Annotated in this window: 32 protein-coding genes, 4 pseudogenes and 1 riboswitch; of the genes and pseudogenes, 12 read left to right on the top strand and 24 right to left on the bottom strand. The window is 61.6% G+C overall.

What is annotated here, in order from left to right:
• Positions 1-179: transposase (locus tag IQ26_RS31715; RefSeq protein ID WP_208760260.1), on the top strand; the 179-nt coding region annotated here is incomplete at its 5' end.
• A gap of 378 nt (positions 180-557) precedes the next feature.
• Positions 558-1,238, top strand: coding sequence for a hypothetical protein (locus IQ26_RS31705; RefSeq protein WP_208760259.1), 681 nt, complete (start codon positions 558-560; stop codon positions 1,236-1,238).
• Between the two features lie 163 nt (positions 1,239-1,401).
• Here IQ26_RS31705 and IQ26_RS41140 read toward each other — a convergent pair whose 3' ends face one another.
• From IQ26_RS41140 to IQ26_RS31650, 12 genes and pseudogenes are all read right to left on the bottom strand, one after another.
• Entirely contained in the window at positions 1,402-1,530 is a 129-nt protein-coding gene (locus tag IQ26_RS41140; protein ID WP_276316450.1) for a hypothetical protein, read from the bottom strand.
• A complete protein-coding gene (gene ccoS, locus IQ26_RS31700; protein WP_145722323.1) occupies positions 1,527-1,760 on the bottom strand; it encodes a cbb3-type cytochrome oxidase assembly protein CcoS in 234 nt (77 codons plus the stop codon). Before ccoS ends, IQ26_RS41140 begins: the two co-directional genes overlap by 4 nt.
• Entirely contained in the window at positions 1,757-4,018 is a 2,262-nt protein-coding gene (locus IQ26_RS31695) for a heavy metal translocating P-type ATPase (RefSeq protein WP_145722322.1), read from the bottom strand. Before IQ26_RS31695 ends, ccoS begins: the two co-directional genes overlap by 4 nt.
• Before the next feature lie 4 nt (positions 4,019-4,022).
• Positions 4,023-4,841 (bottom strand): DUF2189 domain-containing protein, encoded by an 819-nt coding sequence (locus tag IQ26_RS31690; RefSeq protein ID WP_145722321.1) that lies wholly within the window; start codon positions 4,839-4,841, stop codon positions 4,023-4,025.
• Between the two features lie 11 nt (positions 4,842-4,852).
• On the bottom strand, positions 4,853-5,047 hold the full coding sequence (locus IQ26_RS31685; protein ID WP_145722320.1) for a hypothetical protein: 195 nt from the start codon (positions 5,045-5,047) through the stop codon (positions 4,853-4,855).
• Positions 5,044-5,925: pseudogene (gene ccoP, locus IQ26_RS31680) on the bottom strand (cytochrome-c oxidase, cbb3-type subunit III). The gene IQ26_RS31685 and the pseudogene ccoP overlap by 4 nt, the downstream one beginning before the upstream one ends.
• Positions 5,916-6,086 (bottom strand): cbb3-type cytochrome c oxidase subunit 3, encoded by a 171-nt coding sequence (locus IQ26_RS31675; RefSeq protein WP_145722325.1) that lies wholly within the window; start codon positions 6,084-6,086, stop codon positions 5,916-5,918. The pseudogene ccoP and the gene IQ26_RS31675 overlap by 10 nt, the downstream one beginning before the upstream one ends.
• A 13-nt stretch (positions 6,087-6,099) precedes the next feature.
• A pseudogene (ccoO, locus tag IQ26_RS31670) lies at positions 6,100-6,708 on the bottom strand (cytochrome-c oxidase, cbb3-type subunit II); the annotation flags it as partial.
• Between the two features lie 337 nt (positions 6,709-7,045).
• The gene (locus IQ26_RS31665) at positions 7,046-7,633 is read right to left on the bottom strand and encodes a hypothetical protein (RefSeq protein ID WP_145722318.1); all 588 of its coding nucleotides are present in this window, start codon (positions 7,631-7,633) and stop codon (positions 7,046-7,048) included.
• Between the two features lie 498 nt (positions 7,634-8,131).
• Positions 8,132-8,485 (bottom strand): hypothetical protein, encoded by a 354-nt coding sequence (locus tag IQ26_RS31660; RefSeq protein WP_145722317.1) that lies wholly within the window; start codon positions 8,483-8,485, stop codon positions 8,132-8,134.
• The gene (locus IQ26_RS31655; protein ID WP_322791172.1) at positions 8,482-9,147 is read right to left on the bottom strand and encodes a DUF7007 domain-containing protein; all 666 of its coding nucleotides are present in this window, start codon (positions 9,145-9,147) and stop codon (positions 8,482-8,484) included. The genes IQ26_RS31660 and IQ26_RS31655 overlap by 4 nt, the downstream gene beginning before the upstream one ends.
• An 88-nt stretch (positions 9,148-9,235) precedes the next feature.
• Entirely contained in the window at positions 9,236-10,954 is a 1,719-nt protein-coding gene (locus IQ26_RS31650; protein ID WP_145722316.1) for a ParB N-terminal domain-containing protein, read from the bottom strand.
• A 516-nt stretch (positions 10,955-11,470) separates the two neighbouring features.
• On the opposite strand from IQ26_RS31650, the gene IQ26_RS31645 reads away from it, so the two are divergent.
• Together IQ26_RS31645 and IQ26_RS31640 are read left to right on the top strand one after the other, a co-directional pair.
• The gene (locus IQ26_RS31645) at positions 11,471-13,789 is read left to right on the top strand and encodes an ATP-dependent nuclease (RefSeq protein ID WP_145722315.1); all 2,319 of its coding nucleotides are present in this window, start codon (positions 11,471-11,473) and stop codon (positions 13,787-13,789) included.
• A complete protein-coding gene (locus tag IQ26_RS31640) occupies positions 13,786-15,678 on the top strand; it encodes a UvrD-helicase domain-containing protein (protein ID WP_145722314.1) in 1,893 nt (630 codons plus the stop codon). Before IQ26_RS31645 ends, IQ26_RS31640 begins: the two co-directional genes overlap by 4 nt.
• 135 nt (positions 15,679-15,813) lie before the next feature.
• On the opposite strand, the gene IQ26_RS31635 is transcribed toward IQ26_RS31640, so the two are convergent.
• The 5 genes from IQ26_RS31635 to IQ26_RS31615 all read right to left on the bottom strand — a co-directional run bounded on the left by IQ26_RS31635 (position 15,814) and on the right by IQ26_RS31615 (position 23,618).
• Entirely contained in the window at positions 15,814-20,937 is a 5,124-nt protein-coding gene (locus tag IQ26_RS31635; protein WP_145722313.1) for a helicase-related protein, read from the bottom strand.
• Between the two features lie 85 nt (positions 20,938-21,022).
• Positions 21,023-21,421 carry a DUF3085 domain-containing protein gene (locus tag IQ26_RS31630; RefSeq protein ID WP_145722312.1) on the bottom strand — a complete coding sequence of 133 codons (399 nt, stop codon included), beginning with the start codon at positions 21,419-21,421 and terminating at the stop codon, positions 21,023-21,025.
• A 12-nt stretch (positions 21,422-21,433) separates the two neighbouring features.
• Positions 21,434-22,039 (bottom strand): DUF1419 domain-containing protein, encoded by a 606-nt coding sequence (locus IQ26_RS31625; RefSeq protein ID WP_145722311.1) that lies wholly within the window; start codon positions 22,037-22,039, stop codon positions 21,434-21,436.
• Between the two features lie 112 nt (positions 22,040-22,151).
• Complete coding sequence (locus IQ26_RS31620; RefSeq protein ID WP_145722310.1) at positions 22,152-23,144, bottom strand: DUF3991 and toprim domain-containing protein; 993 nt, start codon at positions 23,142-23,144, stop codon at positions 22,152-22,154.
• 288 nt (positions 23,145-23,432) lie between these two features.
• Positions 23,433-23,618 (bottom strand): hypothetical protein, encoded by a 186-nt coding sequence (locus IQ26_RS31615; RefSeq protein WP_145722309.1) that lies wholly within the window; start codon positions 23,616-23,618, stop codon positions 23,433-23,435.
• Positions 23,619-24,369: 751 nt separating this feature from the next.
• On the opposite strand from IQ26_RS31615, the gene IQ26_RS31605 reads away from it, so the two are divergent.
• The 4 genes from IQ26_RS31605 (at position 24,370) to IQ26_RS31590 (ending at position 31,132) form a co-directional block, all read left to right on the top strand.
• Positions 24,370-24,963, top strand: a complete 594-nt coding sequence (locus IQ26_RS31605; RefSeq protein WP_145722307.1) for an SOS response-associated peptidase — start codon at positions 24,370-24,372, stop codon at positions 24,961-24,963.
• A 516-nt stretch (positions 24,964-25,479) separates the two neighbouring features.
• Positions 25,480-28,731 (top strand): RNA-directed DNA polymerase, encoded by a 3,252-nt coding sequence (locus tag IQ26_RS31600; protein WP_145722306.1) that lies wholly within the window; start codon positions 25,480-25,482, stop codon positions 28,729-28,731.
• Complete coding sequence (locus IQ26_RS31595) at positions 28,724-29,635, top strand: carbon-nitrogen hydrolase family protein (protein ID WP_145722305.1); 912 nt, start codon at positions 28,724-28,726, stop codon at positions 29,633-29,635. The genes IQ26_RS31600 and IQ26_RS31595 overlap by 8 nt, the downstream gene beginning before the upstream one ends.
• A 90-nt stretch (positions 29,636-29,725) precedes the next feature.
• On the top strand, positions 29,726-31,132 hold the full coding sequence (locus IQ26_RS31590; protein ID WP_145722304.1) for an exonuclease domain-containing protein: 1,407 nt from the start codon (positions 29,726-29,728) through the stop codon (positions 31,130-31,132).
• A 68-nt stretch (positions 31,133-31,200) separates the two neighbouring features.
• Here IQ26_RS31590 and IQ26_RS31585 read toward each other — a convergent pair whose 3' ends face one another.
• The gene (locus tag IQ26_RS31585; protein ID WP_240547329.1) at positions 31,201-31,875 is read right to left on the bottom strand and encodes a DinB/UmuC family translesion DNA polymerase; all 675 of its coding nucleotides are present in this window, start codon (positions 31,873-31,875) and stop codon (positions 31,201-31,203) included.
• 137 nt (positions 31,876-32,012) lie between these two features.
• Here IQ26_RS31585 and IQ26_RS31580 point away from each other — a divergent pair, with 137 nt between their 5' ends.
• The 3 genes from IQ26_RS31580 to IQ26_RS31570 are packed head-to-tail and all read left to right on the top strand — an operon-like array spanning position 32,013 to position 35,394.
• Positions 32,013-33,632, top strand: coding sequence for a Mu transposase C-terminal domain-containing protein (locus tag IQ26_RS31580; RefSeq protein WP_145722303.1), 1,620 nt, complete (start codon positions 32,013-32,015; stop codon positions 33,630-33,632).
• A 5-nt stretch (positions 33,633-33,637) separates the two neighbouring features.
• On the top strand, positions 33,638-34,519 hold the full coding sequence (locus IQ26_RS31575; RefSeq protein ID WP_145722302.1) for a TniB family NTP-binding protein: 882 nt from the start codon (positions 33,638-33,640) through the stop codon (positions 34,517-34,519).
• Positions 34,516-35,394: a TniQ family protein gene (locus IQ26_RS31570; RefSeq protein ID WP_145722301.1), complete on the top strand. Its 879-nt coding sequence runs from the start codon at positions 34,516-34,518 to the stop codon at positions 35,392-35,394. Before IQ26_RS31575 ends, IQ26_RS31570 begins: the two co-directional genes overlap by 4 nt.
• Here IQ26_RS31570 and IQ26_RS40705 read toward each other — a convergent pair.
• The 5 genes and pseudogenes from IQ26_RS40705 to IQ26_RS41670 all read right to left on the bottom strand — a co-directional run.
• A complete protein-coding gene (locus IQ26_RS40705; RefSeq protein ID WP_240547328.1) occupies positions 35,321-35,710 on the bottom strand; it encodes a plastocyanin/azurin family copper-binding protein in 390 nt (129 codons plus the stop codon). The two genes, IQ26_RS31570 and IQ26_RS40705, sit on opposite strands and share 74 nt — an antisense overlap.
• Positions 35,711-35,720: 10 nt before the next feature.
• Positions 35,721-36,485, bottom strand: coding sequence for an ABC transporter ATP-binding protein (locus IQ26_RS31560; RefSeq protein WP_145722300.1), 765 nt, complete (start codon positions 36,483-36,485; stop codon positions 35,721-35,723).
• Complete coding sequence (locus tag IQ26_RS31555) at positions 36,482-37,534, bottom strand: FecCD family ABC transporter permease (RefSeq protein WP_407660326.1); 1,053 nt, start codon at positions 37,532-37,534, stop codon at positions 36,482-36,484. The genes IQ26_RS31560 and IQ26_RS31555 overlap by 4 nt, the downstream gene beginning before the upstream one ends.
• A complete protein-coding gene (locus IQ26_RS31550) occupies positions 37,531-38,547 on the bottom strand; it encodes an ABC transporter substrate-binding protein (protein WP_145722299.1) in 1,017 nt (338 codons plus the stop codon). The genes IQ26_RS31555 and IQ26_RS31550 overlap by 4 nt, the downstream gene beginning before the upstream one ends.
• Positions 38,548-38,699: 152 nt before the next feature.
• A riboswitch (cobalamin riboswitch) is annotated at positions 38,700-38,891 on the bottom strand.
• A gap of 978 nt (positions 38,892-39,869) precedes the next feature.
• Positions 39,870-40,060 (bottom strand): annotated as a pseudogene (locus IQ26_RS41670) (DUF4158 domain-containing protein); the annotation flags it as partial.
• Between the two features lie 290 nt (positions 40,061-40,350).
• On the opposite strand from IQ26_RS41670, the gene IQ26_RS31545 reads away from it, so the two are divergent.
• Positions 40,351-41,520 (top strand): serine hydrolase domain-containing protein, encoded by a 1,170-nt coding sequence (locus IQ26_RS31545; RefSeq protein ID WP_145722298.1) that lies wholly within the window; start codon positions 40,351-40,353, stop codon positions 41,518-41,520.
• 337 nt (positions 41,521-41,857) lie between these two features.
• Here the strand turns inward: IQ26_RS31545 and IQ26_RS40070 are convergent.
• Positions 41,858-42,487 (bottom strand): annotated as a pseudogene (locus tag IQ26_RS40070) (LysR substrate-binding domain-containing protein).
• Between the last annotated feature and the right edge of the window lie 87 nt (positions 42,488-42,574).

The following is a 42,574-nucleotide window of genomic DNA, read 5'->3' as shown; positions in this document are numbered from 1 at the left end:
TGCCGAAACGCTCCAGCTTTGCCGTCGCCCAATTCGACACGCTGCGTTTGCGCCTCATCAAGATCGCTGCGCGGGTGGTCGAGATGAAGACGCAAATCCGCCTGCACCTGCCGACATCCTGCCCCGACCAACGCATCCTGCGCATCGTCCTCGATCGCATTCCGCGGCTCGCGACATAACGATGGGGCGCAGACGCCCCGAAACGAACCCGCCGACCGCAACCTGCAAACCCCACCTGCCATCACGACGGATCACCGCCGGCGCCTGACGCGGCTCGCGGAAAAGCGCCCAACAGCGGCCACATCGCCGCTTAGGCCGCCAAAACCTCATCGCCGTGCATCAAGGCGGCTAGATGAGCACGGAGGAGGCGTACTTTTCAGCCAGCGAGTGGTGCGAGTTTACCAAGTAACCGCAGGGCTGCCGACGATCTATATCGCAAAGCCGGACGAAAAGCGTTTCTGGACACGAAGCGCGGGATTGCTCGACGGCGACGAAGTCGCGCTTGATCTATTTACCTGGCTGGCGGCGAGCGAAAAGCCAGGCGTGGAAGCGGTCCGTTGACCGGCGCTGGAATTATGCCCGAAATCCGACCTGCTGCGGATCCGCTGTTCATTGCGCTCGCGCGCGCCTGGATGTCCAACCCCTCGCAACAGCTTATCGGGCTGGTATGGGCCGGATATGAGGATATGCGCGCGTCACCGCCTGTAGTCGATGGTCGAGATCTCGAGCGCAGCATCACTCAGCTTCTCGAGCCGCGCATTCGCAAGGCTATGTCCGGCGACGAACCCTATTATGTCCAGCATGGTCCTTTCGAGCGCGAGACAATGCGTCCGCCGCCTGCTCAACCACCGCAATATGACTTGGCTTTCGTGCTTCGAGCCGATGAGCGCATCATGTGGCCGCTTGAGGCCAAGGTCATGGAGACGCCGCGACAGGTCGCCCATTATGTCAAGGATATCCACGACGAGTTCCTGACATGCCGGTACGCTCCTTTTTCCAGCTCCGGAGCGATGCTCGCGTATCTCCTCGATGGCGAAAGCACTGACGCTCTAGCTGCGATAGAGGTGTCGCTCGGTTGCAATCTTGAACCTCTCACCGAGCATCCCGGCAGGCCCAGCCGGATTTCTCAACATGATCGTATCGTACCGCCAGGCAAGAGCTATTCCGCCCGCTTTGACTGCTATCATCTTGTCCTATGCTGGCCCGGCCTCGCCCGCTCGAGAAACCATATCAGCTAATGAAACGTGTATTTTTCGACGAGAGTGGGCAGACCGGCACTCCGACCTCCCGCACGCGGTTGACAATGCCGCTCGCAGGCCGGCCAGTGAAAATGTTGATCAAGGCCATCTCATCCGTTCCTCCACCGCGTCCACTACCTGCGGCACGTAATGGAGAAGATCATCAAAGATGCAACAGCACCGTCGCCACGCTGATCGCGAGCGCCACCATGCTGGTGAGCACGACGATCGCGCCCAACGCGAATGCCAGCGCTGCGACCCAGTCGATGGGCCAGTCGTACCTTGCGGTCATGGTCGCTCCTTTCGTTGCCGTCCATCGGATGCCGGTCTCTGGTCCGGCGTCGTGCTATGCGCAACGTCGGGGCTGGATGCGGGTACGGCCGACCGATGCGCCAGCAGCACCCGCTCTGCCGCGCCGTCGAGGTCTTCCAGTTGACCGTTGTTCATCGACCAGAGAAACGCGGCGAGCCCGACAAGGCCCATTCCCAGCGCGACCGGCACCAGCCATACCAAGTAGTTCATGATGCCTCCGCCAGTAGTGGTTGCGAAGCGATTTTGGTTTCGTTGTCCGGCGTGCTCCGTCGCGGATTGAGACGCAGCGCATTGGCGACGACGAGGATCGACGATGTCGACATGGCGACCGCCGCCATCAGCGGCGTGACGTAGCCAAGAACTGCCACTGGAAGGACCAGCACGTTGTATGCGACCGCCAGACCGAGGTTCTGCCTGACCAGCCTCGCTGCCGCCGTCGCTATCCCTATCGCCTGCGGGACAGCTTTAAGGCTTGGACGCTGGAAGACGAGATCCGCTGCGCTGCGGCCTATGTCCGCCGCGGATGATGGCGCCATGGAGACATGGGCTGCGGCCAATGCGGGAGCGTCGTTCAGGCCGTCGCCGACCATCAGGACGCGGTGGCCCGCCGACCGAAGCTGTTCGAGACGGCCGACTTTCTCCGCAGGCATCATTCCGTTGCGCACCGTCCCGATTCCCAGCGCCGCGGCCACCCTCTCGACTTCGACTGCGCGATCGCCGGAGAGGATTTCAGTTGGCATTCCCAGGGATGCGAGCGTCGCGACAGCGGCTGCCGCCCCCTGGCGAATTTGGTCGGTGGTGGCGAACCAGCCCGCAGGACGCCCGTCCTTCGAGAGCCACGCCGAGGCATCAGCATCGACGGAGACCGAACCGGTTGGCCTGGCCCATACATGTCGACCGAGGCTGTAGAGGCTCCCGTTCACGCGACCCTCAACACCGAGGCCAGCGACCTCCCGGAAATCGCTGACGCCGGGGCGGAGGCCGGCCGGGCAGAGGTGAGCGACCGCGCGCGATACTGGATGGCGGGAGAGCGCGGCGAGCGCGGCGGCGGCTCGCAGATCGTCTGCGGCCACATCGTAGCCGGTCATCCGCGCAACGCCTGTCGTCAGCGTCCCCGTCTTGTCGAAGGCCACCGCGTCGACCTCGGCAAGCCGTTCCAGCGCGCTGCCGTCCTTGAGTGTGATCCCGAGGTCGAATAGTCGGCGCGCCGCCACGACCTGGACCATCGGCACAGCCAGTCCAAGCGCGCAGGGACAGGTAATGATGAGGACGGAAATCGCCACCGTGACGGAATGGTGCCAATCGCCCGTCAGCAGTAGCCAGCCTGCGCAGGTCGCGAACGCGAGGAGATGGATGACCGGTGAATAGAGCGCCGCCGCACGGTCCGCAATGCGGCGATACCGTGCACGGCCTTCCCCCGCCGCCTCCATCAGCCGCACCATGTCGGACAGAAAAGAGTCCATTGCGCGTCGGTCCGCACGGACGGTGAAGGAGCCGTCGATGCTCATCGTGCCCGACAACACGGCTGTTCCCGGTGACGCCCTTGCCGGCGCGGATTCCCCGTTCACCGCCGACAGATCCAGGCCTCCTTCGCCGGAGACGACCGTGCCATCGATCGCGATGCGGTCGCCTGGGGCCACGATCACGAGATCGCCAGGCGCAATTTCGGCAACGTCGCGGAACTCGCGGCTGCCGTCCGCCCTGACGACAGTCGCGCCTCGCGGCATCATCCGGGCGAGCCCCGTAACCGCATCGCGGGCCTTGCTGCGCATCGCATGGTCGAGCGTTCGCCCGGCCAACAGAAAGAAAGTCAGCGAGGTGACTGCGTCGAAATAGGCATGTGGCCCACCTGCGAAGGCGTCGTAGAGGCTCAATCCAAGGGCTAGAAGGATTCCAACCGAGATCGGCAAGTCCATGCTCGATGTCCGCTTCTTCACTGACTGCCATGCGGAGGAGAAGAAGACGCGGCCGGAATAGGCGACGGCTGGAACGGCAAGCAGAGCGGAGATCAGGTGAAAGGCGTTGCGGGTCTCTGCGTCCGCGCCGGACCAGATGGACACCGAAAGCATCATGATGTTCATTGCGGCGAAGCCTGCCACCGCGGTCGCACGCAGCAGGCGCGACATCTCCGGATCGCGGCCCGTCTCCGCGACGTCGCCGAGCGTCGCCTCGTAGCCGATCGCCGCCAGTGCGCGGATCATGGGCGGAGGCGAGACATCGCCGCGCCATTTGACGGCAACCCGCTTCGACGTCAGGTTGACGCGGGCCGCAACGACGCCGTCAAGCTTCCGCAACTCGCCCTCGATGGACGCGATGCACGCCGCGCAGCGAACCTGCGGAACCGAGAAGTCCGTCTGGAAAATGCCGTCGCCGAGATTGCGGCTGGCCAGCGCGATCTCGCTTGCCGGAATCGCGCGACCGGGCGCAAGCAGCAGTTCGGCCTCGGCTCCTGTCGCGCAGCAGCTCATCGTCCTAGTCCGCGATGCGGGCCACGGCCCTGTAGGAGTGCCAGGTGGCGTGTCCCAGAAGCGGGAAGATGACGATCATCCCGACGAGGCCAGTCGCCACGCAAACGGCGAACAGGACGAGTATCATCGCTCCCCACGCCACCATGGGCCAGATATTGTTCCAGACCAGTTTCATGCTGGTGCCCATCGCCGTCATGGCGTCGACACGACGGTCCAGCAGCATCGGCACGGAGAAGACGCTGACGGCGAAGGCGAACGCCGCGAACAGGCCTCCGACCGCCGTGCCCACGATCAACATTGTCCATCCATAAAGAGTTCCGAAGAGCATGCCTGCGATGTGATCGAGGCCCGGGAAGGCAGTGACACCGAAGAAGAGCGCGTAGAGAAGCACCGCCGCGCGCATCCATAACAGCATGAGCAGGCACAGCAGCACGCCCGTGAAGAACACCTGCGGGCCCGAGCGGGGCCGAACCATCAACATGTCCGCAAGATCGGTTTCTCGCCCTTCCTCGATCGCCTTGCTCTTTTCGTAGAGCCCGATGGCAAGGAACGGCGCGACGATCATGAATCCGGCCAGTGCCGGAAACAGGATGTAGTCGCGACCGAAGGCCACGAGGGTCCAGGTGAACGCCCAGGAGAGAACGAACACGCCGAGGCCGTAGGCCAGGCTGGATGCCGGACGTGTCCAGAGATCGCGCCATCCGGCCGACAGCCAGCGGAGGCCTTCGAGCAAGGGCAGTCCCCGGTTCAGGCGCGGGTCGCGGGTCTCCCGGATGTCGGAGGTCTCGCTGAGAAGCCAATATGACTTGTCGCTCTCGCCCATGCTTGTCTCCCTCAGCACGCCGACTTGGCGGCGCGGTAGCCATGGCCGTCGCCTGCGGCTTTGGAGTGCGCGACGCAGTCCGGCTGCGACTGTATCGCCACGTAGACCAAATGTGCGTTGGCTCCTGCAAACAGCAGCAGCCCAGCAGGGACGAGCACCCAGGCCAGCCATGTGCGTTTCATGAACGTGGACACGCGGGCGTTCATGGCTGCCGCGTCCCCAGATCGTGGACATAGAGCGAGAGCATGCGGATTTCCGCGCCTGTCAGCCGCTCATCCCAGGTCGGCATGTGGCCCTGTCGTCCGCCATGGACGGACGCGATAATCGTCTGCATGTCGCCACCGTAAACCCAGTAGGCGTCGGTGAGATTAGGCGCGCCAACATCGCGGTTGCCCTTCGCGTCCTCGCCGTGGCAGGCGGCGCAAGTTGTCGCGAACACCTCCTTTCCAGCCGTAATCCGTTCGAGGGCTTCCGGCGTGGAGTAGTCGGGATTGGTCAGCGAATAGACATAGGCGGCCACGCTCCGCACCTGTTCGCGCTCCAGCATCTCGTCACGGCCGAAGGACGGCATCTGCGCGATACGGCTGTCGGGATGCTGCGTGTTGATGCCGACGCGCATCGTCTGTTCGATGAGTTCGGGGCCGCCGCCCCACAGCCAGTCGTCATCGGTGAGATCGGGGTAGTTCGCGCGACCCCGGCCATCGCTGCCATGGCAGGCGGCGCAGTTGTCCCCGAACAGCTGGCGACCGGTGCTGCGGACGATCCGCATCAGGCCTTCATCGGCGAGAATGGCGTCGTAGCTCTCGTTCTCGATGCGCGCCGTCCAGGCCGCTCTCTCGCGCTGGCCGTCGACGATCTGTTCCTCGACGATCTGTTTCTGGTCGAAGCCGAGCAGGCCTTTGGTGTATGTTGTCCCCAACGGTCAGGTGGGTGCGAAGAACCACCATGCGATCGCCCAGATATGGGTGACGATCAGGAACAGCAGCACACCGCGGGGTACCGGCGTATCCAGCTCCTTGAGGCCGTTCCATTCATGGCCGGTCGTCTCCCGGCCAGTGACGGGGTCGCGCTCGTTTATCGCCATGGCTTGTCGTCCCGGTCGAGAATGCTCCGCTTTGCCCTGTCGAAGCGCTTTTTGTTGGATGGCCAGAAGGCGTAGACGATCACCGCCAGAAAGAACGCAAACAGGTAGAACAGGCCCCAGCTCTTGGAGAGAGCGACGAGCGTATCGTGATCGATATCCATCATCCTGCTCTCCTCAGTTTTCGGGGTTTGGCGCTATTTCGGGGGCCGCTGTGTCCTGATAGGCAGCGTCGGTCAATCGGCCGAGTATCTGGAGATACGCCACGAGGGCATCCATCTCCGTCACCTGCGTTGTCACTCCGTCGAATGCGCGCACCTGCGTGGCCTCGCCGTAGCGCTCGGCGACCCCGGCGGCGAAGTCACCGTCCGGAATGGCTTGGCCGTATGCGTCGCGCGCTGCGTTCTCGACCATCTCGGCTGTGTATGGAACGCCAAGCTCGCGTTGCGCCTCCAGATGGTCCGGCAGGTCTTCCATTCTCAGAGGTGTCCGCGCCAGCCAGGCATAGGCGGGCATGTTCGATTCAGGCACGACGTCGCGGGGGTTGGAAAGGTGCGCGACGTGCCAGAAATCCGAGTACTTGCCGCCGACCCGCGCGAGATCGGGTCCCGTGCGCTTGGAGCCCCACAGCATCGGACGGTCGTACTGCGACTCCACGGCAAGCGAGTAAGGTCCGTACCGCTCGACCTCGTCGCGCAGGGTGCGGATCATCTGGCTGTGGCAGGCATAGCAGCCCTCGCGCACGTAGATGTTGCGCCCCGCCAGTTCGAGCGGCGTGTAGACCCGCGCCGATCGCGGCCGTCACGAGGTCCGCCCGCGAAGGGACCGCAGGTCCGCGAACCCGGGGGGATCAATCGGAAGAAGGAGAGACGTCGCAGCCGGGCCGGAACGGCAGTGGAGGACGGCATCGCCGTTTCGCGGAACGAGGACCGGAGCAGGACCACCGATCGTGACGGCTGCGATTCCGCCGGTCTCGCCATGGGTCTTCCTGTTTCCCTTCCGCTCCTCGGTCCCGCGCAAGCCGGCGGCGTCTGCCGCAACATAGAAAAAGGCCGGCACCCATCGGGTCCGACCTTTGGAAACTCGGAAAGGAAGGGCGGAGCCGGAGCCCCGCCCGCGGCCGCTATCCGAGAGCGGCAATCTGGAGGTCGGCGGCCTGCCGGCTGACGGTCTGGCCGGGATTTTCGGCCTGCCGCTCATAGGGCTTCCAGCTCTCGCCGACGATGTGCTCGTAGGCCGCGACCACGCCCTCGGCCGCCATGCGAAGAGCATGGGCCTGGATACCCATGTCGGCGGCGAACTCACGCTTGCGCTGGGCGGCGCTGTCGAACCCTACCGGTCCGTCGCGATCCTCGTCGCGCATGTCGTTGGCGAGCCGGGCGGTCGCGTCCTTGGCCTCGGTGACGGCCTTGGAATAGAACTGCCCCGCCCCATAGGCGGACCCGACATGGGAACCGACGATCCGCTGGAGATGGATCTGCATGGCCTTGTCGGAGAGCCCATCGGAGAGGGTGTCGGCGCTGTCGATCAGCGTGCGCTCGTGAAAATCCCGGATACCGTCGCTGTCGAGGACGGCGAGCCCGAAGCTCTCGGAGATGAGTGCGGCCTGGTTGGCATCCGGGCAGCACAGGCGGACCATTTCGAGTGTGGTGCCCTTGCGGAGTTGGACGACGCGAGCCTTGGTCTTGGTGGAGCGGTTTGAACTGGACATGAAGCAATCCTTTCTAGCGATGCCCTTCGGGCGATCCGGCCCCGTGCCGGTCTTCCCTGCGGGTGCGGTCGAAAGGAACCGGCGGAAGCTGGACGCTTCAGGGTCCGGGGCCTGCCAGGCGAGCAAGGTTGGCTTGCGGACAAGCGGGGCTAACAGCCCTGCGCGGAACGCGGGCCGGCCTTGTCGAGATCGGCGGGCTCCGGCCGCATCGCGGCGCAAAGCTATAGCGGCCTTGAAGGGGCCAGCCGCCGGTTCAGACCGCAGCAAACCCGCCCGGAAGACCGGCACGGGGATGGTTCCATGAGACCGGCTCGCGAGAGGATCTCCGACTGATCAATCCGCTCTGCCGGCATCACGGCCGAACTGCCTCCACAGGGCTCGGGCCGGATATCGCCCCGCTACCCGCACAGCCCTCCACACACGGTTCCCGGACAGGACTGCCCTCCCGATCGCAGGTCGGGGCTCGCGGAACCGCGCATGGAGATGCGCTGCGAAGAATCAGGCCGCGCGGAGGCCAGCCATATCCAGCTCCGGATCGACCTCCGGCAGACCGTGGCGGCGACGGAAGGCGGCGATCGCCGCATCCTGGCGGACGAGCTTGCGTGACAGCCCCTCGACCTCGCGGTGACGGGAGAAGGCCAGCTCCGATAGCGTGGCCTGGTAGAGCTGCTCGTCGGCATGGCTCCATGTCGACCTTGACTTCCGGTAGTCGGGTGATCTGGCGCGGAAGGTGGTCATCAGGCGCTCCGCGCGCGCCGCGATCTGCCGCTCGATCAGCCGGAGATGGGCATGCGTCTCCCGGCGGGCAGCTTCCATACGCGCCAGCATGGCGATGTGCTGGGTGGTCGTCATGAGGCGACCTCCCGCAATCGTCTTGGCGTGCACGTCAGGGATCTCGGCCAGACATCGGGATACCAACGCCGGATGGTCTCCTCGGCGCAACGTTTCTCGAAATCGGTGAAGAGATCGGGAAAGGCCTGCGCAACGGCCGCCCAGCAGCAATCCTCCTCGTAGAAGCCGTCGACGCTTCTCAGATGGGGGTGGACCGCCCTCCCCTCGACGACGTCGGCCGCCACGGTGTCGGCCGATACGGGCTCGAGCACTGCGTTCGGGTATCTATGGGATTGCAACCAGACCTCCGCGTCCTGGCGGCTAGCGGCAAGATAAACGAGTTCAGCGCCCTCGCCGGCGCGGTCGAACACCCGGACCGAACTCGGTGCGGGCCGGGAGGTCACGGCGAAGTTCAGGCCGCAATCGACCGAAAATCTCTTGTGGACGCGCAGCACGATGACGCCGCCGCTGCCATAGTCGCCTTCATGCAGCGTGAACTGCGCGGGCGATGAATACTGCGCGGTCTGCCGGGCGGGCGTCTTGCGGATCAGGCGACCGCCGCCGTTGGCGCTCTCCCAAGCCGAGAGCTTCTTGCGATGACGCTCCGGCGGGCGCGGTGTGCCGTCGCAGTAGCGGATGACGGAGCCGAGCGGGGCGAGATCGTAGATCAATTGAGCGGACATTGTGGTCTCCAGTGCTCTTGATGAAAACAGAACCGCCGCCGGCGCGATTGCCGGCGGCGGGATGGATCGGAGGAAGTGGATTTGCGGCCTACTCGGCGGCGACGCGCCAGGCTTCGGTGTCTTCGACGGCGTCGCCGTCATCGACCGGATGATCGTGTGCCGTGGCCTCGGTCCGGTCGCCGTCGAGCTCATCGACTTCCGGCGCGGTGCCCTCGTCCTCGTCCGGCGCGGCATGCCGGGCCGCCCAACTCGTCAGTTCGGCGACGTCGGGCGCGAACAGGGCCGAGGCATGGACGAACGGGCCTGCCTTGAAATGCTCGACAAGGGCGGCGCGCGTGTCTTTGACTCGGGCACGTGGCAGCACCGGCGTATCCTTGCAGGACGCTTCCAGCGCCGGCCGAGACAGGCACGACATGAACTCGTCCGTGCCCATATTCGGCAGGAAGTCGTCGGCGCCAATGGTATCGCCGGCGACCCGAGCGACGATGCCGCTGTTGGTGCGGTTCTCGCGGCACGAGAGGACCTCGATCAGAACCTTGCGGGCGGCCTGATGGAGCGTCTCACGGTCGTAGTCGAGCCTGCCGCCTTCCCCGAAAAGAAGGGCTGCGTGGCGCTCCAGCCGCGCGTGGCCATAAACCGTGTCCGAGGAACCGGAATCGACGGAGACGTTCCTGCCCGCAAAGGCGAGAACGAGCAGCGCCATCAGCGTGTCCTCCTCGATCGGCGCGCGGGCGAGCGCCTCGTGCAGCGCATCGGTGCGGAAGTCCCCGACCATCTCGATCCCCTTGCGCGTCACGTCAGGGCGGGACTTGGCAGCGACGAGTTCCGTCTCTGAACCAGCTGCGTCGGCTGCACCAGCCTTGCCCTTCGGCTTCTTCGCCTCGGGCATGCGATAGGCGACCGACTGCACCTTGCCCTCGCGGTCGAGATACATGGCAGTATGGTCAGACTTGCCAGCTTTGCCAAAAACCCGCTCGGCCTTCGGCGGCAGCTTGGCTTCGCCCCACTGGCCGGCCTCGACGATTGTTCCCCGCTTCGGAAGGTTGTTCGCCATCCATTCCTGCTGCGCGCCGAGATAGGCGTCGACGTCGGTCGTGTAGCGGCTGTCCTCATCGGCGGGAGCGAACAGATCCTCGACCCAGGCGATGCCGTAGCCTTGGGCCAGATCGTCGCCGAAACTGGCATGTTTGGCGAACATGCGGGTCTTGGTCAGACCCTGCACGACAGCCCACCATGAGACCTGAGGATCGGCCTTTGACGGTTTGTGCTTCTTCCAGATCTCTTTCTGATCCTCGAGTGCGGCGGAAGCGATGGTGCGGAGCTGGCGCTCATCGGGCATGTCGCCCTTGGCCATCTGGTCGAGCATCGCCGGCAGCACATTCGCCAGCAGCCGCAGCTTCTTGATTTGGCGGACCGGCAGCGCCAGGGCGATGGCGATCGCCTCCTCGGTCCAATTGAGTGCAACCAGGCGCTCGATCGCCCGCCACTGGTCGACTGGATTGAGCTGCTCATGGGCCAGCGTCTCCGCCAGCGAACGCATGGCGCCGCCGTCCTCGGAGCGCTCGATCACCAGCACGGCGATTTCCTCAAGGCCCGCCGCGATTGCCTGCTTCACGCGACGATGCCCGGCATCGATGACATACCCGTTGCCGCTGTTCGGTTCCGGCGCGACCACAGGCGGCTGCACGATGCCGACGGCCTTGATGGTGGCCAGCAGCAGCGCATCGGCCTGCGGGCTCGACTTCGAGCGCCGCGCCTTGTCGGGATTCTCGGTCAGCGCGCGCGGATCGATAAACTTCAGTTCCATTGGGATGCTCCGTTTCGGTTGCGGACCACGCCGATCGCGGGTCCTTCTTCGTCCTCTTTCCGAAGACATCCCCCGGCCCGCGGAGCGGACGGGCCGGTGCAACTGCCTGTCGAGCATCCCTGCCCGGCAGGCCAAGCGGGGCTATCAGCCCTGCGAAGGACGACGCGGCCGGGATCGCGAGCCGGGCGGTTGAGCGCCAGCGTCAGCGGTGCGGCCGATCCGCGAGGAGGGTTTCTTTCCCTCCCGATTTCATCAATTTTCCTCTACATTTGGAGGTTGCGGCTGCATGCGGATCGTCCCGCAAAAGCCGAGATTGTTGTGAAGCAGAAGTTCGGTCCAGTGCACATGGCTACCATCTAGTCTCGCACACGCCGCCCAACGGTGTTCCCGACGCCATGCAGGCTGCTTCCCTCTGTAACGCCAAGTGACCGGTAGTTCCTCCTAAGGAGCCCGCCACGAGCGATCCGCTTGGTTTACATGTTGCTGTTGCGCTACAGTATAGCCTTGGGGGCTCTCATGCACATTGAAGCACTGCGGATTCGGAACTTCCGTCGCCTGAAAAATGCTCGGATCGATTTTGAAAAAGACATTTCAATCTTCGTAGGGGCGAACAACAGCGGCAAGACTTCGGCCGCCCATGCCATAGGCCTCTTCTTGGGCGACGAGAATGAGGGGCTGACGGTCCACGACTTCAGCATCGACACCTGGGATGCGATGAACGCCTTCGGCAACGAGGAGCCCGATGCCGAACTGCCGACCATCTCGATAGACCTATGGCTGTCCGTCGGAGAAAGCGACCTTTACCGCGTCCTCGAACTTCTCCCGAGCGTGAACTGGCAGGGTACTGTCGTCGGCGTGCGGGTCGAGTTCGCTGCAAACGACCCAGCCGGGCTCCTTGCGCGGTACAAGGAGCGGCGGGCAGCTGCCCTAGCTGCAGTGGCTCCATCGGATGAGGGAGCGGGACCCGCGTTCGACCCCTCCCCTAAGAACATGCGCGAGTTCCTCGCGACGAACATCAAGCGCGAGTTCGGACTGCGCTATTTCGTGCTGGATCGGAGCAAGTTCGATCCGGATTTCCAGCCCGTCGGCGAAGACACGCCACAACCCTTCGACCGCGAACGCGGTAAGCAGGGCAAAGACGTGCTCGCATCGCTGATCAAAGTGGACATGCTCTATGCCCAAAGACATCTGTCGGACACAGCGGGCGGGGCTCGGGCCGAAGACCTGACCAAACGAATAGGACGGATCTACGCGAGGGGGGCGAACGAGCGCGGAAATCATCCAGAGGCGCTACGCGCGCTGATGGACGCCGAACAGCTCTTCAACAAGCATCTCAAGGAGATCTTCGAGCCGTTCCTCGCCCAAGTCGGACAGATGGGCTATCCCGGCGTCGCCAACCCACGCCTCCTCATCAAGTCAACCCTCAACCCGATGGTGGTGCTGACCGCGGCCGACGGCGCCCAGGTGCACTATGCGCTGACCGAAGTGGGCGGCGACGGTGGACTGACCCTGCCCGATCGCTACAATGGCCTGGGTTACAAGAACCTCATTTACATGGTCATTGAGCTCTTCGATCTGCACTCGAGATGGATCGGGATCGAGGACAATCGGCCGCTCCTGCACCTCATATTCATCGAAGAGCCAGAGGCGCACCTGCATATGCAACTGCAGCAGGTCTTCATCCGCAAGGTACTCGACATCGTCAGGGTCGAGGGCGAGGCGGCGGAATACGCGAAGAGCCAGGTCGTGGTGACGACGCACTCCTCGCATATCCTCTACGAGCGCGGGTTCGTGCCCGTTCGCTACTTCCGACGCTCCGGCAACGGTGTGGCGCAGCAGTCCGAGGTGCTCAACCTATCACGCTATTACCAGCAGCTAGGACCGCCGACGAGCGAGTTCCTTGTGCGCTATATGAAGCTCACGCACTGCGACCTTTTCTTTGCCGATGCGGCAGTGCTGGTCGAGGGCAATGTCGAACGTCTCCTGCTCCCCGAAATGATCGCGATCGCCGCGCCCGGCCTGCAATTGACATATCTCAGCGTTCTCGAAGTCGGTGGTGCCTACGCCCACGTGTTTCGCTCATTGATCGAGTTCATCGGCATCACCACCCTGGTGCTCACTGACATCGACAGCGTCCGCGGGCCAAATGAGGATGCCGCGGCGGAGACGGCCGCCGAAGCCATTGTCGCAGCCGATCCTGATGCCGCAGCCGCTGCTACCGCGGTCGATCCTGCTCTCGCGGCCGAAGACGATTACGACGAAGACGCCGCCACGGCCTGCGTCGTCGCCACACCGGGCGCGGTGACGTCGAACCGGACCCTGATCGAATGGCTGCCTGCAAAAACCAAGATCGCCGATCTTCTCGCCGTCACGCCCGAGCAAAGAACGCAGAACGGCACAAGCGTCCGCATCGAGTATCAAAGTGCCATTGAGCTTACCTGGAAGGGTGAGACGAAGGCCGTGGTTGGGCGCACGCTGGAGGAAGCCTTCGCGCTCGAAAACTTCGACTGGTGCCAGAGCGTCGAGAGGAAGCCGCTGGGACTTCGGTTCAGGGGAGCCGCCAACCTGACGATCGACGAGGTCGTCGAAAAGGTCCACAAGCGTGTCACTTCGTCCAACTTTAAAAAGACCAATTTCGCGCTCGGCCTGCTGGAGCAGGATCCCAAGAGCTGGAAAGTACCCCGATACATTCGCGAGGGGTTGCAGTGGCTGGAGGCGACGGCGGCTCCCCCTCCCCCTCAAGCCGGGGCCTCAATTGAGATCGACCTTGTCGCCGACGGTGAGGGGGTCGTCGTCGAGCCCCCCACAGGGCCGCCAGAGGAGGCTGGAGTGTGACAGTTCGAGTCAACCAACCTGACACCGACGCCGACAAGGAGCTCAAGGCATGCCTCGACGAGAAGCCGATCCACAGCTTCATCATGACAGCGGGCGCCGGGTCAGGTAAGACCACTTCCTTGGTCAAGGCTCTCGCGCATCTGGCGGCAACCAAGGGACCGACGCTTCGCCAGAAGGGGCAGCGGATCGCCTGCATCACCTATACCGAGGTGGCTGTCGGCGAGATCTGGGGCGACGTCGGCAACGCTCCGCTGTTTCACGTCTCGACTATTCACAGTTTCCTCTGGAACATCGTGCGGCCGTTCACCAACGACATCCGAGAATGGGTTCGCGGGCGCATAAACAAGAAGATCGCCGACGCCAAAGAGAGGCTCGAAAGGCCAAAGACCCAGGCAGCAACCAAGACGAGGCTAGAGGCCGACCTCGTCCGATACACAGAGCAGCTCGAGGCAATTAAGTCCATCGCGCGCTTCACCTACGGCATCGGCAGTCACTACTCGGAAGGTGTGCTCGGCCACGACGACATCCTCAAGATGGGACCGGCCATGATCACGGACAGCGTCCTGATGCGTCGCCTGGTTGCGGACCGCTTTCCATACCTCTTCGTCGATGAGAGCCAAGACACCGATCCTGCCGTCGTCGACTCGTTCCGCCTAATCGCGCGGGACCATGACGGCCGCTTCTGCCTCGGTTACTTCGGCGACCCCATGCAGAAGATCTACATGACAGGCGTCGGGCCAATCGAGATAGAGGACAACTGGGTTTCGATCACCAAGCCCGAGAACTTCCGCTGCCCGCGGCTAGTTCTCGATGTCGTCAACCGGATACGGGCTGAGGGCGATGGCCTCGAGCAGACCCGCGGCAAGATGGTTGAAGCGGATGGCCAACTCGTCTCGGTTCCGGGAAGCGCAAGGATATTCGTACTGCCGGCGGACGGCGCCCGGAGCCAGCGCCTCCAAGCCGTCCGCCAGTGGCTCAGCGAGACGAACGGCGACGAACGATGGCGCGATGACTCGCTCGACGGCGGCGTCAAGGTCATGGTGCTCGTCCACCGCATGGCAGCGCAGAACATGGGATTCCCCGACATCTATGCCGCGCTCAACGACAATGGGTCGGCGAGCCTCAAAGACGGTCTGCTCGACGGATCTGCCTGGGTGTTGCGCCCCCTCCTGCAATACGTACTGCCGATTGTGCGGGCGAGCCACAACGGCCATACCTTCGCTGTCATGAACCTGCTGAGGGCCACTGCCCCGGCGCTACAGGCCGATAGCATCAAACCTCAGACGGCCCGACAAGCCTTGGACAAGCTGAAGGCCGACATCGACGACCTCGTCGCGCTGTTTGAACGGCCTAATCCCCCAACGACGCGCGAGGTCCTGACGCTGATCCTCGAGCGCGACCTCTACCCCATCGATGAGCGGCTCAAATCGCGCCTCGTCGGCTTGCCCCTCGGCGTCGACGCAGGAGAAGGCTCGGGCGATGACGCAGCGGTTGCGGCGTTCTTCTCCTGTCCCGCTCCGCAAATGTGGGCATATGAAAATTACGTCATGAGGCTGTCCCCTTTCGACACCCATCAGGGGGTCAAGGGTGCCGAGTTCTCGCGCGTGCTCGTCGTCCTCGACGACGCGGAGGCAAACTACACGCTGTTCTCGTACGGCAAGTACTTCGGCGTGACGTCTTTGTCCGCCACGGACACGGCAAACATCGCGGAAGGCAAGGAGTCAATTTTGGATCGCACCAGGCGCCTCTTCTATGTGTGCTGTTCGCGCGCCGTCGGCGACTTGGCGGTCGTGCTTTTTGTACCGGAGGCGGACGTCCAGCAAGCAGCAACGAATGCCAAGGAGTTCTTCCGTGCCGAGGACATTCTCATCGCGGCTGACCTAGCCTAAAGGGTCGCCGAATAACTGCTCGGGGCGAACTGGTCGTGTCTATGCCGGGTCAGCGCTTCCCCTTTAAATGCTGGAGGACGATCCCACAGGGGTTGAACTCTCGGCCGTCATCTGTCGCAATATTGGTCTTTGCGTTCACGCCGCCTGACGGGTCGCACCATCAGTCACCCCAACCACAAGGTCGGGATTGTTATCCGCGCCGGCGGCGAGATCGGCCTCGAGATCGGCCAACTGCTCCCGCTTCAGTTGAAGCTCAGCTTTGAAGGCAAAGGCTTCACCAATACGTGGCTGATAGGAGGCTAGACGCCGGCGGGCATCCTCCAGCCGACAGCGATAATTGTCCTGCTCGCCCTCGAAGTTCGAAAGCGTATGCTCGAGGCGAGCAATCGCGCCGAGCGGCGTGACCGTGACGGGAAGCTCGATCTCGAAGTCGGCGCCGGTGCGCATCAGCATCGTGGTGTAGCGATAGCCGTCCCGGCCGAAGCGCTCGCCGCAATATTCGATATCGAAGCCAGCAATCGACGCGATGACGGTCTCACCCTCTTGGCTGAGCTGCACGAGGGTGAGGATTTCCTTCATCAGCGCGCGGCCGGCGAGCTTGCGCTCGGCGAACGCGGTCCCGGTAACGGTCATCGTGAAGGCATCGGCGGCGGTGGGCACCAGGCGCGCGATGTCCTGTCCGATTTCGGCAATGCGCCGGCCTGACAGCTCGATCTCGCGCTCCGCCTCGCGGACCTGCCGGCGAATGGCGTGCTGGTCGTCGATATGGGCGGCATGGAGCCGGTCGAGACGGGCGATCTCGGCCTCGAGCCCCGCCTTTTGCATCAGGCGCTGATCGCCCGATGCGATGGCCTTGGCCATGGCGAACTGGTTGGCCTGCCCCTCTCCCATGTCCTCGAGGCGTCGAATGGACGTGTCGCCCGAGAGCGCCGCCGCGATGAAGCGGGCCTTGCGCTCGTTGTTCTGCCACATGGTGGCGTCGAGCGAACCAAGCGTCGCATAGGCATAGAGCCCGATTTCGTCGTGCTGGTTGCCCTGGCGGATGATGCGGCCCTCGCGCTGTTCGATCTGGGAGGGGAGCCAGGGAACGTCGAGGTGATGGAGCGCCTTCAGCCGCGCCTGCACATTGACGCCGGTGCCCATGGTCTCCGACGAACCGATCAGGATACGGACCTTGCCGGCATTGAAATCGTTGAACAGGCGCTGCTTGGCTTCGGACTTCTTGAAATCCTGCATATAGGCGACTTCCGATGGCGGAACGCCGAGGCCGACCAGTTCGTCGCGGATCCAGCGATAGGCCGAGAAGCCGCGGGAGGCTTCGACATTGATGGTGCCGAGATCTGAGAAGATGAGCTGGCCGGCGCCGGACTTGTCGAAGTGCTTGCCGTCCTTGCGAAGATATTCGTTCTCGGCCGTCTCCTGCCAGATGCGGAAGGTGTTTTGGACAAGCGCGTTAAGCTTGTTGCCGTCCTCATTGTCCATGGCCGGCATGACCAGGCGCAGGTCGATCGCGGCATGGCGGCCGTCGGTGATGACCGAGAGCAGGATGTCGTCGCCGGGCTGGGCCGGCCCGTCGCGCTCTTCGATCGACTTGATGCGTTGATCGAGATGGCGCTGATAGGCCTTGAAGGCCGGGGTCGGCTCGGCGGTGATGATCTGGCGCTTGCCGCCGGCGATCTTCGGGACCTTGACATATTTCCGCAGGTCGGCGGGCTGCACCACGTCCGCGAATGACCGGAACATGGCGATCAGCTCGGGGACGTTGACGAACTGGGCGAAGCGCGTGACCGGCTTGTATTTGCCGGACGGCTGCAACTCGAGTTCGGTCGAGGTGTCACCGAAGGTCGACGCCCAGGCGTCGAATTCATGCAACCCGCGTGCGGCGAGCGCGGCATTATCCATCAGCCGCTGCGCGGTGAACATTTCGCCGAGCGTGTTGGTGATTGGCGTGCCGGAAGCCAGTACGAGCGCCCTACCCGGATTTTTCGTCTCGACGAACCGCGACTTCACATAGAGGTCCCAGGCCCGCTGCGAGCCATTGGGATCGACGCCTTTCAGCGTCGACATGTTGGTGGCGAAGCTGAGCTTCCTGAACTCCTGCGCCTCGTCGACGATGATCTGGTCGACGCCGATCTCCGATATGGTGAGCAGATCGTCCTTGCGTGTCGACAGCGCCTCCAGCCTTTCCTTGTGCCCCTCCTTCATGCGCTCGATACGCTTGCGCGAAAGCCGGTCCTCGCGGTCGACCTTGGTCAGTAGTTCCTCATAGGCCTCGAGCTCGTCCTGAATCATTTGGCTCTCGAAGGCCGAGGGAATCGAAATGAAGCGAAACGCCGAACGGGTGATGATGATGGCGTCCCAATTCGCGGTTGCTGCCCGCGACAGAAAGCGATGCCGCTTCTCCTTGACGAAATTGGTCTCGTCGGCGACCAGGATGCGCGCGTTCGGATAGAGCGCCAGGAACTCACGTGCGGCCTGCGCCAGGCAATGGCCGGGAACGACCAGCATGGCCTTGTTGATGAGGCCGAGCCGGCGCTGCTCCATGATCGCCGCGGCGATCGAAAGCGTCTTTCCGGCGCCGACTGCGTGGGCGACATAGGTGGAGCCGGCCGAGATGATGCGCCAGATTGCACGTTTCTGGTGCCCATAAAGAGAAAAGGCGCCCGAGGCGCCTGGAAGCCGGAGATGGTCCCCGTTGAAGTGTCGCGGGGCGATGTTGTTGAAGGTGTCGTTGTAGAGCCGCGCCAATCGGTCGGTGCGATCGGGATCGCTCCAGATCCACGTCTGGAACGCCGTCTTGATCTTCTGCAGCTTCTCCTTGGCCGCCTCGGTCTCGACCGTATTGAGGACGCGCCGCTCGGTGTCGCCGTCCTTCACCGTATCGAAGATTTGCGGGATGGAGGAATTGAGCGCGTCGGACAGCAGCTGCCCGGCATCGCGACGATGGGTGCCCCATTCGGTCGTGCCGGCCGCGCTCCAGCCGAGCTGGCGCGCACTGACCGTCCAGCATGCAAGTTCGGGCGTGTGATGGATGCTGATGACGGCATCCATCGTCTGCTTGACAAAGGCGATGATGTCGGTCGCCGGAATCCAAGGGGCGCCGAGACGGGCGGTGATGTCGGAGGGCCGAAGATCGGCGGGCTGTACGCCCTTGAGCGCTTCGACATTGCGCGCAAAGGCTGGATCGAGCGCAGCGGCGGCCTCAGCGGCAGCGAGCTTGGAGCGAACGGCACCGGAGAGATAGGCATCGGCGGTTTGCCAAGCGCCAGACCCCGGGTCCTGAAAGATCGCCTGCCCCAGCTCGTCAACTACATCTGCGACATCACGATGCAGCAATTCCGCGATGTGATCGGCGTCAACATGGCCACGTTCGTTCAGCACGACGGCGAGAGCATCGGCGGCCGACGTGATGACCGGCGGCGGCGGCGGCGCGATTACGCGCTCGGTGAAGACGGGCCCGGGTTTAGCCGTGTTGGTTTCGAGGTCGTAATCCTCGATCGACGCCACCAGCCAGCAATCGGGATCGTCCAGGAACGGCTGGATGTTCGGGCGGCGATGCGTCTCGCGCACCTCGCCGGATTCCTCATCCTCCGTGGTCGAGACGGTAGTGAAGTTGATCGGCCCGAACGCGCGCACGAAGTTCGACCAGGCAATGCGCAGCTTGACCTGCGCCGGCTTCCACGGCCGGTCGCACTCCTGGGCCTTCAGCACCTCGCGCACCGCGTCACGGATTGGGATCAGCTTGCGGATGATGCGGGCGTGTTTCTCCGGGACACCGTCCGAACTCCTGCCCTTCCTGATGGCGATGGTCACGGCCTCGCCGTCGACCAACTGCATCAGCGCCGTGTTCTTGCCGATGAAATAGCTGCCCTCACGGATAGAGGCCTCGCCTGCCGTTGCGACATCGGGTACGCCCTCGTCCTCGGCGTCATCCTCGATGTTTTCAGGTTCCCCATCATAAAGTGCTTCCGGAAGGGCAAGGACGGCCGTGGCTAGGGCTGCATCGAGATCGACGCCGGCGCGCGGAAGGCAGGTATAGGTCTCGTCGGGACCGTAGATGCCGCGCCGCAGGGCGTGGTCTCCCAGCACCAGGTCGGGATGTTCGGCAAACCAGCGATTGACGCGGACCGCGCCCTCATCCTCGGTTGCGGGACGGACCTCGACAAGGTCGAGCCAGGAGGCGTCGCCGACGGCCTCACTATCCCGTCGCTTGCGGAAGAACAGGATGTCAACGACGACATCGGTTCCGGCATCGGCGTGGAAGCTGCCCTCGGGCAGGCGGATGGCGGCGACCAGATCGGCTTGTCGTACGATGTGCTCGCGCGCCCTGCTATCGGCCTTGTCCATCGTGCCACTCGAGGTGACGAAGGCGGCGAGACCTCCGGGCTTCAGCCGGTCAATAGATTTGACGATGAAGAAGTCGTGCAGCCTGAGCGAGAGGGCCCGGAAGGCCTGGTCGCTGCGTACGATCCGGTCGGAAAACGGCGGATTGCCGATCGCCAGGTCGAAATGCCGCGGCAGGTCGATCCGGGCGAAATCGGCATTGAGGATCCTGCCGCGCGGCTGGAGAAGCCGGGCAATGCGGGCGGTGACGGGGTCGATCTCGATCCCGATCACATGCGAAGCGTCCCGCAGATCATCGGGCACCAGCGCTGGAAACAAGCCCGTGCCGATGCCCGGCTCGAGCACGCGGCCGCCTCGCCATCCGAGACGCTGGACCCCCGTCCAGATCGCCCGGACGATGTATTCCGGGGTGAAGTGCGCATACTGGGTGCAGCGGGCCAGCGAGGCATAGTCGCAGCTGTCGATGGCGTCCTCGAGGTCGGCGCCGATGTCCGCCCAGCCCTGGCGAAACCCCAACTCTCCCGGGCGACGAAACACGCCGTTGGCAAGCTCGGAAGCGCCGAAGCCGGTGAACCGGATCAGTGCGACCTGCTCGTCGACCGAGGCCGGGCGCTGTTCATCGACGATCGAGGCGGCGAGCCGGATCGCCGCGACGTTGTCGCGGGCTCGCTCCCGCCAGGATCTGGCGAGGCCGCGTATGCCGGCGAGATGGAAGTTCTCGCCCTTCGGTGCCCGGTGCGAGGGTTGCGCGTCGGCCGTGGCGGGCACGGCGGGCGCAGGAGAGTGCGGGGCAGGCTCGTCATTGTCCGGATCGTTGGCCGGACCGTCGGAAAAAGCGGTCACGCCAAGGCCGAGCCCTGAGGAAAGTGCCGTATTGCCGAACAGGTCGAGCGTGAAGGGGTCGTCATGGGACACGGGATAATCTCCTGGAGTTGTGGCGAGCGCGATCACGCGACCAGCGTGTGCGGCCGCGTGAAAAGCTGGCGAGGTTTGGGATGGGCTAGCGGGTGATGAGCGACAGCGAGACGTCCGTCTCGGTCAGTTGCACGCGCAGATGCGTGCAGCGCATGTTGCGATCGAACAGCGGGATCAGGTTTTCAGCGTCGAGGAACTCGATGCCGTCGTCGCCGCCGAAATGCCGGCGCTTGTAGTGCCACCAGTCGGGATTGCCGACCGGGTGGCATTCATCCGAATAGACCACGAGAGCGCGCTCACCCTCGGCGAGCTTGCCGTTGGAAAGGATATAGACCCCCTGGTCACCCACCAGCCAAAGTCCCGGCTTTTCATCCTTGCCGGTCTTGATGCCGTAGTAGGGATTGCGAAATCCCCCATTGGCAGCGGCATCGGCTATACCGCGCTCGATGACCTTGCGAACGCCGAGAATAGGAAATGTGAACATGCCAGCCTCCGATCAGGCTGCAATTGCGGCGGGCAGGTAGCGAAGATGGACCGGTAGCTTGGCCTCGATCTCGGCGTCGGTCAGATCGTCCAGAAGCTTCAGGACTGTCCCTTGGTCGCCGCCATAAACCAGCACGGTTCGCTTGTCCTGGTCGGCCTCGGGCCACCGCTCGCCGGCATAGCCGCGATAGTCGGCATGGGTCGTGCTCCAGATGTGGTCGAGCCGCTCCGCGCGCGTCATGGCTCGGACGGGGCGGGATTCCCGCTCGACGATCACATCGCGCATGCGCTCGGCCGAACCCTTGGCGTACATATCGCAATAGGCGTGGAAGTAGCGGGGCCGCCCATCGATCGAGAGTGCGAAGAAGACGCTGGTGATCGAGCCGGTCATAAACTCGCGCAGCGCGAACATGTCGCCGCGAATCCAGAGCGGCGGCAGGATCTCGAACATATAATCATGCTCGGCCCGGCCGATCTCGAACCACTCCCCGTCATAGAGGCTGCCGGTGAGGCGTGCCTTAATCATCGGCGCCTGGCCGTGGCGGTCGAACATGTGGAACATCTGCTGGCGCGTGGCGACGCCCTCGAAGACCTTGCGGAAGGGAGGTTGGGTGATCATGACGGCTCCTGTCGTCCGTGGGCATCAAGCGCGATCCTGTCCACCCGACCGGATCATCATCTTCATGCCTTCTCATCACCCCTTCGCGCGGCCGCCTCTCCGGTCCGGCGGGTCAAGGGCCGGCGCTAGCCGGGCGCAGCCTCCCTTGACGCGACGGCCGGGCATGCGGCAGCGATTCCGCTCTCCTTTCCCCTTCCATTCCCGGGTTTCCTTTCGGCCGTCCTTGCAGATCGCTGTTCCAATCCTGTGTGGAAGGCCGCAGCCGCTGGTACCGGCACCCAGTCTCGCGGACGATCTCCTGCAGACGACCGGCATAGATCTCGCCTTGCCGATCATTGTCGGTGGCCGCGGCGATCAGAATGTCGGGCCTCTCGGCGATCTCCCGGATCGCGGCATCGCTGGCGGGCGACCACCCGCCCCCGGTGCTGACGTAGAGAGTGTCGGCACGCATGCCCTCGAGCGCAGCAAGGCTCATGGCGTCGATCGCCGCCTCGGTGACGCAGAACCGAAGCGCCGCATCGTTGCCGAAGCGGAACAGTTCCTTGCTGCCGCCGGTGGAGAAGCCGCGCCACTGCGGGCCACGTTCCTCCCATCCGATCAGTTGGCGGGTTCCGTCGACATGCGCCGTCCAGATGCTGCCGCTCGGACCCTCGCGCAGCAGGCCTTGAGCGATAGCGGCCCGCAGAATGCATATTGGGATCGCACGCTCATCTGCCAGATATCGCCAGGCGCGAGAGCCGATGGTCAGAGGTCGTCGGCGCCCCCATCGCTCGGTGATCGAAGATGGACTGCCCGTGCGCTGCGGGCGGTTCCAGAACCGGGTGGCCGGAACATGGCCGACGAGACCGCGAACCGCGTCGACGGCCGCCGGAAAGCCGATACCGGCCAGATGACCGGCGAGAGTGAAGACGTCTCCCTTGGCGTCCGAGAGTGGATCGAACCATCCCCTGCCGCCATGGATGACGATGATGATCTCGCCTGCCCCGCGCCGGTGCTTCACGGCGCGTGCGGTGCTCTCCTTGACGTCTACCTTCCACCCCTCGCGCTCAAGCACGGCGGCGCAAGGCACCTTGTCTCGCAACGTCTCGATTTCATGCTGCTCCATGGGTGGTCGATCACGCCGGCGCCGCAGGGCGTCCGGCCCTTTCCTTGTCCAGATCTGTTTTCTCTACCTTTCCGGCAGGTCTCGAGGTCGGCCGCGAAGCCGGAAGCCTGCAGGGGCGCACCGGCTTGCCGGGGCGGCGCAGCCTCCCTTGCGGGCTTCCCGGCGCAAGCGGCAAAACCTCGCACCAAAGCGGGCTCATGGCCTTCGATCGTCAGCGGAGGACGGAAATGTGCGGCGCGCAACCCGACCTTTCTGACGGCCTGCGCCTGGCGCGAGAGGAAGGCCGGCTCAATGAGCCGGCCGACCACCCTGGTAGGGATCGTATTCGAAGAGCGGTTCGACTTTGGCGTCGTCGAGTTCGTCGGCGGGCATGACGCCGTATTCGTCGTCGACCTTGAAGAGAACGACCGGCACCATCAGGGTGCGGGCGAGGTTCCAGGCATGGTTCTGTGCGAGGGAAAGATCGTGCGACATTGAAGGGCTCCGTCCGTGGGCGGGGCCGATCCCCGCTCTGGCGCCCGTCGGGTCCGGGGCCCGGCCGCAATCACCGCGCAGGCGAAGCCGCAGCGGCCGCACGCTCGCGTAGCGGACCCCTTGTGGGTTGATTGGAGGAGGACGGACCTGGACCAGGAAGCCAGCACAGCAAGCGGGGACGGGCCTGCGCGTGGATGGATCCACCCCCTGTCGCATCCTCCCGGTAGCAGAGAGCCGTTGCAGAGACCGGACTTATGGTCCCCTCATGATCGTCGCGGCGACCCACCTCTTCGTGTCATGGCTCAGTATCCGAATGAACTCGATGACGAAGTTCGTGATCGACGATCGACTGGACGACGTCGATATCCATCGCGGCGGACGGTTCGATCCGCGCCACCTCGGCAGCTACCTTTGCCCAATGGAGGAACTGGCCGTCTTCGATCGCGCGGGATCTTGCGGCCAGCCGTTGTGCCTCATAATAGGCAGTCGGACCGTGGAGCCGGACGAGGCGCCGGGCGTCTCCCTGCCATCGGCGACGGACCGCACGCCGCCTCTCCACCCATGCCGATATCGCCCTCAGCATCTCAGAAGCACTCCCCCCAACTTGCACGAGCGCCCTGCCCCGCGTCAGGAATGGACGCCCGGAGGGTGAAGACCCGCGACGCGGGGCTTCAGCTTCGCCGACAGTCCGGTTCCGGAGGAAGACGCCCAACCGCTCGAAAGATCTTGAAGTTCACGCTATCCTTGCTGGATGTGCAATGCCTATGAGCAACACGTTCGCTGGGTCGAATATTGCCAGATGATGCAGGCGTTGGAGCTGGAGATTCCAACGCAACAGACAGAGCTCGATCTGCCCCAGGCGGACGACATCAGGATCAACGACATGGGGCCGGTTATGCGTGCGACCGGCAACATGATCGAACTCGCCCAGATGAACTTCAGCTTCCCGCCATCGGGTCCCAGGGGTGGGCCCGTCTTCAATTTTAGATCGGAAGGGCGAGACTTCACCGACAGCAAGCGCTGCCTGATCCCGGCATCGGGATTCTACGAGTTCACCGGCAAGAAATATCCCAAAACCAAACATCGCTTCAGCCTTGTCGGGGCCCCCTTCATGGCTATTGCCGGGCTATGGCGTGAGGCCCAGGGCAATCACCCAGCCTCCTTCACGATGCTGACGACGAGTCCAGGGCCGGACGTCGCGCCCTACCATGATCGTCAGGTGGTCGTGCTCCAGCCAGATAACTGGGCGGCCTGGCTCCGTTTGACCAAGCCGCAGGCCGAACTGCTCAGGCCCCTGCCGGAGGGATCGCTGGTCGCGGAAACGGTTCGTCAGGGCGTAGACTGATGGTCAATGTCTGATGCTTGCTACCGCAGTTTAAACCTGCTCAGGGTGGGAGGCAGTAGTCCAGCGTGAACGTGCCGAATAGCCGCTATGCGCCGACTTTCGTGGCGCTTCTCCGGAGCCGACCTTCGCCCTGAACTGGACGCGGCCCCGTGGGTCACCCGCAGCGTATGCGTAGAAGGGCACCTCGGACCAAGGGGAGGTGTGATAACTGACGCTCGCCGTGTAATATGTGCTGGGGGCGTTTCAAGTGATTCACTGTATTCATTTAAATTGGCTCAAGCGAATTAGAGCGACATCTGTTGAGCGTCGTCCAGAAATTTTGTTCCTGACTGAACCTGTTTCCGGTTCTTCAGACCCCAAGGTCAAGCCAAAGCGGATTGGGATGCGGCGGGAGAGGCGTGATCAGCCGAATTGCAGGCAGAAATGTGCCGGTTCGCCACAGCGGCGGCCCGGAAGGCCCCCATCGACCACTGCAATCGACCTCAGCGAGTTTTTTGATGGAACAAAGGGGGCAGAATGAACGCCTATGAACGGCTCCTGCTGCCGGAGAACCTGAACTATGCGTGGCAGAAAGCCAAGCGCCTCTATCGTATGGCAGATGGATTTGTTGACAACGGCGAATTGGCTGAATTCGAACTCGACCTCGAACGCCAGCTGAAGCTGATTTTCCGGCAGTTCGAAACTGGCCGCTACAGGCTCAAGAAACTGCGTCCATTGCCCCGCCCGAAGAAGATGAAGGGTGAAACGCCCATTGATCGCCAGTTTTTCCATGTTGCCGTACAGGACCAGGTTGCGTGGATCGCGGTTGCCAACGCGCTTGGCCCTGAGCTGGACGGCCTAATGCCGTCGTGGAGCTACGGGAACCGGATCTATCGCCCGGCTTGGTATGAAGAGGACGAACACCAGCGGTCGCGGCTAGAAATCGGGCCGTACCGCCACGCAAGCGGGCATCTATATCGTAAGTTTCAGCACAGTTGGCCGCTCTTTCGTCGTCACGTGGCGCTGACCGCACGCGCCATGGTTCGGGGAAAGCCGCTCGACCGCAACGACTTGGACAATGCCGACCAACTGGCCACGGCCTCGGCGGAAAAGGAGGGGCTCCCCTATTTGCGCGCGGAATTTTGGCAACGCGACGCAAGAGCCGGGAAAGGGACGGATCTCTATCATGCGTCAATCGACCTGAAGCAGTTTTATCCGAGTATCCGGTCTGGAGCTGTTCTGAGAGGCCTGACCGCGGCAAGCGGCGCGGTCGATGATGACGATCCCATGCGGGCTATTGTTGAACACATGCTCCGCTTCCAGCTCGATAAATCGGAGATGCAGACCGATACATTGGAGAACGTGGAGCCACGTTTTGGCAATCGAAAGGTCGATGGAATTCCAACCGGATTGTTTGTCGCCGGGTTTCTGGCCAACGCCGCGATGCTACCGATTGACGCCCAAGTGAACGCGCGCGTGGAGAAGGAACGGTCCTTGGCACATTTCCGCTTCGTCGATGACCATACGATTATCGCGTACGATTTTGATCAGCTCTGCAATTGGATCGCTTGGTACCAGGAATTGCTTGTCCAGCACGACATCGGCGCGGAAGTGAACAATGAAAAATACGATCCGGAAAGCCTTTGTTCTTGGATGAGCGCTCGTGCGAAATCGCGGTCGGCTGCGGCTCCGCTGTCAAGGCAGGACCAAAGAAAGAAGGAGGAGGCCGTCCGCGACACGAAGATGGACGGCGCCAACCCGACCAAGCTCCTTACGAAAACGCTTGGGCAGGTTTCGGCGCTGGCAGCTACGAATATCGACATTCTGGATGACGACGATCTTCGGGAGCGGTTGAAGCTTCTCGAGTGGCTGTTGCTGGCCGACATCCCGGAACGAGAAATCCGTCCTGACACTCGGGCCACATTCGCGGCCGGTCAGATCGCCGCCCTAGCCCCAATACTCATTCAAGAAGGCGACGGTCTCATCGATGAGGCGCGCGCGCTAGCGCATCTAAAGAGCCGGGCGCCAAAGACGGGGCGGTCTTCGCGAGCAGAGAGCGCCGCATATAGACGAGAAGTTGCGGAGAAAGAAAAACTGGTAGGCGAACTGAACTCAAGGCACAAGCAAAGCGAAGATCGTCATCTGCGGCATTGCTTTGAGCTCCTGCTCCAGGCGTTCCGGGAATATCCGGGAAAGGCGCGGCTATTTTACAGGCTTCACCAGTACTGTCGACTTACAGGGCACAGAGGGTTACAGAAAATCGCGGACTCGATACAGGATATGCGGACGCAGAGGAAGATTGCGTGGGCGGATTACTATGCTGGGTTGTCCCTGCAGATTCTCGCCGATGGCGTTTTGCACGCCGGCCGGACGATTGCTGCAGTAGATTCACTCAGATCAGACAAGGAAGCGGCCTACCGGCATCTTGAAGACGTGGCGGCGCTTAGTGCCGGCGTGTTTTCTGTTCCACAAGCCCGAGAGGCGTGGTTCCATTCTGTTGGCCGCAGGGAGTTCGGGACGTCGCTGCTGTCGGTCGCCGAGTTGATCGAGGCTGAGGACAGGCTCCTGGGTGCCAAGCTTAGACGGCTGGCAGCGAAAAACGTGGGTGTTACGTTCGAGGACGCATCAAAGGACTGGAAAGGGGAAACCGGGCGGTTGCCGGGAGTTTGGGCGCATCGTGCCGAATCCATCCTCAGCATCGATGCTAAACCTTCGGCCGTCTGGCGGAAGTTCGAGTCCTGCTTCTCCTACCGGAAAATCGCAGACCGACGGGCGGCTCGGCGATATCCCGAACATCTATCAAATAGCGGATGGACCTATTTTCTCCAATCGGAGAGGTCGATGAAAGAGACGGACTCGGGATGGATACGCGAGGCGATGATGGGCAAGCCGAGGCGTATCGAAACCGCTCGCTCGTCGCGGAAGACGGCGTTCAGGCGCGCCGTAAGATCGTTCACCGAGCTGACTGTCGATTGGATTACGCTGTCCGAATGGACACACTTCGCACGGACCGAGTGTAGCCCCTTCGACCCGCGCGCAGGCGAATGGACGGCCCTTGAGATAATCCGCCAGATCGTTTCGCCAATTGTCGAAGACATAGCCGGCTCGCAGGCACGACTCGATAACCTGCACCCAAACAACGTGCTGGTTAGTAAAGCCTGGATATCTGATTATTTAGCCGACCGCGGGAGTGCCGCGTTGAGTTGGGAGGAATGGCGGTCATTCGCACGAGCCAAACAGACCGGGATGGCTCCCGTCAGGTTGCGGGGTTCGGCAACATCCATTTTCGACTACCGGTACTTCATCGATACGCAGGACGGTCGAACCCTGGACCCATGGGAGCGCCGCCTCACTGCGGTTGGACGCCTGCTTCTGGGCATGCTGCGGTTCGACCACGCGGCACCAAGACTTTGGAATCTCCGCGGCAATGAGCAGGTCGTCATGCTCCCGCGGTCCAAGATGTTCGAGTCGCTGGCTATTTCGTCGCTCACGCTTCTTCTCATGGAGGGCTGCCTTAGCGGCCGCAGTGCGGAGACGCGGGCAATCTCTCGACGTCCGGGATTGTTTGGGTGGGAGGTTGGCGTCGGGGCCAATGATGCTGGATTCGATCCGCCCTTGCTGATAGGCCCTAACCAATTGCTGAACGCCGTCAAAAGGGCACAGCGCGTACTCGTCGACAATCAACTGGCTGTCGCCATGAACCAGCCGCGACAGCTAATCCCCTTTCGGCTGAACGACTTCGCGGCTGGGCCGGACGGCGACGGAGAGGAGAGCGAACTTGGTGAATAGCGCCCTCTTCATCGGGGTCGTCCAGACATCGCTCGACCATGAAGCCGCTTGGGTCGACGATGGAAAGGGTGACTGGCAGCAGTGCGTTCGCATTTCAGAACTGGAAGAACGACGCGCTAAGAAAGAGATACGTCACTATCTCGCATCTCTGCGGGGTTTGGACCGTCGGCCGGATATTGTGCTGTTGCCGGAACTCGCCGTTCCGATCGGCTTCGAGCACAAGCTGAAGCGCGCTGCCGAAAAGCTCGAGGCTATAATCATCGCCGGCCTCGATTACCGTATTGAGGACGCGGCGCCGATCCCGACCGTATCGAACGAGGCTGTCGTGATTGTGCCGAGGCGGCTGGCCGGCAAACAAATATCCCGACGCACGGAGATACGCCGGGTTGGAAAGACATATCCGGCGCCTGGAGAAAATAAGAAGCTTCAGAATATAAGTGCCAACGCGGTGGCGTTTCTCGAGCGGACGACCGTATGGATTTTTGAAAGCAATGACCTCGGAAATTTCGCTGTTGCGGTATGCTACGATTTCATGGATCTTGATAGAATTGCGATGTATCGTCACAAGATACAGACACTATTCATCCTGGCATACAACCGAGACACCACGTCGTTCGATCATCTGGCTGAGGCAATTGCACGAATGGTGTTCTGCAACGTGGTGGTCTGCAATTGCGGCCACTACGGAGGTTCGCTTGCCGTAAGCCCCTTCCGCGAGCCGTTCAGGCGCATCGTCTATAGGCACTCCGGGCAGAAGTTACCGAATGCGCAGCTGATTGAATTGCCTCTTGCTGCACTTATGGCGCACCAAAGCAGCGGGGTCGGAGACGAAAAGGACTTCAAGAGCCTCCCTCCGGGGTTTTCCAATCTTGTCGTGCTTAAGAAGAAGACAGAAGCTATATGACGTTTCTGTCCAAATTAACACCAACGGATGTTCTCTAATGGTTGTCGGAGGTAACCCATTCGATCAACCTACGCAACTGTAGCGCCGACCATGTTCGTCTTCTATGACACTGAAACAACTGGTACGAATATAGTGTTCGACCAGATTATCCAGTTTGGTGCGGTGCTAACAGATGACCGGCTGCGTGAGGTAGATCGCCTCGAGATGCGATGCCAGTTGCTGCCATGGGTGATCCCGTCGCCAATGGCGCTCCTCGTTACCGATACTGAGCCGGATCGCCTTACCGATCCCGGACTTCCAACCTTCCTTGAGATGATGGAAGCGATTTGTGAGCGACTTAGGACGTGGAGCCCAGCAACGTTCATCGGCTACAATTCCATGCGCTTCGACGAACCACTTCTACAGCGGGCGTTTTGGCAAACGCTGCATCCTCCCTACGTCACGATTACAAATGGGAATTCCCGGCTTGATTTGCTCCCGGTTATCCGCGCAACGGCCCATCTACTGCCTGGGGTTTTGGCATTGCCGAAGCGCGCAGAGGGCGGGCCGAGCTTCAAGCTTGACCAAGTGGCGCCGCTGAACGGCTTCGACTCTCACCGGGCGCACGATGCCATGGGTGATGTCGAAGCAACCATCTTTCTTGCCCGGCTATTAGCCGACAGGGTGCCCGACTTGTGGCAGTTGCTTATTCAGCGCGCGTCTAAGAGCCGGACGGCTGAGACTTTGTCATTCGGTCGCCCTGTACTCGTATTCGAGCACGTCACAGGAAAGTCAGCCGTATGGTTTGGTCAGCGCATCGACCAGAAAGGAGTGCGCACATCACATGCCACCGTAGTCATGCTCGGATTCGATTGGCGTTCATCCCGAGATGCCTCACAAGGCAGTTTTGAAGATCCCCATGCTATGCGGGAATTCGTTCGCCGGATCGCTCTAAACAGAGCGCCAATCATCTTCACGATCGAAGAAGCCGCAACGAAATTCAGTATGGCATGCGGCGCCGAGGAAATTGCGCAGTCTGCGTTCCTTGAAGCCGATGAAGAATATTGCGCGCAACTGGTCCACAACCTCGGTGCTGCGCCAGACTACCCAGCCGGCACCGGTGAGCTCGAAGAACTGATCTTCGATGGCTTTCCAGCGAAATCAGACGAGACTTTGATGGCGGCATTCCAAGTGGCCGATTGGCCCCAACGAGTGGAAATCGCTCGCGCTTTTAACGACCGGCGACTTCATCGGTTGGCTCTGCGACTCGTTTATGTATCAGCGCCACATTTGCTTCTCCAGGAGGAACGGGAACGGATACGAACTGGAATTGCGAAACGGTTGGATGCGAGTACTGTCAGTGCTCAACCTTGGCGATCAATTAAGGATGCATTGCAGGAGCTGGAGCTGGAGCTGGACGGTCACGAGTTAGAGCTAGATGAGCGAGTAAGTAAAATTGAATCTTGGCTGAAAGAACGGTTCAATAAACTATCTTTCGATCTGGGTGCAATGCCATAGTATTGCAGTACAGAATATTCTCCGCCCCCTCCCCAATGTACATCTTTGTCATTGAACTAAGCGGTGCCCTACTGGGTACCGAGTGTGAGATTTTTATCACCAAGGTGACGATGTGAATGTGGCCGCCGTCCCGGATCACGGTCATAAATCTTTCTCGGCAAGCTCCCTGAACGCGTCGGGAACCGACCGGGGATCTCCAAAGCAGCGGAGCCGTAGCCCACGGCCGCCCATCCGAAACGCTCGCGAATGGCGTCGACAGCGCGATCGGCGGTCCAGCGGGCGATGCCTCTGCTGGCGCCGGGTCTGCGTTTTTCATCCGGAAGGCCAAGCGGGAGATCGAGCTGGATTTCGGGCTGCGACCTGAGATGTGACACCGAGATCGCCAGCAGCGTGATCGTCCGCTCTCCGGGATGATCGGCAAGCGCGGCGCGAACCAACTCCTCGCCGATCTCGGCCAGCATCACCGTGGCGGAGATCGGCACATCGAGCGTCACGGATCGCGTCACGGCGCGCAGGTCGGTGAACCGCACGCGCACTGTGACCGTACTGCCGCCAAGCGACTTCGCGCGCAGGCGTGTGGCGACCCTATCGGCAAGGTGCAGCAGCGTGGGTTTGATGACGCGTCCGACGGCCGGCTTTCTTCCCAGTGCCGACTGCGCGCCGGCGGAGCGCGCACGATGGTGGGTTCGAATTTGGCGGGGATCTCGATTCCAGGCCAGGTGTGACTTTCCATCAAACCTCAAGAATCGAGATTCAATAGTATCAATGAGTTACGCAAGCACTTAATTTGATAATTGGCAGTTAATTATGATAATTATCGCTTGATTTTGGCACTTAATGTGAGAATAATGGTACTCATGTTTTTGCGCCGAGAGCCGCGATGTCCGAGCCGTTTGCCGATGAGATCGATGACATTGACTGGGATGAGGCGTGCCGCAAGGCGGACGTGATCCGTGAGTTCCTGCGTCGAGAGTCTGGCCCGACAACGACAGGCCAGATACGCAAGCTTGCCGGCGAGCTTCGGTTAAGCCAGGCATCGGCCTATCGGTTGTTAAAGCTATTTCGAGAAGGCGGGACCGTACTCTCACTTGTCGGACGCAAAGCCGGTCGCCCGGCCGGTCACAGGGTTCTCGACGAGGCGCGCGACGACATTATCAGGGCGGAGATCAAACGTTTCTATCTGAAGAAGACCCGTCCATCCGTATCGGCGCTCGTGCGCGAGGTAAACTCCAGCTGTCGCGTTGCGGGCTTGCCGACGCCTCATCGGAGAACGATCGTCGCACGTATCGAAGTCGTCGATCTTGCCAAGCGCGCCAAAGCGCGCGGTGAAGCGGAGATCGAGAAGTCAACCATTGCCGTTCCGGGCAAGTTCGAAGTTTCGAGACCGCTGCAGGTCGTTCAGATTGATCACACCAGGGCAGATATTTTTGTCGTCGATGAAGAAAGCCGCCAGCCGATCGGCCGGCCCTGGCTGACGCTGGCCATGGATGTTTGCAGCAGGATGGTCACCGGCTTCTATCTCACTATGGCGGCGCCGTCTCGACTATCAACCAGCCTATGTCTGTTGCATTCGGTGTTCGACAAGTCTGCGTGGCTTCGCGAACGCGAGATCGCGGACCCGTGGCCCGTCGCTGGCCTGCCGGATCGACTTCATGTCGACAACGGCCGGGACTTCCGCAGCCGTGCCTTCCAGCGTGGTTGCGAGGATGCCGGTATCGAAATCGACTGGCGTCCTCCGGGAGAACCCCGGTTCGGCGGTCACATCGAGCGTCTGATCGGCACACAGATGGGCAAGCTTCATCTGCTCCCCGGCACGACATTCAGCAATCCTGATGAGTTGGGAGAGTATAATCCACGCAAGCATTCGGCATTCACGTTGCGCGAACTCGAGCGCTACATCGCACTCGATATCGTCGGCGATTACCATCAATCGATCCACAGTAGCCTTAAGCGGCCGCCGATCGCTGTATGGCGCGAGTATGAGGGATCAATCCCGTTACGGCTTCCACGGGATCGAATGCACTTCTGGCTCACCTTCCTGCCCGAAGACGAACGAACACTGAGGCCTAACGGCATCCATATCTTCGGACTGCGGTACTGGTCCGCCGCGCTGGCCGCTGATGTCGGACGGACCGGCAAGCGGCGCCTGTTGATCAAATATGATCCCAGGGATTTGTCGCGCATATTCGTTCGGCGTTTGTCGGGCAACTTCGTGGAAGCCCGATACGGCGACATCACCTTGCCTTCCATTACGCTTGCCGAAGCCAAGGCATCGCGAGATTCGTTGTTGGCAAAGGGGAAGCGCGAAATCGATATGGGAACAATAGTGCGCACCGCCATTGCCCGACGCCAGTTGATTGACAATGCGCAACGAATGACTGCCGCAGCGCGGCGCGGCAAGACTGTCAGCCGCAAGCCAAGAGTGGATGACCGTGAATGGGGCTCGCTTCGCGGCGTCGATTCCAGCAAACCCGTACCCTTTGTCGAGGATACCGACTGACCCCCATGGCCAATGACATTTCCCATCTCACCGCTGACGCAGCCTACTGGCTTGGTGAGAATAACGAGCGGCGCGTTCGCGCCATCCAGGCACGCCGCTGGGTACTCTACCTCCGCGCCAAGCAAGTTTTGGAACGGCTGAACCGGCTTCTCGATCATCCGCGTGGCACAAGGATGCCATCGGTTGCCATCTATGGCGATAGCGGCATGGGCAAGACCATGCTGATGAAGCGCTTTCGCGACGATCATCCGCCAAGCTTCGATCTTAGGACAGGTATACTCAAGACGCCAGTTCTGGCGATGGAGATGACGAGCCGGCCAGGAGAACGGCGGTTCTATGCCGAACTTCTGACGTTGCTTGGAGCGCCACAGCGCCCGCGCGCCGACATCGCCCAGATGGAACAAGCCGCCCTTCGCATTATGGAAGCAATTGGTGTCCAGGTTCTCGTCATCGACGAGGTGCACAATATCCTGGCCGGCACGTACCGGGAGCAACGCATCGTCCTCAACACGCTACGCTTTCTCAGCAATCGCCTGCAGATCTCACTTGTCTGCTTCGGCGTCAACGAAGCCCGCGAGGCTATCGGAGGTGATGTCCAGCTCGCGCGACGGTTCGAGCAGTTCACCTTGAGTCGATGGGCGGCAAATGAGCAGTTTGAGACACTTGTGACGTCGATCCTGCGCAACACGCCATTGCGAAAGCCGTCTGTTCTGACGCCGAAGTCATTGCGGCGAATACTGCAGATCACCGAGGGCATCACCGCCAACATATTCCACATGATGAACAGCCTTGCCGTCGAGGCAGTTGAGGCTGGGGCCGAGCAGGTCACGGATGAAGCAATTGAGCGTTGGGTACCGGAGTTCGACGCCGAAGCCGCATTTGCATGAGCCGCTTCACCAGCGCCGGATTCCCGCCCTCAAGACTTCCGGTCTGCTTCAAGCCGCATCGGGATGAGTTGTTGTCGTCCTGGATCGGACGTCATGCCGACTTCTACGCAGTGCCGCCGCTCGTCATGCTTCGGCATTGCTTGCCAGAGGCCGCATCGTTGCGAGCAGCTGACCTCAATCTGGCTGAAGACCAGCAAGTTCGCCTTGCCAACATGTTCGCTGCAGAGCCGGCTGACATACGTCGTATGACCTTCACCAACGTCCCGCAGCCGTTTCATCGATGGATCGCCGTGAGATCGTCGCAGCGTTGCACAATCTGCAATCCTATCCATGCGACGCCCCTACCCGTGCTGCGAAGCCAGCTGCTGGGCTGGCGGATCACATGCTCTCGCTGTGGAGAGCTCCTACGAGACCGAGATGGGCACGAAGTCCCCTCTCCTTTCCGGCATTACCATAGCATGGCAATACGGGGCGAGAAGCTGCTCGACAATGAGATCGAGCGCGGCGCTCGGACCTGGGCTTCGCCAACTGAAATCGCCCGACTGCTGCTCATGCGGCGGATAATATTCCCCGTGCCATCAGAGCATGAGCTCTATCTCTTCCGCGTCCTCGGCGTCATCATCCCCGATCTCGATCGCGTGGTCGCCGCAGAACGGGTGGACCTTTCCACACCTGCAAGGCCAATTCTGCCGCTCCACCTGCGGGCAAGCCTATTGACGGGTGTGGCCATCGTTAAACGCGCCGGACCTGAGATGCTCCGAATGCTCCGCCGTCACACGCTTGGCGACAACATGACCCGATTCAGCTACGCCGCCGAGAAGCTGATCGCACAGGCTGGCAAACACCCGTACGCCTCACAGAGGCAGTTAATTTGAGAATCATGTCTATCAGATTCTTACGGTTAAATGGAAAACTGTAAGGAAACGACCGCATTCTCGCGGTTAACTGCCAAGCGACATTACCTTTGAAGTCGGGGTGACCGTCCGGGACCATGCCGTCGATCGTCGCGGCATTGTGGCCGCTTGCGGCCGCGATGAACTTTACGGTGTCGCCCGGCGCGATCTGGACGAAGTCAGGCTCGTAGACCATCGGGCCCGTCTCATTGCGGTTGAGCATCTTGATGTCGTGCGTCTCGGCACAGGCGGACGACGTTGCCAGCGACAGGAACAGGGTCAGAATTTGCAAGCGCATGGGTTTCCTTTCAGGAAGCTGGATGGAAGCGGAACATGTGCGTGCCGTCTGCCGGGTCGGTGAGAATGCTTGCGCGAACGCCGAACACCGCGCCGATCCGCTCGACAGTCAGCACCTCGTGCGGAGGGCCTAGCGCGACGAGCCGGCCGCCCGACAGCACGCCGACGCGATCGCAGGAGACCGCCTGGTTCAGATCGTGCAGCGCGACAACCGATGTGACTGGCAGTTTCGCGACCAGGTCGAGGATCGAGAGCTGGTGCTGGACATCGAGGTGGTTCGTGGGCTCGTCGAGAAGCAGGATCTGAGGCTGCTGCGCGAGCGCCCTGGCTAGGTGGACACGCTGGCGCTCCCCACCGGAAAGGGTTGCCCAGGAACGGCGCTCGAACCCTTCCATGTCGGTGTCGGCAAGCGCTTGCGCCACGATGAGGTCGTCTTTCGGCGACCATGGCTGCAGCGGCGTCAGCCACGGCGTGCGGCCAAGGTCGACCGCATCTTTCACGGTGATGGCCTCAGTGGTCTCTGCCTGTTGTTCGAGAAAGGCGATCAGTTGGGCGACCGCGCGGCGCGGCATCGCGCGAAGCGCCTCACCCTTGACGCGAACGTCGCCTGACGTCGGTTGTCGGATGCCTGCCAGCAGTTTCATCATTGTCGACTTGCCGGAGCCGTTCGGCCCGACGAGACCGAGCGTTTCACCCTCGTTCACCACGAGATCGACCCCAGTGACGATCGGTTTCCCTCGCACTGACCAGCCGAGACCGTGTGCTTCCAGTATCATGGCGCGCGCCGCCCGCGGATCAGAATGACCGCGAAAGCCGGCGCTCCAACGAGTGCTGTAATGACGCCGATCGGCAGGACCTGTCCGGGAATAATGGTGCGTGAGAGCACATCCGCGGTGATGAGGAACACCGCACCGATGAGCGCCGTCGCCGGCCCCAGCCTCCCGTGGCGCACGCCGACGAGAAACCGCGCCGCATGGGGGATAACAAGCCCGACGAAGCCGATCGAGCCGACGATGCTCACCATCACCGCCGTCACCAGCGCCGTGAAGCCGATGAGGACGACCTGCACTCTGCGAACTGGTATTCCCAGCGATGACGCCGACTCGGCGCCGAAGGCGAAAGCGTCGAGAGCGCGCGCATACCAGATGCAAGCGGCTAGCCCGACCAGGGCTATCGGGACCGCCAGCCAAACGTCGGGCCACCGTGCGCCGCTCAAATTGCCCAGCAGCCAGAACATGATACCGCGCGCTTGCTCGGCATTGGCCGACTTGGTGATGATGAAGGAGGTCAGCGCGTTGAAGAGCTGCGACCCGGCTATGCCCGCGAGCACAATCTGTCCGGTGCCGTGCAACGTAACGCCACCGCCAGCCGCGCGCGCCATTATCGCCACCAGGGCAAAGGCTACGACGGCGCCAACGAAGGCTCCAAGCGACATCGAAATCGCGCCGGCGCCCATGCCGGCGACAGTCACGGCCACCGCGCCGGTCGAGGCACCGGCCGAAATGCCGAGAAGATACGGGTCCGCCAGCGCGTTTCGCAGCAGCGACTGCAGCACCATGCCGGAGATTGCCAGGCCAGATCCGCAACAGGCCGCGATGATTGCACGCGGCAGGCGGTAGTTCCAGATGACCCCCATGTCGATCGGGTCGAGCACGTAGGCCGAACCAAAGATCCTGTTGGCCAGAGTCTGCAGGACGATCGAGACAGGGATCGGCGTCTCGCCGATGCAGATTCCGGCGAGCACCGCCACGACGAGCGCGGCGAAACCGAGCGTCCCCCGACCGAGCCGGGAGACGTAGATCTCTTGCGAGGCGGTTAGACTCACTGTGCCAATCCGAAATCCTTGAGCGACTTCGACAGCACCTCGATGCCGGCAATCGTGCGGATGGTCGCATCCATCGCATGTGCGTCCATCACGACGATGCGGTCGTTCTTGACCGCGTCCATCTGGCTCGCGACCGGATCGGATTTTAGGAACTCCAGCTTCCTCTCGTAGTCGTCAGCGGGGAAACGGCGGCGATCCATCTTGGCGATGACGATCAGCTTCGGGTTGGCCTTGGCGATGGTCTCCCAACCGACAACTGGCCACTCCTCGTCGGATTCGATGATGTTCTTGATGCCGAGCTTGTCCATCATGTAGGCTGGTGCGCCCTTGCGGCCCGCGACATAGGGGTCGATGTCCATCTCGGCGCTGGAGAACCAGAAGACCGCCGAGACGCCCTTGAGGTCGAGCGCCTTGGCACGTTCGACGGCGGCATTCTCGCGCTCCGCCAGGCTGGCGACGAGTTCCGCACCCTTGCCCTGGATGTCGAAGATCTGCGCCAGTTCGCGGATGCCCTGATGGATAGTGGTGGTCGAAAAGAGCTCGCTGCGCGTGCCGTCGACGCCGACCGTATTGTCCTTCGCGACGCAGTCGGCCGGCAGCACATAGGTCGGTATGTCGACGTCATGGAACTGGGTTCGGGTCGCGACGATTCCGTCAGGACCGACATGCCAGATGAACTGAACGGTCACCAGTTCCGGCCTCTTTGCGACCACGCTTTCGAAGCTCGGATCGTTGTCGGCCAGCCGTTCGACCTGGTCGTTGACCTCTCTGAACTCAGGCAGCACCTCTTTGAACCAGACCGAGGTGCCGGTCACCTTGTCGCCTAGGCCGAGTGAGTAAAGCACTTCGGTCGCCGCCTGGCCGACCGTAACGGTCGACGCAGGCGCCTTCTGGAAGGTCAGCGTCTCCCCGCAATTCTCGAGGGTCAGCGGATACTTGGTCGGCTCGGCCGCTGCGACCGCCGTGAGGAAAGCGAAGCTAGCAGCGGCAAGCGCAAGGCTTGAAACAGTCATGGCGCGAACATCTCCGATCGGTTGCTGGCAGGGATCGAAGGATTCGGGTCAGGACGGCAATGATCGTCATCGCGTCGCAACGGACGAGATGCGGCTGCACTTCACGTTTTGGTAGCGTCATCGACAACCTCCCCGGACACCCCGCCCGGCGCGTTAAGTTACGGGTGTCGGTAGGTCTCCTGACTGACGGGTCATCGTCCCTCTCGGCCTTCCCGGGGGCTAATCCCAGTGGCGTGATCGAGATGGACTTACCGCCTACAGTTGCGGGGGCAGTTTCGTGTCGCGGCAAGCCGCGGCGAATTCCCTGTTATTTCCTTACGGAAACCGACACCCGTTTCTAACCAATCCCCTGGCTCGCATCAAGCGGTGCCTTTCCGAGCCCAACATCTTTGTGCCTCTTACAGGTTAGTTATGTTATTACGTAACAAACCAAGGCTACTTAATCAAGGAGAGCCGAAAAGGCAAACACTATGAATGAAAAGGCCGACCAGGCGGTCCTAGAGGTGAACCCTGGAGAGCGTTCCAGCATTTGACGGCAGGGGCGAAGGGCCCCTGCCCGTGTCGCGCTGCGCAGCCCGAAGTGGGGCCGCTCGAAAAGCTGGCGCGGCGCGAAGGGCGAGGTCGCGTAGGTCGAGTCGACACCTCCGGCTCAAGGACGCGTAATGAGGAGGTATTCGCGGTTTCCGTCTCCCAATCTGGATAACCAATAGACGAAGGAATTTTCGACCAATTCTCTTGGAGGAACCCGACAAATTTGGAGGAAAACCCGACAAAAGTGGCGGCATCGCTAAGCGCAAGACATGAAGAACGCATCGAAATTGAAGGTTTCTCTAGCTGGCATGACTCTTGCTGATCCGGTTGCGACATTCACGCCAACGGAGCCGGTTTGATGTCTACATTGAAAAGTCCAAATGATACGCTGATCGATTACAGACCTGTTCGAAAGACGGCTGACAATCACACCTTTCATGATCGACGACGCAGACGTTGTCCCCTTCCCTAGTGAAATCGAGGGGGAGGTAAGAATCTCGCTTCCCTTGAAACGACTGTCCCATCCCCCATAAACGGAGGAAGATCTATGACCCGCGCCATTGCAGCAGCAGCTTTCCTTCTTACAGCTTTGGCTTTCGACGCAAGCCAATTCAAAGATTTTTCAAGTATTGGCGCGACTTCGAGCACCAATCAACGTGGATCCACGATGACTGTCAACATTGACTCATTAGGGAACGTCTACGGTCAATACGGAATTAGAGCCTCAGGCTTCGGCCGTCAGAACTCGCCAGTCCGGTCAAACGAGCGAGTGAGTGCGAATGAGTGCCTGGCGGATCAGCCAACCCGAGTTGCGACGCCAAATGCGCGATGGTCTCGATGTGGAGATCATTCGGCGCCGGAAAGAACCCCAAATCCTGGCGCGCCTTCAGCGCTCCGCCAGAGTCAGCCGGCCGGCATCGCCACGAGCCTTGCTGCGGACGAAGACAAAATCGGTTTCGCTCAGATGATAACGACTGCCCAGCTCCTCACACGCGTCATATGCGCGTCACCGCAGGTATGAAAGCAGCCGCAACGCGCGAGGCGCCTGCCGTCTCAACCAATCTCAGTATCCGCGATATTCACGAGAAATTCGGCCGGAGAGTAAGTCGCGGCCGAGTCGGCGACATCACCAAGCATACACGCGCGGCAAAGACGAAATCTTCGCGACAACATTTTGCACGTATTTTCAATATACTCCCACTAGAAACGCGTTTGTCTATGCCTAACAATGGTCGACGACAATAGAATTAGAAAATAACGAGAACGACATCCATGGATTTTGCTACACATAGCCCATCGTCTTTGTTGCAGTCGGCTGTCGATGCTCGGGAGGTGCCCGGTATTGTCGCTTTTGCGACAAAAAAAGACGGGCCAATCTATCACGAAGCGTTTGGCCGCCGCGACTTCACTAAAGATGATCGAATGAATGTCGACAGCGTTTTCTGGATTGCGTCGATGACCAAGGCGATCACTGCCGCGGCAGCGATGCAATTGGTCGAACAGGCGAAACTCTCGCTCGACGAACCGATCGGGGGACTGCTTCCCGATCTGGCATCGCCAAAAGTGCTTGAAGGCTTCGACAAAGACGGAACACCAAAACTGCGGCCTGCGAAAGGGCCGATCACGTTGCGGCAATTGATGACCCACACGTCCGGCTTCTGCTACGACATGTGGAATGCCGACATGGTTCGCTATATGGAGCACACCCAGAACCCTGGTATTATTAGCTGTGAGAACAAGGCGCTGACAATCCCGCTTACCAGTGATCCTGGGACACGATGGGAATACGGCATCGGCATAGATTTTGTTGGTAAGGCGGTGGAAGCAACCAGCGGCAAGGCACTCGGTTCCTATCTGCAAGACAACATGTTTTCGCCTCTTGGCATGACGGATACGTCGTTCAAGTTACGAGACGACCAGCGTAAGCGCCTCGTGGCATTGCATGCACGCTCCTCGCCTAACAGCTTCGATGTCATGCCATTCGAAATTCCGCAGGAGCCAGAGTTCGAAATGGGCGGCGGTGGGCTCTATGGTACTGCCTCCGACTATGGCGCTTTCATCCGCATGCTCCTCAATCGCGGCAAAATCAACGGTAACCAAGTGCTCAAGCCGGAAACCGTGGACCTTATGGGGCAGAATAATATGGGCGGGCTGAATATGACCAAGATGCATTCGGCGATCCCAGCCGTGACCAACAATGTGGATTTCTATACCGAACAGGATAAGAAATGGGGGCTGAGCTTCATGATCAATACGCAGAAGACCAAGGAGGGACGCAATCCCGGCGGTCTTGCCGGGGCGGGGCTAGCGAACACCTATTTCTGGGTCGATCCGACCGCCAAGGTTGGCGGACTAGTGATGACGCAAATTCTGCCATTCGCCGACCCGCATGTCCTTCCGCTGTTCGCCGGCTTTGAGAAAGCAGTGTACGAAAGTCTTTGAGATTTTCCGCGCGCCGGGTGGAGCAGCTCAGCCAGAAACAGGTCGAAGCCCGAGGGCTGGAAGATCATCAGCATCCGCGCCGTACCACCTCCGGCATATCCACAGCGTGGGGCACCCCCGGCGCCAGCAGGCGCCCTGTTGTGCGAGCATCCAGCGGTCTTGTGTGGATGCCCGGTGATGCAAGATTCTTGAAGGCTCAATGAGCTCATAGCCGACGGTTGCTGATACAGACGCCAGCAAGGAAGTTGTGGGCAAAGCCCTTGTGACCGGTTTTTACACGTATCCACAACCTACCCGACGGTCGTGCCACGCACCATCGAAGCCCCTTTGCACGGCCTCAACGCTCCTCCCGGCTGAATTTTTCGACCGCAAAATCCAGGAACGACCGCAGCTTTGGCGTGATCCGCCGATCCGGTGCATAGAGGATGTGAAGCGGCCGGCTTGGAACGGCGTAGTCAGCCAGTAGGGGGACCAGATCGCCGGTCGACAATGCCTCCCGGACAAGCGCCTCCGGCTGCATCAGCACACCGAGACCAGCAAGTGCGAGCGTCAGGAGTGCCTGGCCGTTATTGGCAACGGTGCGGCACTTCACGTCGATTTCCTCCTCACCGTCCGGGCTTGTGAAGCGCCAACGGTCGCGTGTGAAACCGTAGGCGAAGCCGAGACATTCGTGATGGCGAAGGTCCTCTGGGCATATAGGGGCGCCGCGCTGTGCGATATAGGATGGCGCCGCGCAAAGGACGAAACGCATCGGCCGCAGTTATCGCGCGATCAGGCCACTGTCCCCTAGTGGCCCAGTGCGGAACACGGCGTCGTATCCCTCGTCGACCAGATCGACGAGCCGATCCGCCAAAGTCAACTCGATTTCGACCTTGGGATGGTTGGCGAGATACTCCGGCAAGACGCGGGCAAGCTCGTGAGCGCCGAGAGTCACCGGAGCGTTTATCCGCAATCGGCCCCGAGGCACCGCCCGACTCTCTTGCGCAAGAGATTCCGCCGCGTCTATCTCGGCCAGGATTGTGCGAACGCGTTGGTAATATGCCTGACCGAAGTC

It is taken from the genome of Mesorhizobium tianshanense (genome assembly GCF_007830515.1).
In the GTDB taxonomy this organism is placed as follows: Bacteria; Pseudomonadota; Alphaproteobacteria; order Rhizobiales; family Rhizobiaceae; genus Mesorhizobium; species Mesorhizobium tianshanense.
Note: the sequence above shows the minus strand (reverse complement) of the source record. Positions and strands in the feature narration are given on the sequence as shown.

What these genes read in the sequence shown, in the direction of transcription:
- IQ26_RS41140 (WP_276316450.1), bottom strand. Translation starts at nt 1,530, where the DNA reads ATGACCGCAAGGTACGACTGGCCCATCGACTGGGTCGCAGCGCTGGCA.
- ccoS (WP_145722323.1), bottom strand. Translation starts at nt 1,760, where the DNA reads ATGAACTACTTGGTATGGCTGGTGCCGGTCGCGCTGGGAATGGGCCTT.
- IQ26_RS31695 (WP_145722322.1), bottom strand. Translation starts at nt 4,018, where the DNA reads ATGAGCTGCTGCGCGACAGGAGCCGAGGCCGAACTGCTGCTTGCGCCC.
- IQ26_RS31690 (WP_145722321.1), bottom strand. Translation starts at nt 4,841, where the DNA reads ATGGGCGAGAGCGACAAGTCATATTGGCTTCTCAGCGAGACCTCCGAC.
- IQ26_RS31685 (WP_145722320.1), bottom strand. Translation starts at nt 5,047, where the DNA reads ATGAACGCCCGCGTGTCCACGTTCATGAAACGCACATGGCTGGCCTGG.
- IQ26_RS31675 (WP_145722325.1), bottom strand. Translation starts at nt 6,086, where the DNA reads ATGGATATCGATCACGATACGCTCGTCGCTCTCTCCAAGAGCTGGGGC.
- IQ26_RS31665 (WP_145722318.1), bottom strand. Translation starts at nt 7,633, where the DNA reads ATGTCCAGTTCAAACCGCTCCACCAAGACCAAGGCTCGCGTCGTCCAA.
- IQ26_RS31660 (WP_145722317.1), bottom strand. Translation starts at nt 8,485, where the DNA reads ATGACGACCACCCAGCACATCGCCATGCTGGCGCGTATGGAAGCTGCC.
- IQ26_RS31655 (WP_322791172.1), bottom strand. Translation starts at nt 9,147, where the DNA reads ATGTCCGCTCAATTGATCTACGATCTCGCCCCGCTCGGCTCCGTCATC.
- IQ26_RS31650 (WP_145722316.1), bottom strand. Translation starts at nt 10,954, where the DNA reads ATGGAACTGAAGTTTATCGATCCGCGCGCGCTGACCGAGAATCCCGAC.
- IQ26_RS31645 (WP_145722315.1), top strand. Translation starts at nt 11,471, where the DNA reads ATGCACATTGAAGCACTGCGGATTCGGAACTTCCGTCGCCTGAAAAAT.
- IQ26_RS31630 (WP_145722312.1), bottom strand. Translation starts at nt 21,421, where the DNA reads ATGTTCACATTTCCTATTCTCGGCGTTCGCAAGGTCATCGAGCGCGGT.
- IQ26_RS31625 (WP_145722311.1), bottom strand. Translation starts at nt 22,039, where the DNA reads ATGATCACCCAACCTCCCTTCCGCAAGGTCTTCGAGGGCGTCGCCACG.
- IQ26_RS31620 (WP_145722310.1), bottom strand. Translation starts at nt 23,144, where the DNA reads ATGGAGCAGCATGAAATCGAGACGTTGCGAGACAAGGTGCCTTGCGCC.
- IQ26_RS31615 (WP_145722309.1), bottom strand. Translation starts at nt 23,618, where the DNA reads ATGTCGCACGATCTTTCCCTCGCACAGAACCATGCCTGGAACCTCGCC.
- IQ26_RS31605 (WP_145722307.1), top strand. Translation starts at nt 24,370, where the DNA reads ATGTGCAATGCCTATGAGCAACACGTTCGCTGGGTCGAATATTGCCAG.
- IQ26_RS31600 (WP_145722306.1), top strand. Translation starts at nt 25,480, where the DNA reads ATGAACGCCTATGAACGGCTCCTGCTGCCGGAGAACCTGAACTATGCG.
- IQ26_RS31590 (WP_145722304.1), top strand. Translation starts at nt 29,726, where the DNA reads ATGTTCGTCTTCTATGACACTGAAACAACTGGTACGAATATAGTGTTC.
- IQ26_RS31580 (WP_145722303.1), top strand. Translation starts at nt 32,013, where the DNA reads ATGTCCGAGCCGTTTGCCGATGAGATCGATGACATTGACTGGGATGAG.
- IQ26_RS31575 (WP_145722302.1), top strand. Translation starts at nt 33,638, where the DNA reads ATGGCCAATGACATTTCCCATCTCACCGCTGACGCAGCCTACTGGCTT.
- IQ26_RS31570 (WP_145722301.1), top strand. Translation starts at nt 34,516, where the DNA reads ATGAGCCGCTTCACCAGCGCCGGATTCCCGCCCTCAAGACTTCCGGTC.
- IQ26_RS40705 (WP_240547328.1), bottom strand. Translation starts at nt 35,710, where the DNA reads ATGCGCTTGCAAATTCTGACCCTGTTCCTGTCGCTGGCAACGTCGTCC.
- IQ26_RS31560 (WP_145722300.1), bottom strand. Translation starts at nt 36,485, where the DNA reads ATGATACTGGAAGCACACGGTCTCGGCTGGTCAGTGCGAGGGAAACCG.
- IQ26_RS31550 (WP_145722299.1), bottom strand. Translation starts at nt 38,547, where the DNA reads ATGACTGTTTCAAGCCTTGCGCTTGCCGCTGCTAGCTTCGCTTTCCTC.
- IQ26_RS31545 (WP_145722298.1), top strand. Translation starts at nt 40,351, where the DNA reads ATGGATTTTGCTACACATAGCCCATCGTCTTTGTTGCAGTCGGCTGTC.